The sequence below is a fragment of the Streptomyces sp. NRRL F-2580 genome, assembly GCF_000720115.1.
Lineage (GTDB): Bacteria > Actinomycetota > Actinomycetes > Streptomycetales > Streptomycetaceae > Streptomyces.
Genome location: NZ_JOIR01000041.1, coordinates 1 through 54,989 on the forward strand (window position 1 = coordinate 1; position 54,989 = coordinate 54,989).

The window sequence follows — 54,989 nt, forward strand, 5'->3', positions numbered from 1 at the left end:
GTGGGGGGGCGGGCGGGTGTCACCGCGAGGGGTGTCGGCCCGGCCGGTGTGGGGCCGCGCCGGTCACCGCAGGGGGAACATCGCGTGGCTCTCCTCGTGGCGGCCGGTGACCGTCGAGGTGAAGACGGTGCGGCCGTCCTGGTGGCCGGTGATCTCGACGCGGCCGGGTGCGACGACGGTGGCGTCCACCCAGCAGGGGGTGTCCAGTTCCGCGTACTGGTGGAACTCGGTGGACAGGCCGGTGGGGGTGAACGTACCGGGGAGGTGGAGTCCGCAGGCGGCTTGGCGGGCGGCTTCGACCAGGACCATGCCGGGGTGGTGGTCGTTGGCGTGCTCGAAGAGGATCGGGTGGTCGAGGTCGGGGTTCAGCAGCCAGCGGCCGGGCCGGTCTGCGGGGGCGAGGACCACGTCGAAGGGGACGAGCCGGCCCGCGGCGGCGGCGGGTACGGGGGTGCGGCGGGCGAGGGGGCGCGTTAAGCCGGCGTGCCCGCGCTCGCCGCGCAGCCGGCGGTAGGTGGTGGGGGCGACGCAGGTGAAGCGGGCGGTGCCGGAGGCGGCGAGTTCGCCGCCTCGGTGGATGTCGACCTGCAGGAAGCCGGAGAAGCGGCTGCCCTTCCAGGTGAAGTCCGTGCACCGGGCGGTCATGTCGAGGTCGCTCGGGCCGCGGCCTATGCGCAGTTGCTCGGGGCGGGAGGTGAAGTCCAGGCTCCAGAGGAGGACGTTGTGGCCGAGGGGGACTCCGTAGACGGCGTGGCAGAGGTAGAGGCCGGCCTGTCTGATGGTCTCGCCGGCCTGTACGGGGTCGTGGCCGCGGCCGTCGGCGCTGGTGAAGAAGGTGTGGGCGCGGGGCCACTGTCCGGTGAGGGAGAAGGTGTCGTCGCAGATGCGGTCGCAGCCGGTGAGGAAGACCTCGGCGAGTGAGCTGCGGTGGACGTACTCCCTGGGCACCGTGGTGGTCAGCACGGGGGCCTCGTTGCAGCGCGTCCAGGGTTCTCCCACTCCCCTGAGCGGGAGGGCGGGCGCGTGGTTCCGGGTCGTCAGCATGGTCATGGGACCTCTCCCGCAGAGCCGTTTGACGGATGGGACGGGTTGCGTACGCGAGACGCAAGATACGTACTCTCCGGTTTGGTTTGCAAGGTGCGGAGGGAGAGTGGATGTCGCTCGTGCGCCATCGTCGGGGGTGGCCGATCAAGACAGTGCGGGGCCGCCGCGACGTCGACCAGCGAATATCAGGATGGCGGCCGCTGCGCGCGATGCGAGGGATCACGGCCCAAGTGGGAGAAGGCCTTCCGGTCATATGCGCCGGTCCGGCAGGCCATCGTCACATGTTGTTCAACGGGCGACTTTCAGGCCGCACTTGAATGATCGTCACGTGGTGGAACCCGTTCGGCAAACCATTGGCAGGCGGGGTGGGGCAATGTCAGAATCAGGGCCGCCGCCGGTCACTAAAGAACCGGATGGATGGTTTCTGAACGCAGGGTGTCGGCAGTCCGCTGCCCCCTGTGACCAATGTTCGCCGCCATCCTGGAGAGTCGTCAGATGAACCGTCAGTGCCCCATAGCGATCGACCTCTCCGGAGCGGACGTGCACGCCGAGGCGGCGCGCATCCGGGAGCAGGCGCCGGCGGCGCAGGTGCTGCTGCCCGGCGGGGTGAGGGGCTGGGCCGTCAACCGGCATGCCGACATCCGCAGGCTGCTGGTGGATCCGCGGGTGTCGAAGGACGCCTACCGGCACTGGCCGGCGTGGATCAGCGGAGAGGTCGGCGCCGAGTGGCCGCTGTCGATCTGGGTCTCCGTGCAGAACATGATCACCGCCTACGGGGAGGAGCACACGCGCCTGCGCAAGCCGGTCGCCGCCGCGTTCACCTCGCGGCGCGTCGCCGCCCTGCGGCCGAGGATCGAGGAGGTCGTGGACGGGCTGCTGGACGGCCTGGCCGCGCTGCCGCCGGGCCGGACGGTCGATCTGCGGGCGGGGTTCGCGCACGAGCTGCCGACCCGGATGGTCTTCGAGCTGTTCGGGATCCCGGAGCGGTCCTGGGCGCCCCTGCACAAGATCATCAAGGGTTTCTTCGACACGACGATCACGGTCGAGGACGCACAGCGCAACGCCGTGGACATGGACGTGACCATGGCCGACGTGGTCGCGTACCGGCGGGCGCACCCGGGAGACGACATCACCAGCGTGCTGATCGCCGCCCGGGACTCGGGCGGCGAGGAGGAGGGGGTACGGCTCAGCGAGAAGGAGCTGGTCGACAACCTGATCCTGCTCTTCACGGCCGGGTACGAGACGACCGTCAACCTCATCTGCACCGCCCTGCACGAACTGCTGCGCCACCCGGAGCAGCTGAAGGCCGTACGCGAGGGGCTCGGATCCTGGGAGGACGTGGTCGAGGAGGCGCTGCGCATCGAACCGCCGGCCTCGTACGGGCTGTTGCGGTTCGCGGTGGAGGACATCGACATGGGCGAGGGGGTGGTGATCCCGCAGGGGGACCCGATCCTGGTGTCCTTCGGCTCGGTCGGGCGGGATCCGCAGCTGCACGGGGCGGGGGCGGAGCGCTTCGACGTCACCCGCGAGACCCGCGGTCAGCACCTGTCCTTCGGTTTCGGGACGCACTACTGCCTGGGGGCGACCCTGGCGCGGGCCGAGTGCGCGATCGCCGTGGAGCGCTTCTTCGAGAGGTTCCCGGAGGCGGAGCCGGCGGTTGCGCGGGGCGGGGAGCTGCCGCGGGTGGCGTCGTTCATCTCCAACGGGCTGCGGGAGCTGCCGGTGGTGCTGGGGGCCGAGAACAGGGGTGTGTGAGGCGCAAGGGAGGGAAGTGATGGAAGGGGGTGTGGGGTTTTGGTGGAGAGGTGACGGATTGTGATGCCCGGCTGGGGAGAGGCGCTTGACTAAAATACGGACCTTCTGGTTGGTTTTGATGAGGTGACGGATGATGGGGTGACGGATCCTGTCAGGGGATCCGTCAGGCACGACCCTTGGACAACGGAGGCACCGTGGCACGGCAAGAGCGTGCGGTACGTACGCGTCGCGCGATCTTGGAAGCGGCGGCGGCGGTCTTCGACGAGCGCGGCTACGACGCGGCCACCATCGCGGACATCCTCGCGCGGGCGGGGGTCACCAAGGGCGCCCTCTACTTCCACTTCTCCTCCAAGCAGGAGCTGGCCCAGGGCGTGCTCGAGGAGCAGTTCGCCGAAGGCGGGGTGCCCCACCGGGAGAGCAAGCTCCAGGAACTCGCCGACGTGGCGATGGTGTTGGCGTACCGGATGAAGCACGAGCCGATGCTCAGCGCGGGGGCCCGGCTCTCGCTGGGCCCGGGCATGCGCGACATCTTCGGCGGAGGGTCCGTGCCGGGCTGGATCGAGTTCACGCGCGCCCTGCTCAGCGAGGCGAAGGAGCAGGGCGAACTCCTCCCCCACGTCGATCCCGCCGAGACGGCCTGGATCCTCTCCGCCTGCTGGACGGGCGCCCAGATCTTCTCCCAGACCCTCAACGACCGGACGGACCTCGAACAGCGGGTGGCCGCCGTCTACCAGCACATCTACCCGAGCATCTCCACGCCCGCGGTGCTCGCGAGGCTGGACCTGGGCCCCGACCGGGGGCGGCGGGTGACCGCGGAGATGGGGATCGGGACCGACCCGGCACCGGAACCCGAGCCGGCGCTGTCCTGAGAGCGCGCCCGCGGTGAGGACCGCGGGATGAGGACCGCGGGGTGAGGACGCGCACGGCGCAGACGCGCGGGGTGAAGGCGCGCAGGGTCAAGGCGCGTGGGGCCGGGGTATACGACGTGGGGAGTGCGGCCGCAGGGCGGGTTGGCGTACGCCTCTTACGCACATCGGCTCCAGCGGGAAACGAGCCGCGCTCCGGTGCGACCGCAGACTGTGGCCGACAAGATCTTGTACCCCCTTGGGCAAACCGCATTGACGGTTTGTGGAGACTCCATGGTCAAGCAGGAGCGTGCGGCCCGCACGCGAGAGACCCTGATCCGCGCCGCCGCGGAGGTGTTCGCCGAGCAGGGTTTCGTCACCGCGTCGATCGCGGCGATCAGCCGACGGGCCGGCGTGAGCGCCGGCGGTCTGCACTTCCACTTCGAGAACAAGACCGTGCTCGCCCGGGCCGTCGAGGACCGGGCGGCGCAGGCGCTGCGGCGGGTCACCACCGAGCGGTGGGGCGGCGTCGCGGCCTCGTCCGCGGCGGTGGACGGCAACGCCCTGCAGGTGCTGGTGGATTCCTCCCACGCCCTGTTGGCGCTGCTCGCGGCGGACGTGGTGGTGCGGGCCGCCTTCCTGCTGTGCGCGGACGTCTCCCGCAGGAGCGCGATCGACCTGCGCCGTCAGTGGCGCCTGTGGGTCGAGGCGGTGACGCGGGCCGCGGCGCGGCAGGGCGTGCTGGCCGACGGGCTCTCCCCGCAGGACGCGGCGGGCGTGGTGGTGGCCGCCACCGTGGGACTGGAGGCCCTGGGTGCCCGTGACGGGGACTGGCTCGCGCCCCACGCCCTCACCCGCTTCTGGACGTTGACGCTCCCCCGGCTCGCGGCCGACGGGGCCCTGGGCGGGCTCGTGGCCGAGGGGTCGGCCGGCGAAGCCGGCGCCGGCCGCGGTTCCCTCACGTAACGGGGCGCCGTAGCAGACTGGTTGGTCTGTTTAGAGAAGCGCGAGAGTCGATCCCGGCAGCCGCGGTGGGGGCGATCGAGGGACGCGGAGGCCGCTCCGGGGTTGCGGGGGTTGGATGAAATCCCAGCTGGGGGCGGGTTTTTGAGAGTGAGTCAGGTCGTGTTGGTCTGCAAAACAGCGCAACCGGTTTGATATTGACAAACCGTCGGTCCTGTTTTCTACTTGCTGTGCGACTCATCCAAGGACAGGGGAGTACGGCGTGGACATCGATGTACTGGGCGCGTTGGCTGTGCGGGAGAACGGGATCTCCATCACGCCGACCGCCCCCAAGCCCCGGCAGGTCCTGGCGCTCCTGGCCCTCCATGCCGACCAGGTGGTGCCCGTATCGGCGCTGATCGAGGAGCTGTGGGCGGGCGAACCGCCGCGCAGCGCGCGCACGACGCTCCAGACGTACGTCCTGCAGTTACGTGCCCTCATCGCGAACGCTCTGGAGCGGGGCGCGGCCCACGGCGCGCAGGCCGGTGCGGATCCCGGGGACCCCCGGGATCCCGGGGGTCCCCGGGATCCCGGCGATCCCGTGCGGACCGCGAAGGACATACTCGTCACCCTGCCGGGTGGCTATCTGCTGAGCAGCGGCGGCGGCGTCCTGGACGTGCGGGAGTTCGACCGACTCGCCGGGACCGGCTACCGCGCCATGGACGCGGGCGACTTCCCCGCCGCCGCGCGGCTGCTGCGCGAGGCACTGGCCCTGTGGAGCGGGCCCGCCTTCGCCGACGTGCAGGGCGGGGTCCAGCTGGACATGGAGGCCAGACGGTTGGAGGAGACGCGGCTGTGCGCCCTCGACCAGCGGATCGAGGCGGACCTGCGGCTGGGCCGGCACCGGGAGTTGCTGGCCGAACTGACCGTGCTGGCGAGCCGGTACCGCACGCACGAGAACCTGCACGGCCAGTTCATGCTCGCCCTGCACCGCTCGGGCCGGCGCGGCGAGGCGCTGGACGTCTACCAGCGGCTGCGCGGGACGCTGGTGCGCGAGCTGGGGCTGGAGCCGTCGGTGGCGCTGCGGCGGCTGCAGCGCTCGATCCTGATGGCGGGGCCCGAGAGCCTCGCCGAGCCGGGCGTGGAGCCCGGGGGCGAGCGGCTCGTACGGGTCTGAGGTGCGCGGGACCCTGCCGGTCGGCGGCGGGGCGAGAGGGGACGGCTCGGTGCAGGAGAGGTCGGAGCGAACCCGTAGGCGGCTGGTCCACGCCGCGGCCGAGATGTTCCACCGCAACGGCTACGCCAGCGCGACGCTGGGCGAGATCGCGGGCGCGGCCGGGGTGACGAAGGGGGCGCTGTACTTTCACTTCGCCTCCAAGGACGAGCTGGCGGAGGCCGTGCAGCAGCGGGGCTACACCCTGCTGCACGAGGAGGTACGGGCCCTGCGCGAGTCGGGGTCCTCGCCGTTGCAGGCACTGATCGACATCACGCACTGGCTGGCCGGGGCGCTGTACGAGGATCCGGCGGTCCCGGCGAGCTTCCGGATCACCAAGGAGTGCGGGGCCGGGCCCCGGGGGCCCGTCGGGGCGCAGTCGGTGGTGGTGGACTTCCACGCCGCGTGGATCTCGGTGGTCTCCACGTTGCTCCGGCTGGCGCGGGACGCGGGTGAACTGCCGGCGGCGGACCGCGAGTGGGAGGGCGCCGAGGCGCTGGTGGCGGCCGTGGCGTGCGGGATCGAGGTCATGTCCGGTACCGGGATGCCGTACCGGGAGCTGCAGCGGAAGGTGGCGGCCCTGTGGGCCCGGCTGCTGCCGGGCCTCGTGGAGGCCGAGGGCCTACGCAAGTACCGCGCCCGGGCGCCGCGTGGCGCGGCGGACGGGCCGGGATCCGGCGGGGCCGCGGAGTTCCTCGGGGCGGGGCGGGAGGAAGCGGGCGGTGGAGCGGTCCGTGAGCGGTGAGACGGTGGTACCGCTGTGGGCGGCGCCGCTGGGAGGGACGGCCCGTACCGGTGGTGGTGCGGCTGCCGTCGAGAGGAACGGGGACGGGGTGACGCCGCCGCCGGGTGCCGTGCGGGCGGGCGTGGTGCTGCCGGGCGACGCGGACCGGGCCGAGGCGGCGGGCGCGTAACTCCCGCAGGCGGTCGCGGTGATCGCGGCGGTCGCGGTGGTCGCGGACGGACCGGACCGGTGGGCGGGTGGGACGGGCGTCGGAGGGTGTACCCGGCACGGCAGCGCGTACGGAGGCCGGACGGGTACCTGACGTCCGGCGTTCGCGTTGGTGTTCCGGTGTGGCCGGCGCCCCGGGTGAAGCGGTCCTCCCCCGGGCGGGGTCCGTGCCGTGTTCCGCCTGGGTGCGGGGCTGTTCCACGGCTGCGGGACGGGGGCGTGGAGAGGGGCTCGAAGAGGGCTCGAGAATCCGGTGACATCGCTCAAGTACCGCTACCGTGCCCCGAGTCGAAGGCCGAAAAACGAGGGAGTCGACGACTTGCGGAGGAGACCGTGAAGATTAAGGTGCTGGGTCCGTTGAGTGCCGAGGTCAACGGGGGTTCGATCGTTCCGACCGCACGCAAGCCGCGGCAGATCCTGACGCTCCTCGCCCTCTACCCGGGCCGGATGGTGCCGGTGCCCACGCTCATGGAGGAGCTCTGGGGCACCAACCTGCCGCAGAGCGCTCTCACCACCTTGCAGACGTACATACTCCAGCTGCGCCGGCAGCTGGGTACCGCCATGGGGCCGGGCGGCGGCGGCCCGGGCAGCGCCGGTGGCGCAAAAGAGGTCCTTGTCACGCGGCACGGCGGGTACCTGCTGCAGATCCCGCCGGACGCGGTGGACGTGCACGAGTACGAGAGCCTCGTGACCCGGGGCCACAGCGACTTCGAGCGGGGCGACGACGAGAGCGCGGCGGCCATGCTGCGCGCGGCGCTCACGCTGTGGCAGGGACCCGCGCTGGTCGACGTACGGGTGGGTCCGATCCTGGAGATCGAGGTGATGCGGCTGGAGGAGAGCCGGCTGGTCACCGTGGAGCGGCGGATCGACGTGGACCTGCGGCTGGGCCGGCACACGGAGCTGCTGGCCGAGCTCACCGAGCTGATCGCCCGGCATCCGCAGCACGAGGGGCTGCACTCGCAGGCGATGGTGGCGCTGTACCGCTCGGGGCGGCAGGCGACGGCCCTGGACGTGTACCGGCGGCTGCGCGGCCGCCTGATCGAGGACCTGGGAGTGGAGCCGTCGCCGCAGCTCCAGCGGCTGCACCAGGCGATGCTGACGGTCGATCCGGCGCTGGACGTGCAGGCGGGGCCGAAGCGGGGGTCGACCTTCGACCTGTACGCGGTCTGAGCGCGGGGCCCGGCCGCCGCACGGCACGGCACCGCACGGCACCGCACGGCACGGCACGGCACCGCATGGCATGGCATCGGCGGACAGGAACGGTGTCGGTCGTCTGTCGGGGGGTGTCGGTGGCTGTCGGTCCGCTGTCGGCGGCTTGTTGGCGGGCCTTGACACCTTTCCGGAGACGGCCGGCCGGATCCACCGGCGGCCCGGTCCCGAGGAGCCACCATGCGCACACCCGTCACGATCATCGGCGCGGGACTCGGCGGGCTCGCCCTGGCCCGCGTCCTGCACGTCCACGCAATCCCGGTCACGGTCTACGAGGCGGAGTCCTCCCCGCAGGCGCGCACGCAGGGCGGGATGCTCGACATCCACGACTACAACGGGCAGCTCGCCCTGGAGGCGGCCGGGCTGATGGACGAGTTCCGCGCCATCGTCCTGGAGGGCCGGCAGGCGATGCGGGTCCTCGACCGGGACGGGAGCGTCCTGTTCGACAAGGCCGACGACGGCACGGGTGGGCGCCCCGAGGTGCAGCGCAGTGAACTGCGCCGGATCCTGCTCGACTCGCTCCCGGCCGGCACCGTCCGGTGGGGGCGCAAGGCCGCCGGCACCCGGGCCCTCGGCCAGGGCCGTCACGAGGTGACGTTCGCCGACGGCGGCACCGTCGTCACCGGTCTGCTGGTCGGGGCGGACGGCGCGTGGTCACGGGTGCGGCCGCTGCTCTCCGCCGCCACGCCCGAGTACGCGGGCACCTCGTTCGTCGAGACGTACCTGTTCGACGCCGACACCCGCCATCCCGCGACCGCGAAGGCGGTCGGCGGCGGGATGCTGATCGTGCCCGCGCCGGGCAGGGAGATCTTCGCCCACCGGGAGAGCGGCGACACCCTGCACACCTACGTGGCGCTGGCCAGGCCGCTGGACTGGTTCGCCGCCATCGACTTCACCGATGCCGCCGCGGCCACCGCGCGGATCGCGCGGGAGTTCGACGGCTGGGCGCCGGAGGTCACCGCGCTGATCACCGACGGCGACACCGCGCCGGTCCTGCGTCCGCACTACGTTCTGCCGGAGGGGCACCGCTGGGACCGGGTGCCGGGGGTGACCCTGCTCGGCGACGCCGCGCACCTCGGGGTCCCGAACGGCGAAGGCGCCAACCTGGCCCTGCTCGACGGCGCCGAACTCGGCAGGGCCCTCGCCGCGCACCCCGACGACACGGAGGCCGCGCTCACCGAGTACGAGCAGGCCATGTTCGTGCGCAACGCCGAGGTCCCGACGTTCGAAGGCGTCGAGCTCTCCGAGCTCTTCTCGGCCGACAACACGCCCCACGGACTGCTCACCATGATCACCGAAAAGGGCAGCTGAGCCGCCGGCGCGGCGAGGCGCCCGAAGGACGGTCGGCGGGTTCGGGCTGGGTGGTCACAGGCCGAGGACGAGTCCCGCTGCGGCGGCGGAGCCGAGGTGGGTGGTGGCCAGCAGGAGCCATTCGATGATTCCCATGCGCCAACGGTTGCGTGCCAGTACCCGCCACTCGAGGACGATGCCGGCGACGGCGGCGGCGAGCAGGGGGGCTCACAGCAGGGCCCACCAGGACCAGACGCCGCCGAAGCGGAGCACGGCGCACGCTGCGCCGGTGAGCGGCACCGTCAGCGACCAGGACGGCGTCGGGCGTGTGTCGTCGGGGCGCTCGGCGGCTGAGGGGTCGTTCACGGCTGACGGCCTTTCGTGCCGGAGCTGTCGGGGCGTGGCGGAGGGCGCGCCGCACGCACCGGCGCGGGGGCGCCCTCGGTCGCGTCTCGACAGCTCGGTGGAACAACTCCCGGAGCGTTCAGTGGTGTCCGTGGCTGTGCCCGGAACGTAGCCCAGGTCGATGGTGTCCCTCAAACGGTCGGCGCCGCGGGCGTGATCACGAGCGGATCGTTTCCGCCGTGCCGGGGGCTGTCGGCGCCTCCTGGAATCGGTTCATAGGTTCCGCAATCGCCCGTGGCTCACCTGGTTCCGGCCAAAGCGACGGGCCGGCTTCCGGCGTGTCGCGCCGTTCGCGGACGGCCGCGGTGGGCTCGGGTGGGCGGGGTGCGGTGGTTGGGCCAGCCGATGTCGTCGTCCGGGTGGGTCTTGTCGGTCGGGTCGGCGGGCCGGGGGGCGGGGGACGCGCGCCCGGTGTGTGCTGCGGGCGTCCAGGACGCGCGGGGTGCGCACACCGATGGCCTCATGATCGACTCCAAGGCGCTGAATGCGAGAAGAGCGGGGTTCCGGCCGGTGCCGGGGCCCGGGTTCTGGAGAGTCTGCCTCGGTCGGTTCGAGGACCGCTTGAGGAACGCATGACGTGCGCATGAGAGCCGTCGCGAACCCCTGGCAAAGGTTTGCCCGCGTGTTGCCGGGCGTCCTACGCTCGATGGCGGTTCCCGACAGATTTCTTGCCCGCGACCTCAGGGATGCTCATGCTGCGACAGCCCGCGTTCGGACACCGCCTGAGAAAGCTCCGGATGGCCCAGGGCCTGTCCCAGACGGCGCTGGCCGGCGAGGGCATGTCCACCGGCTACCTCTCCCGTCTGGAGTCGGGCGCCCGGCAGCCGACCGAGCGGGCCGTGGGGTACCTGGCCGGCCGACTGGGCCTGGAGCCGGCCGACTTCGAGGAGCCGGCGACCGGCTCGCTGGCCCATGCGCTCACCCTTGCGGCGTCCACCGGCTCCCCCGACGCCATCGAGGCCCTCCGTCAGGCCCTGGCCGCCGAGGGGCACGAGCCGCCGGTGCTGCGCTGGCAGGCGCTGTGGCTCCTCGCCCGGGCCGCCCGCGTCCAGGGCGACCACGCGGTGGAGCTGGACCGGCTCACCCGGCTGGTCGCGCTCGGCGAGGAGGTGGGTGTGTGCGAGCTGCGTGTGCGGGGCCTGACCCGGCTCGCCCGTTGCCTGCGGTCCATCGGTGAGATCAACCCGGCGCTGGACGCCGCCGTCGAGGCCCACCGGATCGCGCTGGGCGAGGAGTTGGGGGTGGAGGACCGGGCCACCGCCCTGCTGGCGCTGGTGTCCGTACAGGCCGAGGCCGGCCGGATCAGCGACGCCCGCGTGCACGCCGACGAGCTGACCGTCCTCGTCGAGGGGCGCTGCGACGCGCTGTGGGCGGAGGCCATGTGGACGGCCGCGGCCGTGCGGATGCGCCAGGGCGACTACCCGGGCGCGCAGGCCTGCCTGGACGATGCCCTCGAGCGGTTCGGCAGTCAGGAGGACCTGGTCCTGTGGATCCGGCTGCGGCTGGCCACGGCCCGGCTGCACCTGCAGAAGCTGCCGGCCGATCCGGAGCAGGCGCGTCGGCGGGCCGGCGAGGCCGAGGCCGCCCTCGCCTTCGTGGGCACGCCGGCGCTGCGGCAGGACCTGACCGCCCTCAAGGCGGACCTCGCGTTCGCCACCGGCCGGTACGACGACGCGCGCGCCCTGCTCGGCCAACTGGCCGCCGACCAGCCGAGGATGACCTACCGCGGCCGGGTACGGCTGGAGATCCTGCGCCATCAGCTGCTGATCCTCGGCGGCGACCCCTCCGGGATCCGGGGCCTGCGCGATCTGGCGCAGCAGGCGCAGCAGGACGCCAACATCGACCTCGCCGCCGAGATCTGGCGGGTGCTGGCCGACGCACTGACCCAGGCCGGTCAGGGCGGCGCCGTCGGGCAGGCCGGGCGGCTCAGCGGGGCCTCGGCCGTCGGCGGTTGAGGAAGGCTCAAGTCCCCTGGTGCAGCCTGTGGTGCAGCCTGGAACGCATCGCAGGAACGATCAGGGGGTGGGGTCTCGTGCCGTCGCAGCGCGTGCACGCGAGCGAGCGGACGGCGTGGGTGGCCGCCCCGGCCGGCGTGGTTTACGGACTGCTGGCCGACGCCGTCCGCTGGCCGCTCCTGCTGCCCTCGTACGTCCACGTCGAGCGGATGGACTTCGACGGGGTCCGGGAGCGGCTGCGGGTCTGGGACGTGCGCGAGGAGAGGGTCCGCTCCTTCCACGTACGGCGGGTGCTGGACCCGCACGCCAGGACCGTCGCCTTCGAGCAGGAGGACACGGCCCGCCCGGGCGTGCCCACCGCCGGCGTGTGGACGGTCGAGGAGCTCGGCGAGACCGAATCGCTGTTGACGTTGCGTCAGGAACGTACGCTGGAGGGGCTGGCCGCCGCCGAGAGCGAGCGCAGCCGACGGGAGTGGCAGGCGGAGCCGGCCGAGCGGCTCGCCCACGTCAAGGGGGTCGCCGAGCGCTGGGAGCGGCTGGACCAGCTGCTGTTCTCCTTCGAGGACAGCGTGCGCGTCGACGGCCCCGCCGAGCTGATCTACGACTTCCTCTACCGGATCGGGGACTGGCCCGAGCGCGTCCCGCACGTGGAATCGGTCGGCGTGATCGAGGACGTGCCCGGTGTGCAGCTGGCGACGGTGGACTCCTGCGCCGCCCCCGGCGGGCGTACGGTCACCACCCGGTCGGTGCGGCTGTGCTTCCCCTCGGCCGCGCGGATCGTCGACAAGGAGCTGACGACGTCCCCGCTGATCGCCGCGCACAGCGGCGAGTGGTCCCTGGTCCCGGACGGGGGCGGCGTACGGGTCGTCTGCGCCCGGCGGGTGATGCTGCGGGAGGAGGCGGTCGAGGAGGTGCTGGGGGCGGGGACCGACCTCGTGGAGGCCCGCCGGTACGTACGGACGTGGCTGGGGCGGGCCGGTACGGAGACGCTGCGCCTGGCCGGGTGGCACGCCCAGAGCGCCGTACGCCGTCTGCGATGAGCCGGCAGCCCGTGCGCCCACGCGTTCGCGATGAGCCCGAGAAGGAGGTCGTGGCCATGGTTGCCGACCGGTCCCGCCCGGAGCCGCTCGACGCGCCGCTCGACGCGCCGCTGCACCTTGCCGGTCCCGAAGGGCCGTGGGAGGAGGTGGGTGACCGGCTCGACGACACCGGCCGGGCGGTCATCTGCACGACGTGGGGCCAGTGGCTGGCCGCCGTGCTGCTCGACCCCGCGCTGCGGCCCCTGCTCGGGCGCGACTGGCCGCGCTACCGGCAGACGGCGGCCGCGGCCGGCCGGATGCGCTTCGCCGTCTCGCGGTTCGTGGTGAAGCACTCCGCCGCGGCCGCGCTGGACGTTCCCGTGGACACCCTGGAACTGGGCTACGAGCCGGACGGGCAGCCCCTGGTGCGGGGTGGGGGCGAGGACCTGGAGGTGAGTCTGGCGCACACCGGTGAGCTGATCGTGGTCGGTGTCAGCCGTACCGGTGCGATCGGTGTGGACGTGCAGCCCGCGGACCGTGACGTCGCCGCCGAGGTGCCGGCCGGGCGGTGGTGCACCGCGGCGGAACGCGCGGCACTGGCCGCGCTGCCCGAGAGTGAGCGCCGGGCCCGGCTGCTGTGGCTGTGGACCCTGAAGGAGGCCCGTGCCAGAGCGCTCGGGGGTGGGCCGCGCCGCGGCTTTGCCACCTTCGGGTTCGACCGCGACGAGCGGGGCCGTGCCGTCCTGGTGGGCGGCCGGGGCGAGGAGGGGGACGCGGCCGGGGCGTGGGCGTTCGCCACCCATCCCGTCCTGGAGCGCTATCTGGTCGGCGCCGCGCACCGGCGCCGGCCCGCCTTGCCGGCGGCCGGGAAGGCGCAGGTCGACACCGGTTCGCGAAGCGCTGCAGCACCACTTGAGGAAAGGGGAACCGGGCTCGGGGACCACTTACCCTTTGTGCGACCGGTGACCTCCGGGTGGGGCGAGGGAAGGCGGACGCCGTGAACACAGGGGAACTTTCCGCGGTGTCCCTTCGCGTCGGTCCTGCCGTCTCGTGTCCGTGTCGGTGACCGACGAGAGCGCGGCGGGCGTGCGGGCCGACGGCATCCGCCCCGGCCGTGTGCGGGCCGGCCGGTGAGCGGGGGCGACGCCGCGGACGGGCCGGGTCCGGTCCTCGCGGTGGTGCACGAGGCGGGCCACGGTGCGCCCGGCTCCGCGCTCGTCCTCGGCCTGCGCGGGCTCCGCCACGACGCGGACGCCGAGATGTTCGCCGCCCGCATCGCCGAGCGCCACCGCCGCTTCCGGGTCACCCTGGAGGGCCACGGTCCGGGCCGGCACACCCTGCGCCTGCTCCCGGACGCCGGCACGCCCAGACCTGCCTCGCCCGGCCCCGCCTCGCCGAGCCCCGCCTCGCCGAGCCCGGCCCCTCCGAGCGCCGCGCCTCCGAGCGCCGCGCCGCTGAGCGCCGCGCCGCTGAGCGGCGAGCTGCTGGCCGACCTGCTGGGCCCGTACCCGGGCGCCGGTGAGCCCCTGGCCCTGGCCGGGGACCGGCGCGAACTGCTCGTGGAGGCGGTCACCCGTGCCGACGGGCCGGACCGGTACCTGGAGCAGGTCCACTGGAACTGGTCGGGCCCGCTGGACCGGGCCCGCTTCGACGCGGCCTGGCAGTCCGTCTGCGGGCGGGAGTCGATCCTGCGGGCCGCCTTCGACTGGACGGCGGTGCCACGGCTGCTGCTGCATCCGTACGCCGAAGTCGAGATCGTCCACCGCGCCCGCACCGACACCACCTGGCGGGAACTCCTCGACGCGGACCGGGCGCGGGGGTTCGCCCTCAACCGTCCGCCGCTGCTGCGCCTGACCCTGCTGGAGGGGGAACCGGGGGCGCCCACCCGGGTGCTGCTGACCTGCCACCGCGCCCTGCTCGACGAGCGCGGCGTCCACCTCCTGCTGCGCGCGTTCTACCGCGCCTACCTGGCCGCGGGCGCCCTGCCCGGTGGTGAGCGCCGCCCCGATCTGCGCGACCACGCGCGCTGGCTGGCCCGGCAGAGCGCCGAGGGCGCCCGGGAACTGTGGACGCGCGCGGCGCCCCCGCGCGGCGCCGCGACCGCGCCGGGGCGCCCCGGCCCGGACACCGGCCAGAGCGGTGAGGGACGCCTGCGCCGGCGGCTGGAGGACCCGTACGGGCCGCGGCTGCGTTCCTGGGCCGCGGCGCGGGGGGTCGGCGAGAGCGGCGCCCTGCACACGGTGTGGGCGCTGCTGCTGTACCGGGCGGCCGCGGCCGAGGGTCCCCTGCCGGTGAGTTTCGGCGTCCGGGTCTGCGGCGGCGACATCGCGCTGCCCGGAGGGGGCGGCATCCCCGGGCTGCTCGGCAGTGCGCTGCCGATGACGGTGCGGGTGGATCCGGCGGCCCCGCTGGCCGGCCTGTTGCGGCAGGTGCGCGACGCCCGGCTGGACATGGGCGCCTACCCGTGGGTGTCGGCCGACCTCATCCGCGAGTGGAGCGGACGGGGGCCGGGCGAACAACTCACCGACACCGTCCTCGTCTTCGACGGCCCGGCCGATCCGGGGGCCGACGTGGGGCGTGAACTGGAGGCACAGGGCATCGGCGTGGACGCGCCGCGGGCCGTCGGCGCCGGCGGCGGCGTGCCCGTCACGGTGGTCGCCCGGCACGAGAGCGGCGGGGCGCTGGTGCTCGACGCCGTCTACGACCGGGCGCGTCTGGCCGACGCGGACGCCGCCGCTCTCCTCCAGCAGTGCGTCGGCCTGCTGCGGGCCCTGACCGATCTGCCGGATGCCGATCCCACGGTCGGCGGGGTGCTGGGCCTGCTGGCGGACACCGAAGCCCCTTCCATGGCCGCCCGGCCGCCCGCGGTGCGGCGTGGCGCGCTGCGCACGCTGCGCGGCGGGGCGGCTTCGGCGGAGGTGATCTGCCTGCTGGCGGTCCCGGGGGTGGTGGAAGGCTGCTACGAGCTGTTCGCCCGCGACCACCAGGGCCCGCAGACGATCGTGGTGCTGGAACTGGACGGTCCGCCCGGCGCGGTGGTGCCCGCCGCCCTGGCCGGGCTGCCGGCGCGCGGCAGCCGGCTGGTGCTGGGCGGGTGCGGCCCGGGCGCGGGGGCGGCGTACGCGCTGGCGCGGGTTCTCTCGGACGGGCTCGGATCGCCGGTGAGTGTCGTCATGACGGGCCTCGGCGGTCCCCGGAGCAGCGCGCAGGCGCTCGCCCGGGGGCTCGCGGGTGTGGCCGTGCGGCGCGACTGAGCGGCCGGCCTAGGCGGCGTAGAGGTCGAAGGTCGAGGTGCGGCGCGGTCCGGCGAGGACGTCGAGCTGCGGGTCGACGGCGAGCATGGCCTGGTGCAGTCGCTGGAGTTGCGGCGACGGTTCCACTCCCAGGTCCTCGATCAGGCGGCCGCGCAGCCGGCGGTACACGTCCAGGGCGGTGGCCTGCCGGCCCGAGCGGTACAGGGCCACCATGACCTGTGAGTGGAGTCCCTCGTGCTGGGGGTGACGTGCGGTCAGCTCGGTCAGCTCGGCGATGAGTTCCGCGTGCCGGCCCAGCCTCAGGTCGGCGTCGATCCGCCGCTCCACGGTGACCAGGCGGCTCTCCTGGAGGCGCATCACCTCGATGTCGAGGATCGGTCCGACGCGTACGTCGACCAAGGCGGGGCCCCGCCACAGGTCCAGGGCGGCCCGGTAGCGGGCGGCGCAGACGTGGCTGTCGTCGGACTCGAAGGCCGACTGGCCCTCGCGGACGAGGCGTTCGTAGTCGTGCACGTCGACGCCGTCCTCGGGTATCTGCAGGAGGTAGCCGCCGTGGCGGGTGACGAGTACTTCCTTGGCGCCGCCGGGGGCGTCGGGGCCCATGGCGGTGCCCAGCCGTCTGCGCAGCTGGAGGATGTACGTCTGCAGGGTGGTCAGTGCGCTCTGTGGCGGCGCGGTTCCCCAGATCTCCTCCATGAGGGTGGGAACCGGTATGACGCGCCCTGGATAGAGCGCGAGGAGCGACAGGAGCTGTCTTGGTTTGCCCGCGGTCGGAACGATGGATCCCCCGTTGACCTCTGCGCTCAGCGGACCCAGAACCTGAATTCTCACGGTCTCCTCCGTACTTCCTTGGCTCTTTTCCTCCGGTGGCCAAGGAGCTGCCCCCGTTCGAGGCACGCTAGCCGGGGTGGATGTGCTCCATCTCTTTCCTGTAGTGGCTTTCGAGCCGCCGCCGAGCGGTTACGGCCAGTCGATCAGGGCGGTGGCGGGGCCGGTGGCGGCCGCCGTGCCGGCGGAGGTCGGGGGGACCGGCCAGTCGATGGCGCCGCCGTCGGCGTGGGCGGCCGCGCCCGCGGTGAGGACGGCGGTGGCGACGAGGGCGGCGGTGGCGACGACGCGGGCGATGTTCTTCATGGTGGCTCCTTTGTGGCAACGTTTCGAATCTTCTTGGCAAGTCCTCTGCCAAGAAGATTGGCAACGCCTGCTCGGGATTTGCTCGTCAATCGCTTGAGAAAGGCTGGAGGGAAGGGCTGATATCGCCCGTCGGCCGCTCTTTGCGTGCATGCGGTGGCGCCGTGAATTGCTGTGACCTGCGCGGAAGTTGATGTGGCACGAGCGGTGCGGAAATTTGCCAGGAGTTGCCAGGGCGCCGGAACTCGAGCATCGCCGGAGCGGGCATTGCCAAGACCGCCGGGCAATAGGCAATGTATTGCCAAGCGTTCTGGCAATACATGGAACACAGGGTCGTGGACGTGCCACGGCCCCGACAGCGGGGGGAGGCCCCTGAATGAATGCGCCGACGTACGACACCCAACGAACGGCCCATCTGGACACGGCGGGTACGGGCCGGATGCCGGACGGCGTGCGCGCCGTGCTCGCCGCCTGCACGGCCCGCGACGACCGCTTCGGGAGCCGGGCGCTGAGGGAGCACCTCGGTGCCGTCCTGGACACCGAGGTGCACGACCGTCTCGGCGGTCTGCTGGGCGTCCCGGCCGGCGACACGGTCCTCACCACCGGCGCGGCCGCGGCCTTCGACGCCTTCGTGCGCGCCGCGCAGCTCGGTCCCGGCGACCGGATCTGGACCACCCCGCACGAGGGCGTGGACCACCTGGCCACCCTCTACGCCCTGCGCGACCGCACCCGTTGCCGGCTGGAGGTGGTCCCGCTGCGCGCGGACGGCGATCTCGACCTGGACTGGATGCGGGCCCACATCGACGAGGACGTCGCCCTCGTCTCGGTGGTCCACGTCTCCTCGGCCTGCGGAACGGTCAATCCGGTCGAGCGGGTGGGCCGGCTCCTGGCCCCCCACCGGGCCCGGTACGCCGTCGACGCCTCCCACTCCGTCGGCCAGCTCCCCGTCGACGCCGCGCGCATGAAGGCGCACCTGGTCACGGCGGACGGCTGGAGGTTCCTGCGCGGACCGGACGCGGCGGGCTTCGCCTACGCCGCGCCGGGGGTGTGGAGCGGCCGCCCGCCGGCGCCCGCCCCGGCCGCCGTGGCGGCGCTGAACGCCGCCCTCGCCCACCACGCCGCCGCCTCGCGCCTCCCGCGTGAGGACCTGCTGGCGCGGCTGCGCGCCGTCGTCGAGCGGACGCCCGGGGTCGAAGTGCTCGCGGCGGGCCGGGAGCAGGCCGGGATGCTGGCGTTCCGTCACGGCGAGGTCCCGGCCGCGCTCATCCGCCGTGGCCTGGCCCGGCGGGGGGTCGTGCTGCGCAAGAGCGTCGCGCAGGAGAACCCGCTGCATCCGGCCGCGCGGGACGGGGCGACCGCCGTCCGGGCGTCCGTCCACCACGACAACGACGCGCAGGACGTCGACCGTTTCGAGCAGGCCCTGCGGGAGGTCCTGCGGGAGGAGCGGGAGAAGCGGGAGCACACCGGCGCGGCCTTCGCCGCGGCGCCGGCCGCGGTCAGCGCGGGCGGCCTGGGCGGGCCGTCGCCGTACCGGGCGGAGCCGGCCGGCCGCCGCCACCTCACCCTGCACCGGGCGACCTGAGCCCCGCCGCCCCGGGCGGGCCCCCACCCCGCCCTTCCAGGCCACCCCGCCGCTCCGCCGACGGGCCGCCGAGCCCGCACGCCGCAACGGCGCCAGGACCACGTCTCGTACGGGGTTCGAGCGGACTTCCACGGCGTCTTGAGCCCCGCGCGCGACGGTGGCCGCAATCCGGTCTTCAGATCTGGAGGATCCACATGACCATCAGTGACGTGTCCACCCTGCCGGGCAGAGACCCTGCCGCGGAACTGGCCGGCATCAAGGCCCTGGCCCTGGCCGGCCCCGACGAGCGGGCCACCGAGGCGCAGCACGCCAAGGGCAAACTCACCGCCCGCGAACGCATCGCCCTGCTGCTGGACGAGGGCTCGTTCCACGAGATCGAGGCGCTGCGCCGGCACCGCGCGAGCGGTTTCGGGCTGGAGCAGAAGCGGCCCTACACCGACGGTGTGGTCACCGGCTGGGGCACGGTGGGCGGCCGCACCGTGTTCGTGTACGCGCACGATTTCCGCATCTTCGGCGGGGCGCTCGGCGAGGCCCACGCGGAGAAGATCCACAAGGTGATGGACCTGGCCGAGGCGGCCGGCGCCCCGCTGGTCTCGCTCAACGACGGTGCCGGCGCCCGGATCCAGGAGGGTGTGTCCGCGCTGGCCGGCTACGGCGGCATCTTTCAGCGCAACACCCGCTCCTCCGGGGTCATTCCGCAGATCAGCGTGATGTTGGGCCCGTGCGCGGGCGGGGCCGCCTACTCACCCGCGCTCACCGATTTCGTGTTCATGGTCCGCGGCACCTCGCAGATGTTCATCACCGGCCCCGACGTGGTCCGTGCCGTCACCGGTGAGGAGATCACCCAGAACGGTCTCGGCGGCGCCGACGTGCACGCCGCGGTCTCGGGGGTGGCCGCCTTCGCCTACGACGACGAGCAGAGCTGCCTGGAGGACGTGCGGCACCTGCTGTCGCTGCTGCCGTCCAACAACCGCGAGACGCCGCCGCGCGAGTACGGCGACGATCCCGCGGAGCGGCGTACCGAGGCGCTCGCCGGCATCGTCCCGGCCAATCCGCAGCAGGCGTACGACATCCGCCGTGTCATCGAGGAAGTCGTCGACGACGGCGACCACTTCGAGGTCCAGCCCGGCTGGGCGGCCAACGTGGTGTGCACGCTGGCCCGGATGGACGGGCACGTCACCGCTTTCGTCGCCAACCAGCCCGCCCACCTCGCCGGGGTCCTCGACATCCACGCGAGCGAGAAGGCGGCCCGCTTCGTGCAGTTCTGCGACGCGTTCAACATCCCGCTGGTCACCCTGGTCGACGTCCCCGGTTTCCTGCCCGGTGTCGGCCAGGAGCACGGCGGCATCATCCGGCACGGCGCCAAGCTGCTGTACGCGTACTGCAACGCCACCGTCCCGCGGATCTCCCTGGTCCTGCGCAAGGCGTACGGCGGCGCCTACATCGTCATGGACTCCCGTTCCATCGGGGCGGACCTGGCGCTGGCCTGGCCCACCAACGAGATCGCCGTCATGGGTGCCGAGGGCGCGGCGAACGTCATCTTCCGCCGGGAGATCGCCGCTTCCGCCGACCCCGACGTGACGCGCGCACAGAAGATCAAGGAGTACACGACCGAGCTCATGCACCCCTACTACGCGGCCGAGCGCGGTCTGGTCGACGACGTCATCGATCCGGCCGAGACCCGCTCGGTGCTCGCCTCGGCCTTGGCCATGTTGCGTCCCAAGTACGCCGACCTGCCGTCGCGCAAGCACGGCAACCCGCCGGTATGACGGCCGGGGAGATGCCGGCCGCCCCGGGGGCGGGGGCGCAGCCGTGGAGGATCGTGCGCGGGAGCCCCGACGCGGCGGAGACGGCCGCCGTGCTGGCGGTCCTGAGCGCCCTGCTGGGCCGGCGGACGGCCGAGCCCGGTCCCCCGCGTACGCGGGCCGCCGGATGGGACCGGACGGGCGGGTTGCGGCGGGCGGGAACCTGGCGCGAGCGCTGATCCGTCGCGCCCCGAGTGCCCTGCGGCACGCTCTGGGGGTCTGGTGAGCGACGGAGGGAACAAGGATGAGCGTGAAGACGAGAGAGAAGTCTCCCGACCGGCCCGTGGCGCTGGTCACCGGGGCGACCAGCGGCATCGGGCTGGCCGTCGCCCGGGACCTTGGCGCGCGTGGCCACCGGGTGTTCGTCTGCGCGCGTACCGAGTCGGCGGTCAAGCAGACCGTCGCCGATCTGCAGGGCGAGGGGCTGAGCGTGGAGGGCGCGGCCGCCGACGTGCGCGACCGCTCGGCCGTTCGGTCGCTGGTCGCCTCCGCGGTGGCGGCGTACGGGGCACCGGTCAGCGTCCTGGTCAACAACGCCGGCCGCAGCGGCGGCGGCGTCACCGCGGAGATCACCGACGAGCTGTGGCACGACGTCATCGACACCAACCTCAACAGCGTGTTCCTGCTGACGCGCGAGGTCCTCAACAGCGGCGGCCTCAGCGCGCAGCCCTGGGGCCGCATCGTCAACATCGCCTCCACCGCGGGCAAGCAGGGGGTGCTGCTGGGCGCCCCCTACTCCGCCTCCAAGCACGCCGTGGTCGGTTTCACCAAGGCGCTCGGCAAGGAACTCGCGCCGAGCGGCACCACCGTCAACGCGGTCTGCCCCGGATACGTGGAGACGCCCCTGGCGGCGCGCGTGCGCAGCGGGTACGCGCAGGCGTGGGAGACCACCGAGGAGTACGTCCAGGAGCAGCTGGAATCCAAGATCCCGCTCGGCCGGTATTCCACCCCCGAGGAGGTGGCCGCCCTGGTGGGCTACCTGACCACCGATCTGGCCGCCTCCATCACGGCCCAGGCGCTCAACGTGTGCGGGGGGATGGGGAACTACTGACATCGGCTGATGCCGGCTGATGTCGGCTGATGCCGGGGGCGCGCCAAAGGGGGGAGGGCCGCGGACGGTCGATCGTCGGCGGCCCTCCCTCGTCGTGGCCGGTCCCCCGGCCGCTCACAGGACGGTCGGCGGCCCCGAGACGTCCCAGACGACGGCCTGCGGGGCGGTCCGGGCGTCCCGCCAGCCGGCCAGGGCGGCGGTGTCCACCGGCTCGTCGGAGAGCAGGACGTGCCGCAGGGCCGGCAGGCGGCTGCGGCTTGCGCGGGCCGCCGCGGCCAGCCGGGCGAACGCGGACGGCAGTTGTGTCACCACGGTCACCTGGTGCTCGGCCAGCAGCCGGGCGAACGCGCGGGCGTCGGAGGCGGTGTCGCGGTCCACGACGACGGCGCGGGCGCCGCAGAGCAGGGGTGCCCAGATCTCCCGCATGCCCAGGTCCAGGCTGAGGGAGTGGAAGTACGTCCACACGTCGTCCGGCCCCGGCTCCAGCATCGGGACCACGGCGTCCACCCACGCCAGGACGTCCCCGTGGGGGACGGGCCGCACGGTCAGGGCGCGGCCCGGGTCGCCGCCGGCGGGCAGTGCCAGGAAGGCCGTGTCCGGCGGGATCGTGCGGCCCGTCGCCGTCTCGGGGCGCGCCGCGATGACGAACCCGCCCGCCTTGGCCAGCGGGATCTCATCGCGCAGCAGTCCGCTGTCCGAGAGGACCATCTCGACGCCGGCGTCGCGCATCAGGCGTTCCTGGAGGCCCGCGTTGTGCCCGGGCTCCAGCGGCAGCACGGCGGCTCCGGTGCGCAGCGCGCCCACCACGGCGGCGGGGGCGGTGCAGGAGCGCCGGGCGCGGACGGCGACGGCCGATCCGGGTCCCGTGCGGCCCGACAGGCGCCGTGCGATGTCGTCGGCCAGCCAGTCCAGTTCGAGGTAGGTGCTCTGCTCCGCGGTGTCCCGGGTGCAGACCCAGGTGGGATGGCGGGCGGCGGCGGCCGCGAAGCGGATGTCGATGCGGTCTGGGCGCGCGGGCCGCCCGGCGGCCGGGTCGAGCCCGATCCGTCCGTGCAGAGCGGCCAGGTCGGCGGTCAACTGGTCGAGCTCCGGATGATCCGGAGTGGCGTTCATGCGGCCTCCCAGCGGGCGGGTCGTTGCTCCGGGGGCCGATGCTGTCGCAGGAGACCGGAAAACGGCTCAAGTCCCGCCGTAGAGGAAGGCTCGGCGGTCGGTCAGAATCCGCCGGACCGGCGGTGGAAGGCCGCTTGACGAGCGGTCGAGGGCCGCTCGGGACGCCTGGCCCGGCCGCTCGGGGCATGCCTACGATTCTGGGGCTCACGCCGAAGCCACACTCTCTCCGTCGCGCTCCGAGGTGACCACTCGTAGACGCAGGCATATGGAACTGAGCTTTGTGGCTATGGCCCGTCTCGCGAGACTGGACTTGACTGTACTCATGACTCAGAACACGCAGATCACCCTCGTCATCGGCGGTCACGGCAAGACCGGCCGGCGCGTCGCCGAGAAGCTTTCCGCCCAGGGCCGCCAGGTCCGGATCGGTTCCCGCAGCGGCCGGCCCGCCTTCGACTGGCACGAGCCCGCCACCTGGGGTCCGGCGCTGGAGGGCGTCGACCGGGTATACGTGACCTACTACCCCGACCTCGCCTTCCCGGGCGCCGCCGAACAGGTCCGCGAATTCTCCAAGGTGGCCGTGGCGAACGGTGCGCGCCGTCTGGTGCTGCTGTCCGGGCGCGGCGAGGAGGCCGCGGAGGTGTCGGAGGAGAACCTGAAGGCCTCCGGCGCCGACTGGACCATCGTCCGCTCCAGCTGGTTCAACCAGAACTTCAACGAGAGCTTCTTCCTGGAGCCCGTACTGGCCGGCGAGATCGCCCTGCCGACCGGTGACGCGGTGGAGGCCTTCGTCGACGCCGACGACATCGCCGACGTCGTGGTGGCCGCGCTGACCGATGACAAGCACATCGGCAAGACGTACGAGCTGTCGGGCCCGCGCCTGCTCAGCTACAGCGATGTGGCCGCCGAACTGTCCAAGGCCACCGGCCGCGAGATCAAGTACATCTCGGTCACCAATGAGGAGTACCGCGCGGTGCTGCGCGAGAACAACCTCCCCGAGGAGTTCGCGGACCTGTTCACCATGATCCTCGACGGGCGCAACGCGCACCTGGTGCACGGTGTCGAGGAGGCCCTGGGCCGCAAGCCCAAGGACTTCTCCGACTTCGCCCGCGAGGCCGCGGCGTCGGGGGTCTGGAACGTCTGACGGCGCGAGCCCCTCACCGCCGTTTGCTCCCTGTATCGCTCCTTGACCGGGCGGCGACTCTGGTACGGCCGCCGCCCGGTACTCGGGGTCGGGGGGACGCACTGCGGCTCCACCGCACACCGCTCCACCGCGCTCCGGCGCCACCGCGCACGACAGACCGGCAGGAGGCTCCCGTGCCAGCTCCCCCGTCGTATTCCAGCGAACACGGACTGGAACACCTTCCCCCGCACTTCCACGGCTTCGCCCTGATGCACATCGCGATGCGGCGTGACGCGGCCCGGCTGCGCGCCGCGGCCCCCGCGTGGAACGGTGCGGGCACCGAGTGGTGGCAGCGGCTGCGCCAGGTCATCGAATGGCACCACACCAGCGAGGACGACGTGCTGTGGCCGGGACTGCGCCGCCGGGACGCCGACTTCGATGCGCAGGCACGCGAACTGCACGAGGACCACGTGGAGTTGGACGCCGCGATGGCGGCCGTCTCGACGGCGATCGCCCACCGCGGCGACGGTCTGGTCCGGGCGGCGCAGACCTTCGAGGGCGTGCTGCGCGACCACCTGCGCGACGAGGAGCGCATCGTCTTCCCCGTCTTCGACCGGCTCGGCGAGCGGGCCTACCTGGCCGAGGAGCGCAAGGTCGTCTCCAGCGCCCCGATGCGGGTGATGACCCACCTCCAGCCGTGGATGTTCGACGGCGCTTCCCGGCAGTCGGTCGCGCACGTGGCGGCCACCATCCCGCCGCCCGTCCGGCTGATCGGCGCCACGCTGCTGAACCGGCGCTACGAGCGCACGTTGAAGGGAATCCTGAAGTGAGCAGCACGACCACGCAATCGGTGACGCTGGTGGCGGCGACGGTGGGGACCGGGCTGATGGCCGGGCTCTACTTCGCCTTCGACATCTCGGTGATGCCGGGGCTGGGCCGCGGCGACGACCAGACGTACGTGACGGCGATGCGGAACATCAACGAGGCGATCGACAACGGCCTGTTCGGGCTGCTGTTCCTGGGCGCCTTCCTGGCGACCGGGGTGGCGGCCGCGCAGCAGCAGCGTGGCGGCCGCCCGGACGCGGCGCGCTGGGGCTGGCTGGCGTTCGCGTTGTACGGGCTGTCGCTGGTGGTCACCGCGATCGTGAACATCCCCCTCAACAACCAGCTGGCCCGGGCCGGCGCCGACGTGGCGGCGGCCCGCTCCCGTTTCGGCGGCCGGTGGGCCTCGGGCAACATCGTGCGTACGGTGGCCTGTACGGCGGCCCTGGCCGCGCTGGGACGGGCCCTGACGCTGCACGGCCGCGCGTCGGTGTAGGCCCCCCGGCCGCGGCGAGAGCGGCGGCGGCAGGCGCCGTGGCGCTGCGCCGCTCCTCCCCCGCGAACGGCGCCCGCTCTCTTCTCCGTCCCCCGCGGGAGAGCGGGCGCTTCGCCGTGCGCGGACCCGCGTCCGGGGATACGGGATGCGGGATGCGGGATGCGTGCGGGGGCTGGACGTACGACGCGAGAGGATGGACGCATGGACACGCTGACCGGACTGCTGGAAGGCCCCAAGGCCCGGGGGGCCTTCCTGCTGAAGTCCGTCTTCAACCCGCCCTGGTCGCTGCGCGTGGAGGACCGTGCGCCGCTCTCCGTCGTCACGATGGTGCACGGTGACGCCTGGCTGGTTCCCGAGCACGGCACCCCGGTGGTGATCCGGCCGGGCGACGTGGCCGTCGTACGCGGCCCCGAGCCGTACACGGTCGCGGACTCCCGGGACACGCCGGTGCAGATCACGGTCGGCCCGGAGCAGCGGTGCAGCACGGAGGAGGGCGAGGACGTCACCGAGACGATGGCGCTCGGCGTGCGGACCTGGGGCGACGATTTCCAGGACGCCGGTTCGGCGGTGATGCTGAGCGGTACCTACCAGGCGCCGAGTGAGATCGGCCGGCGGCTGCTGAGCGCGCTGCCGACGATCCTGGTGCGGCCGGCCGAGGCCGCCGACACCACTCTGGTCGCCCTGCTCGCGTCGGAGATCTCCAAGGACGAGCCGGGTCAGGAGATCGTCTTGGACCGGCTCCTGGACCTGCTGCTGATCGGGGTGTTGCGGACCTGGCTGGCGGCGCCGGGCAGTGGTGCGCCCTCCTGGTACCGGGCCCAGAGCGACCCGGTGGTCGGGCCCGCCCTGCGGCTGCTGCACGAGAATCCCGCGCACGGCTGGACGGTCGAGGAACTCGCCCTGAAGGTGGGGGTGTCGCGGGCTTCCATGGCGCGCCGGTTCACCGAGGTGGTGGGCGAGCCGCCGGTGGCCTATCTGACCGGGTGGCGTCTGGCCCTGGCGGCGGACCTGCTGCGGGAGCCGGAGGCCACCATCGCGACGGTGGCGCGGCGGGTGGGCTACAGCTCGGCCTTCGCGCTTTCGACGGCGTTCAAGCGGGTGCGGGGGATGAGTCCGCAGGAGTTCCGTTCGGGCGCCCACCCGGTGGCCGCGCCGCAGGCCCCGCAGCGGGCATGCACGGTGGTGCTGCCCGGGCCCTGACGGCCGGCGGTGACGCGGGCCTGGGCGCCGGTGGTGTGGTGGCGGGGCCCGGGCCGGTGTCCGTTGTCCGTGTTCTACGGGGGGACGGCCGAGGAGGCCGGTACGGGCGCGGCGGCGCGCTCGGTCGGCTGCCGGGGGCCTTCGCGGGTCACGGCGGTCAGGACCAGGTCCGGGCCGGCCAGCCAGCGGCCCCGGTAGTGCGGGTTCACGGGCGGGGGCGGCGAGGGGTGCATGGTCGCCGTGAAGCCGCCGTCGGGGGAAAGGGTGAGGGTGGCGTCGCGGAAGCCGAGCCAGATGCCGGTGGCCGGGTACCACGCCTTGTAGGCCGCCTCCTTCGCGGAGAAGAAGACGCGGTCCCACGGGACGGTGGGGTCGGCCGAGGCGAGGGCGGCGAGGTGGGCGCGTTCGTCCTCGGAGGCGATCAGGGCGAGGACGCCCCGGGGCAGCGGGCCGGCCGGCTCCGCGTCGATGCCCACGGCGGCCATCACGGCGGCGGGGGCCGCCACGGCCGCGCGGTAGCCCTCGCAGTGGGTGATGCTGCCGACCACGCCGGAGGGCCACTGGGGGGCGCCGCCCGGTCCCGGGAGCAGGGCGCCTGGGGGGCGGCCGAGGTCGGACAGGCAGCGGCGGGCGCAGGCCCGGGCGGTGGCGAACTGGGTGCGCCGGTGGGCCCGGCGGCCCTCCATGAGGGCCGCCTCGGCCGGGAAGAGAGGGGCGGGCGCCGCGTCGTCGAAGGCTTCCGATGACGTGACGCCCGGGGGAAGGAGTTCCTCGATCATCGCGCGGCGAGCTCGGTGACGGCGGCGACCGCGAGGAGCGGGCGTTCCAGTGCGAGCATGTGGCCCGCGCCGGGTACCGGTTCGAAGCGGGCGCCCGGCAGGACCTCGGCGAGGGTTTCGGCCAGCGCGATGTCGATCACCTTGTCGCCGTCGCCGTGCAGGACGACGGCGGGGGTGGTGACCGTTTTCAGGGCTTCGCGGACGTCCCAGCCGCGGGTGCAGCGGAAGAAGTCCGCGCGCACGCGGGGCGTGGTGGCGGCGAACATCTGCCGGTTGACGTCGCGTACGACGGGGTCCACGTCCTTGCCCATGGTGGAGCCGAGCAGTTTGCCTCCCAGCCAGGGCCGGCGCAGGGCCCGGGAGAAGAGCTGGCTGCCCATCATCTTCACCTCGCTGTCCGGGGTGTCCTGGCCGTGTGCGGCGGTGCCCAGGAGGACCAGGCCGCGCAGCCGGCCCGCGGAGGGTGAGGTGGCGGCGTAGGTGAGGGCGGTGAAGCCGCCGCCCGAGTGGCCGACGAGGACCGCCTCGCGGGCGTCGGTCTCGCCCAGGACGGCGGCCAGGTCCGCGCTGAGGCGTTCCACCGAGACCGGTGTGCGGCCCAGGGTGGACGCGCCGTGGCCGCGCTGGTCGTAGAGCACCACCCGGTGTCCGGCGCGGATCAGGCGGTCGGTGACGGTGCCCCAGGCGCGGCGGGTGTGTGCCCAGCCGTGCAGCAGGACGACGTCGGCGGCGCGGGGTGTCGCGTCCAGGGGGGCGAGGACGGTGACGGCCAGTTCCGCGCCGTCGTCGGTGCGGACCGTCAGTTCGCCGGCGGTGTCGGGGGCGGCGGTCACCGGGGTACCGCCGACAGCTGCCGGTCCAGTGACGCGAAGGCGGCGAGGGTGGCCTTGGAGTGTTCCGCGCCGAGGTCGGCGACCTTGGCCAGGGCCTTGAGCCAGCCGTGCGGGCTGCCGGTGAAGTGCATCGAGAGGCGGGTGCGGCCGGCGGGCAGCGGTTCGAGCAGGAAGGTGCTCGGGCCGCGGAAGACGCCGTCCACGTACTCGATGTCGAGTCGGCGGCCGGGCTCCACGGCCACCGTGCGGGAGGTGAAGCGCAGCTTCAGCCCGCCCTTGTCGACGCCCTTGGTGTGCACGACCACGCCCACCGTGCCGCCGACCTCGTCGGGGGCGCCGGAGACGGCGGTGAACGTGTTGTGCGGGACCCACCATTTCCTGGCGCCGCGGAATTCGGCGACGAGGGCGTCCCAGACGGCATCCGCCGGGGCGTCGATCACCGCCTCGTCGATCAGGTCGTACGTCGTCATCTCGCAGCCTCCACTCGCTATGGGAAAGGCGGTGGGGGCGGGGTCCCTCTCCCCTGCCCCCACCGCCGGGTCTTCACGGCCGGCCGGCTTGCCGTCAGGCGAAGAAGCCCTGGCCGGGCGTGAAGATGTTGTTGGGGTCGAACTTCCGCTTGGCGTTGACGAAGCCGCTCCAGCGGGTGCCGAAGTGCTTCTGCCAGTCGGCGCCCGTCATCGGGATCGAGCCGACCAGGTAGCGCTTGGCGCCGCTGGCGACCGCGATGTCGTACAGGCGGCGGTTCTGGTCGATCATGCCCTGGATGTTGGGTTCACCCGGGTTGGGGAAGCGCAGCAGGTCGAAGAGGTAGGCCACGGACTCGTTGGGCATCATCGCCAGCGGCCGCTTGATCTTCGACGTGTGGAACGGGTAGAAGAGCAGGAACCCGCCGCCGAGGGAGCTGTCGTCCAGCTCCTGCTCGACGCGCTTCATGAACGCCTTGGTCTTCGAGGCGGGCAGGAACATGCTCAGCCAGGGCTTGGGCGTGTACCAGTGGCCGCCTTCCTTCAGGACGGCCTCGTAGGCGTCGAGGCGGAACATGTAGTCCCGGAAGGAGACGTCCTCGATGACCGCGTCCGCGCGGACGTCCTTGAGGTCGCACAGCAGCTTGGTGCGGTTGGGCGGCGTCGTGTTGTAGGTGGCGCCGACCTCCAGCTTGTAGCGCCAGCCGGAGTTGTCCGGGGTGCGCAGCATCTCGCCGGCGTGGACCTGGAAGCGGCCGTCGGCCAGGACCTTCTCCGAGTCGGCGAGGTACTGCTCGACGGTGCTGTAGAACAGGCTGAAGATGACGGCCCGCTTGGGGGCCGGGATCAGCTTGACGGTGGCGCGGACGATGATGCCGACCTGGCCGCCGCCGGACAGGGCCGCGTTGAACAGTTCGGTGCGCTGGGTGGCGCTGGCGGTGACGAGCTTGCCGTCGCCGGTGACGATGTCGATCGACTGCACGGTGTCGCAGAGCAGGCCGTACCTCTGGACGGTGCCGCCGATGCCGCCGATGCTGATGGTGCCGCCGACGGAGATGTACAGGTAGTCGGGGAGCGCCGGCGGGGTCTTGCCCACCTTGAGGGTGGCGTCGGTCAGCTGGCCCCAGGTCACTCCGGCTTCGACGACCGCGGTGTCGTTGCCGATCGAGATGATGTTCGACATGCCCTTGGCGTCGATGGAGATGCCGCCGGGCACGCGTGCCTGGCCGTAGACCGAGTGGGACTCGATGTCGTTGCCGGTGCCGCCCTGGCCGTTGACGGCGACCTTGATGTTGTTGGCGCGGGCGTACTCGACGATCTTGACGATGTCGCTGGTGCCGCCGGGGCGCAGCACCGCCCACGGCTTGCTCGCGGCGCCGTCGAAGAGGTGCCCGAAGTCGTTGGCGAAGGCGTCGACGACGCCGGGGGTCGTCTCCAGGGTTCCGAGGAGTCCCGGCACGGGGACGACGTCGGAGTTGCCGGCGGCCTCGGCGGCCGTCGCCCAGGTCTGGGACACGGTGTTCCAGCCGACGACCGCGACGGCGGTGGTCGCGATCCCGCCCAGGACCCGGCGGCGGGACGGCTCGGCCGGGGTGCCCGCGGCCGTTCTGTGGGTGCTGCTCATCTCGTGCGTCTCCTACTGGTGAGGTACCGGCTTGGTGCTGCGCACCCGGGAAGCGAGCTGGTACTCGCTCAGGTCGAGGCGCTTGGTCCCGCGACGGAAGCGCCAGGTGTAGGTGGGGAAGACCGTCGTGTTGCGGCCGTTCGCGTCGAGGTACCAGCTCTTGCAGCCGCCCGACATCCAGACGGTGCCCTCGAGGTGCTTGTCGAGTTTCCGGTTGTAGGCGTCCTGCGCTTCCTGGCGGACCTCGATGCTGGCCAGGCCGCGCTTGTCCGCCTGCTTCAGGGAGTCGACGACGTACTGGACCTGTGCCTCGATCATCACGGTCTGCGAGGAGTGGCCCAGGGCGGTGTTCGGGCCCAGGAGCATGAAGAGGTTGGGGAAGCCGGCGATGGTGGTGCCCCGGTGGGCGGCCATGCCGTCCTTCCAGGCCTCGCGCAGCTGGACGCCGCCCCTGCCCCAGATCCGGCGGGCGACCGGGCGGTCGGTGGCCTGGAATCCGGTGCCCAGGATGATGGTGTCGACCTCGCGCTCCACACCGTCGCTGCCGACGATCGACTTGGGGCGGACCTCGGCGATCCCGTCGGTGACGATCTCGACGTTGGGCTGCTGGATCGCCGGGTACCAGGTGTTGGAGAACAGCAGGCGCTTGCACGCCACCAGGTAGTCGGGGGTGAGTTTGGCGCGCAGCGCCTCGTCCGGGACCGACTTCTGCAGGTGGTCGCTCGCCATCTTCTGGACCTTCTCGGCGAGCTTGGGGCGCTTCCAGAAGAAGGCGAGGATCTCACGGCCCCACATGTTGAAGCCGCGCCGGAACTGCTGGTATCCGGGCAGCGAGCGGAGCATCTTGGTGTGGAGCTCGCTGTTGGCCTTGTCGGGCTTGGGGCCGATCCACGGGGGCGTGCGCTGGTAGAGGTCCAGCTGTGCGACCTCGGGCTGGATCTCGGGTACGAACTGGATGGCGGAGGCGCCCGTGCCGATGACGGCGACGCGGCGGCCGGCCAGGTCGTGGTCGTGGTCCCAGTTCGAGGAGTGGAAGATCTTGCCCTCGAAGTCCGTCAGTCCCTGGATGTCGGGGACGGCGGCCTCGCTGAGGTAGCCGGTGCCGGTGACCAGGAACTGGGCGGTGTACTGGCCCTGTGAGGTCTCGATCTTCCAGTGCCGCTCGTCCTCGTCCCAGCGGGCGGCCTCCAGTTCGTGCCCGAACCGGATGTGCGGGCGGACGCCGAAGCGGTCGGCGGTGTCGCGCAGGTACGCGTACAGCTCGTCGCGGGAGGCGAACGTCGACTTCCAGTTCGGGTTGCGGGCGAAGGAGAACGAGTAGAGGTGGGACATGACGTCGCACGCACAACCCGGATAGCTGTTGTCGCGCCAGGTGCCGCCGACCTCGTCGGCCCGCTCGAACACCAGGAAGTCGTCGATGCCCGACTGCAGCAGTCGGATGGCGGTGCCCAGGCCCGAGAAGCCGGTGCCGATGACCGCGACCCGCAGGTGCCGGGTGGGGCCGCGGCCGCCGGGGGCCTTCTCGGTGCCCGTGCGTGCTCCGCCGTCCTTGGCCGGCTCAAGAATGCTCGTCACGTCGACCTCCTCAGCGGCGCGTGATGGTGACGCGGAAGTTGTTGAAGAACTTGTCCTCGAGCGTGTAGGCGAAGATGTCGAGGTAGCGCTCGAAGCGGGAGACGACCTCTTCGCCCTCCAGGGCCACGGCCTCGTCGCGGCGCTCGGCCAGCAGGACCAGCCAGGCGCGGCAGGCCATGGCGAAGGACTCGCGCTCGTTGACGATCTCGTCGATCTCGAAGAGGCCCTCGGCGGCGGCGGACAGCTCGCTCAGGTGGGGGATGTGGCAGCCCTCGAACTCGGAGCGCTGGAGGAACTTCAGGTCGTCGAGGAGCGCGCGGTTCATCGGCAGCGCCTCGGCGGTCATGGTGTGCAGTACGAACTTCGCGCCCGGGTTGAGGGCGTTCGCGACCTGCTGGAAGAAGTACCGGTAGCGCTTGGTGCGCTCCTTCGGCGGCAGGTTGGAGGAGACGAAGTGCTCCAGGGCGTTGATGCAGAACGCTGCGTCGTACTTCTCGCTGTCGTCGGCGACCTTGTAGTCGGCCCAGCTCTGGACCAGCGTGGTGATCCGCGGGTTGCCGAGGCCGTCGATGAAGGCTTCCTGGGTGCGGGAGAGGGTCAGGCCGACGGCCTGCTCCGCGCCGTGCACGGTGGTGAGGCGGTTGAGCATGGTGCCCCAGCCGCAGCCGATGTCCAGGACGCGCTTGGTGGTGCCGGCGCTGACGTTCGCGAGTTCGGCGAACTTGTCGAGCTTGCGCTCCTGCGCCTCGTCCAGGGTGGCGACCAGGTCCTCGCCGTCCTCCCAGTAGCCGCCCGAGTACATCATCGTGGGGCCCAGCAGGAGTCGGTAGAAATCGTTGCTGACCTCGTAGTGGTGCCTGATCGCATCGACCTCGGGGTCCACCGACTTGGGGGCGACCGTTGTCATCCTGATCCTCTTTCCTGCGTGTCCGGCGGGCCTTGTTTCCGAATTCGCGACCGAGAAAACCCGATGCCCCGCAAGGCGTGCGCAAGAGGGCCCGGATTCGGGATCCGGTGCGGTGTTGCGCGTTCCTTGCGGGGGCGGGGCTTTTATCGCTCTCGAAAACAAGACACGCACTGCCGAGTTGCATTGCCGAGAGAGGACCGACCCCATGTCGCTGCCCACCATCGAAGAACTGGCGAGCCAGCTCGAGGCCGTCTCGGGTGCCGCGGAGGTCAGCCCCGACGCCCCGCTCCAGCACATCGCGGACGTCGACTCGCTGGACCTGATGGAGTGGCTGTACGGATTCCAGAACCAGTACCCGCACATCCCGGCCGACGAGTCCCTCTTCGCGGACCTCGACGACACGACCACGCTGCGTGACGTCTACGCGAAGATCGTCGACCTCGTCCCGGCTCAGGCGTAGCGAGGGGTGACGTGACCGGCTTCGACATCACCGGGTGGGGCATGTCCGTACCCGAACGCATCGTCACCAGTGCGGAGCTCGCCGAGCGGTTCGGCGTGGACGAGCACTGGGTGGTCAGCCGCTGCGGCATCCGTGAGCGGCGGGCGGTCGACCCGGGGCAGACCACCGCCTCCCTGGCCGTCGAGGCCGGCCGGCGTGCGCTGGAGAAGGCGGGGCTGACCGGCGCCGACATCGCCCACCTCATCGTCGCGACCGCCACGCCCGAGCAGCCCTCCCCGGCGACGTCCGCGTTCGTCCACCACGAACTGGGCATCTCGGGGAGCGCGCACGACGTCAACTCCGAGTGCGCGGGCTTCGTCTACGGGCTGGTGTCCGCGATGGCGCTGATCGCCATCGACCCCCGTCCGATCCTGCTGATCGGGTCCGACACCCACACGCTGACGGCCAACCCGGCCGACCGCGACCTGTCGATCCTCGTCGGTGACGGCGCGGGCGCGGTCGTCCTGCAGCCGGGCGCGGAGAACCGGGTCAAGGCGTGGAACCTGGGCGCCGACGGCGCCTGCACCGGCTCGCTGAAGGTCCTGGCCGGCGGCAGCCGGATGCCGACCACCCAGGAGACGCTGGACGCGGGCCTGCACTACGCGCAGATCAACGGCAACGAGATCTACCTCAACGCCGTCCGCTACACCGTCCGTACGGTGCGCGAGACGCTGGAGAACGCCAAGGTGGAGGCGGCCGACGTGGACCACGTCGTGCCGCACCAGGCCAACATCAGGATCATCAACTCGATCCTGTCGCACACCGGCCTGCGCCAGGAGGCGCTGATCACCAACCTCCAGAAGTACGGCAACACGGCTTCGGCGTCGATCCCGATCGCGCTGACCGAGGCTTTGGAGGAGGGCCGTATCAAGGCCGGTGACAAGGTCCTGCTGGCCGGCTTCGGAGCGGGCATGACCTGGGGTTCGATCCTGATGGAGTGGGGCGGTGTCGCGGCATGAGCAAGAACGGTGCGGGGCAGCGGCCCGAGTCCCCGGTCGCGCTGGTGACCGGTGCCTCGGGCGGTCTCGGCCAGGCGCTGGCGCTCGAACTCGACGCGCTGGGCTGCCGGGTCGCGGTCCACTACAACAGCGCCCGTGAGGCCGCCGAGGCGGTCCGGGAGAAGCTGGTGAACCCGTCGGTGCTGGTCACCGGGGACGTCGGTTCGTGGGAGGCCACCCAGGCCCTCCACGAGCGGATCTCCGCCGAGCTCGGCCCGGTGGACGTCCTCGTCAACAACGGGGCGATCCGCAAGGACAGCCTGATGGCGATGCAGAACCCGCAGGACTGGGCGCAGGTCATCCAGACCAACCTGATCGGGTCGTTCCACACCGCCCGGGTCTCGGTGCCGCACATGCTGCGGCAGCGGTGGGGCCGGGTGATCAACATCGTGTCCCCGTCGGGCATCATCGCGACGGCCGGGCAGACGGCGTACTCGGCGTCCAAGGCGGGTCTGATCGGCTTCACCCGTACGCTCGCGGCGGAGTGCGGCCGGCGCGGGGTGACGGTGAACGCGCTGTCTCCCGGGTTCATGATCACGGGTATGACGGACACCCTCCCGGACCGGGTCATCGAGGGCATGGAGGGCAAGGCTCCCATCCCCCGTTTCGTCACGGTCGAGGAGGTCGCCCGCAGCGCCCGTCTCTTCCTGGAGCAGGACTGCATGACGGGCCAGGTCATCAGCATCGACAGCGGTGTGTCCATCACCTGACCCCCAGGCCTCCCCTCCCCCGGCCCCGGCCTCCCACCCCCAGGGGAGGCCGGGGCCACTCGTCGTGCCCCGGCCGCCCCGGCCGCCCCGGCCGCCGCGAGGGTAGGGGCGGTACGTGGTACGGGGCCGGCCGGGGGCGCCGGGCATGGCGAAGGCCGCCGCGGGGGTCCGCGGCGGCCTTCGGCGTGCGACAGGGGTCAGGCTGCGGGGAACGAGGTGACGGGATGGGTGACGGGATGGGTGACGGGATGGGTGACGCAGCCGTGGTCGGCCAGGGAGCAGGGGCGGGGGGCCGAGGCGCGGTGGTCCATCTCGAAGACCCCCATGAGCACCGGGTCCAGGCCGGCCGCGGAGCGCGGGGCGAACGAGCGGGGTTCGGGGGTGCGCAGCAGCTCCAGGTAGGCCGCTTCCGTCTCCGGCGCCGGATCGATCCCCAGTTCCTCCGCCAGTACCTCGCGCAGCTGCTGGTAGCTGCGTAGTGCCTCGGCCCGATTGCCGGCCCGGGTGTGGGCGGCCATCCGGCAGCGGTAGGCACTTTCCCGGAAGGGGGCCCGGCGCACGGCCTCCTCCGCGTAGCGCAGGGCGTGGTGTTCGTCGCCCAGGGCGGAGGAGGACAGGCTCGCGGTCTCCAGCGCCTTCAGACGGACCTCTTCGAGCTGCTCGCGCATGGCGTTGACCCATTCGCCCTCGTGGGAGGGCAGGAACGAGCCGCGCAGGTTCGACACCGCGCCGGCCGCGAGCTGTTGCGCCACCGCGTAGGCGCCCTCCGCGTACGCCTCCGCGGCCTCGGTGACCGCGGTCTCCGCGCATTCCACGTCGACGGCCGCGTCCTGCGGTATCCGCAGGAGGTACCGGCCGCCCTGTGCGACCAGCGGGGTCACTCCCGGCTGGTCCTGCGGCGTGGTGACGAAGGTGCGGACGCGGCTCACGAGGCTGCGCAGCGCGGAGGCCCAGGTGTCCGGCAGGCCCTCGGGCCATATGGTCTCGGCCAGTTGGTCACGGTCCGTGCCGCCGGACCGTTCGAGGATCAAGCGGGCGAAGGCCACTTGCGCCTGGGCGCTCGACAGGTGTTGCGGCGCTGCTCCGTCCGGCTCGATCGTGACAAGACCTATGAGTCTGATCAGCACTATGCACTCTCCGAAACGGTCGGCTTCCGGCCGTGTCCCCCCTCGTGCGATTCAGAGGATACCGGCGGGCCGTCTTGGCATGTCAACAGCGACCGGCAAAACATTCCTTCGCGAATGAAAGCCGAGGTCCGGGGATTGTCCTTCGCTTTTCGAGTACGGCCATGCCCTTCCTCTTGCGCCGCTATTGCGCCCCCCGAGTCTTAATGGAATTCCACTAGAGCCCCGCCGGAACTACGGCGGAGCACCGATGGAGTTCCGGGTCCGCCGGACGATCGCGACGAGGGAGAAGCACGTGAACGCATCCGCCGCCTGGAGCCGACTCGAGCCGAAGCTGGCCTACTTCCGCGACCGTGTCCGGTCTCTGGAGTACGAGCCCAACCGCAAGAACAGCTTCGTCGCCTACACCGTCGAGCGGGATTCGGCGTACGCGGACCAGGACGGCCGGCGCCTGTTGATGATGTCGGGGTACAGCTACCTGGGCCTGGCCGGTGACGAGCGGGTGGTGTCGGCCGCCAAGGCCGCCGTGGACCGTTACGGCACGGGCAACCACGGGGTGCGGGCGCTGGCGGGTTCCACGCCGCTGCACGAGGAACTGGAGGCCGAGGTCGCCAAGTTCGCGGGCCGTGAGCAGGCGCTGGTGTTCGGTTCGGGCTATGCGGCGAACGTGGGCACCGTCGGGGCCATCGTCGGTCCCGGCGACACCGTCTTCATCGACAAGTACGACCACGCGAGCATCGTCGACGGCTGCAAGCTCTCCGGTGCGACCGTGACCCGTTTCCGGCACAACGACGTCGCCCACCTGGAGCGCCGGCTCGCCGCCGCCCCCGACAGCGGTGTCCGTCTGGTCATCGTCGACAGCGTCTACTCGATGGACGGTGACATCGCGCCCCTCGTCGAGCTGCGCAAGGTGTGCGACGCCCACAACGCGCTGCTGATGGTCGACGAGGCGCACGCGCTCGGTGTCATCGGCGCGACCGGCAAGGGCATCGAGGAGCACTTCGACTACGAGGTGAAGGTCGACGTCAAGCTCGGCACCCTCTCCAAGGCCATCCCGTCCATGGGTGGTTGGGTCGCCGGCTCGGCCGAGCTGATCCACCACCTCAAGTACGCGGCCCGCCCGTTCCTGTTCTCGGCCGCGCTCGGCCCGGCGCAGAGCGCCGCGGCGCTGGAGTCCCTGCGGATCCTGCAGCGCGAGCCGGAGCGGGTGGAGTTCATCCAGCACGAGTCCGAGCGGTTCCGCACCACCTTGCACGAGGCCGGCATCAGCACCGTCGACAGTGAGACCGCCGTCGTCCCGGTCATCGCCGGATCGGACACCGCCGCCTACGACTACGCCACCGTGTGCCGCAAGAACGGCGTGATCGGCCTGCCCGTGGTCACCCCGGCCGTCCCCAACGACCTGGCCCGGCTGCGCATCGCGATCACCGCGGCGCACACCAAGGCCGACCTCGACTTCGCGGCCGAGGCCTTCATCAAGTCGGCGCGCGAGTGCCGCATCATCTGACCCCCCTCACGACGACCCCCCTCACGACGACCCCTCTCACGACGACCGCCCTCACGCCTTAGGGAGCAGACATGCCTGGACCGTCCAGGGGCAGTTCGGCGCTTGTGCCTGTCGCCGTCACCGGCATGGGCGTGGTCACCCCCGGCGGGTGCACCCCGGACGAGCTGTGGGACACGCTGCGGGCCGGCCGGTCCACCGCCGCCGAGCTCACCCACTTCGACCTCGGACGCCACCGGGTGCGGATCGGCTGCCGGGTCCGCGGCCTCGACGGCCTCGCCGGGCTGGTCCCGGCCAAGGAGGCCCGCCGGATGGACCCCTTCGCCCACTACGGCACGGCCGCCGCCCTCGCCGCGCACCGTGACGCGGGATCCCCCACGGCCGAGGCCGGACGCACCGCCATCGTGGTGGGCAACGCGGTCGGCGGCCGGGCCACCAGCGACCTGGAGTCCGCCCACTACACCGAGGGCGGCCCGGCCCGGGTCAATCCGCTGATGCCGCTGATGACCATGCCCAACGCGGCCGCCGCCCACATCGCCATCCGGCTCGGCTGGACCGGTCCCGCGCTGACCGTCGCCAACACCTGTGCCAGCGGCGCCGACGCGATCGGGCACGCGCTGATGCTGCTGCAGAGCGGCCGCGTCGATCTCGTCATCGCCGGCGGCGCGGAGCACACCCTCACCCCGGTCACCCTGGCCGGCTTCGGCAACCTCAACGCGGTCTCCCTGCGCAACGACGATCCGGAGCACGCCTCGCGCCCCTTCGACAAGGACCGCGACGGCTTCGTGATGGGCGAGGGCGCGGGATTCGTCGTCATGGAACGGCTGGAGGACGCGCGGGCGCGCGGGGCCCGGACGTACGGCCTGGTCGCCGGGTACGCCGCCACCGCCGACGCCCACCACCTGGCGATGCCGTTGCCCGACGGCGCGGGAGCCGCGGCCGCCATGGCCTCGGCCATCGCCGACGCCGGCCTCGACCCGTCCGACATCGTCCACGTCAACGCCCACGGCACCTCGACCCCGCACAACGACCGGTCCGAGGCCGCCGCCCTGACCAAGGTGTTCGGCAGCGCCCAGCCGCCGGTCACCGCACCCAAGTCGGTCATCGGCCACCTGATCGGCGCCGCCGGAGCCGTGGAACTCATCGCCACCGTGCAGGCCATGCGGCACTGCGAGGTACCGCCCACCGCCAACCACGAACAGCTGGAGCCAGGAATGGACATCGACGTCGTCCACGGCACGCCCCGCGCCGTGCGTCCGGGACCCGCCATCACGAACTCCTTCGGGTTCGGCGGGCACAACTCCTGCGTGGTGGTGACGCCGGTATGACGCTGCTGACCCTGCCCTCCCCCGTGCGTACGCTCACCGTCACCGAGCCCGAGATCACCGACTACCGCGGCGCGGCCCGGCGGGGGCTGCCCGCCGCCCGGCCCGGTCAGGCCTCCCCCGTCCACACCTTCGTCCTCGCCCACACGGTGGCCGAGCAGACCGTCGCCGCGCTGACCGCCGCCGAGCCCGGACCGGTCTCGGTGGTCCACCTCGGCCAGGACATCCGCACGGTGCGGCCGGTCCGGCCGGGTGAGACGGTGAGCGTGGCCCTTCAGGTGGCGGGCGTCCGCAAGGAGCCGCGCGGCGCCCGGATCGCCCTGCGGGTCCACCTGGTCGGCGAGGACGGCCCCGAGCCGTTCGCGGAACTGACCATCTCCGCCCTGCTGGTCGGTGCGACCCGGCTGGAGCCGTTCGGTGACATCGGCGTCGGCCCGGCCGCCCCCGCCCCGGCCGGCGCGGGCGAGCCGCAGACCGCGGTGCACGCGCTGACCACCGACTGGATCACCGCCTACGCCCACGCGTCCGGCGACCTCAACCCCATCCACCTCGACGCGGACGCGGCCCGCGGGGCCGGTTTCGACACCGTCATCGCGCACGGCATGAGCGTGGTGGCCCTCGCGGTGGAGGAGGCCGTGGACCGCTTCGCGGCCGGCGACTGCGCCCGGGTGCGCGGCCTCGGCTGCCGCTTCTCGGCGCCGGTGCCGCCCGGCATCCCGCTGGAGATCCTCCTGCAGCCCGACGCCGAGGCCCGCCTCGTCCGCTTCACCTGCAAGACGCCGAAGGGCGCGGCCGTGAAGTCGGGCTGGATCGAGCTCGCGCAGCCGGCGCCGCAGGAAGGAGAGGACCGGCCATGACGACGAGCATCCCGGCCGTCCCGGCCGTCGAACTCGGTCTCCTGGGAGGGTTCCTGACCCAGGTCCGCGACCGCCCCCACGCCACCGCGCTCCTCTTCAACGGGGAGGAGACCAGCTACCGCGAGCTGTACGAGCTCGCCGGCCGCGAACGCGACCGCCTCGCGCGCCTGGAGCTCGCCCCGGCGGTGCCGGTCGGTATCCTCGCCGACAAGTCCCCCGCCGCCGTGGCCCTCGTACTGGGCTGCCTGCTGGCCCGCCGGCCGCTGCTGCTGCCGTCGCCGGCCCTGGCCGACACGCTCCTCGCCGATCTCTTCGCCCAGGCCGGCTGCGCCCGGGTGCTGGCTCCCGGCGGTCAGCCGGCCAGGGTCTCGCCCAACCCGGCCGTGCGGGCCCAGCCGCTGCCGGCCGACGAGGCCGCGGACGTGGCCTTCATGCTCACCACCTCCGGCTCCACCAGCCTGCCGAAGATCGTCCCGCTGAGCCTGGACGCCGTGGACCGCTTCACCCGCTGGGCCGGGAACGCGTTCGGGATCGGGCCCGAGCGCACCGTCCTGAACTACGCCCCCCTCAACTTCGACCTCTGTCTCCTGGACGTGTGGACCACCCTGGCCCGCGGCGGGCGCGTCGTCCTGGTCGACCCGGCGCTGGCCGCCCACGGACGCCACCTGCGCGACCTGGTCCTGCGCCACGACGTCCACGTCGTGCAGGCCGTCCCGATGGCCTTCGGACTGCTCCAGGACGCGGCCGACAAGACCGGCGACACCTTCCCCGGCGTCGAGCACGTCATGTTCACCGGCGACGCCATCGCCGACCGCACCCTGGGCGCGCTGCCCGCCCTCTTCCCCAAGGCCCGCATCCACAACATCTACGGCTGCACGGAGACCAACGACAGCTTCGTCCACGAGATCGAGCCCGCCGACGCCACGGCCACCGCCTTCCCGCCGGTGCCCATCGGCCGCCCGCTGCCGGGCGTAGCGGCTCTGATCCTGGACCCCGGCACCGGGGCGCTGGTGGAGGGGCCCGGCAGCGGGGAGCTGTACGTCTCCACGCCCTTCCAGACCCGCGGCTACCTCGACCGGACCCGGCACGCCGACAAGTTCACCGCCCACCCGCTGGGTTTGGACGAGCGGCGCTGGTTCCGCACCGGCGACCTCGTACGGCGTGACGCGGCCGGCACCCTGCACCTGACCGGCCGCACCGATTTCCAGGTCAAGGTCCGCGGGGTCGCCGTCAACACGGCCGAGATCGAACGGGTCCTGCAGGAACACCCCGACGTGCTGGAGGCGGGCGTCGCGGCCCTGCCCGATCCGATCGCCGGCAAGCGGCTCATCGCCGCCGTCCGGCGCGCCCCCGGCGCCACCCTGACCGGCCTGCAGCTGCGCACGCACTGCGCCCGGCACCTGCCAAGGGCAGCGGTCCCCCACCAGCTCACGCTGACCGACACCCCGCTGCCGAAGACCGCCACCGGAAAGGTCGACCGCAAGGCGCTCGACCAGCTCGACCAGCCGAACTCCCCCACGCCCGCAACCGCACCGACACCCGCCACGGCATCTGCCACGGCATCCGTCGTCACACCTCTCGCCGAAGGAATCCCGTCATGAGCAACATCGACACCATCAAGAACTTCGTCATCACCGAGTTCCTCCCGGGCACCCCGGCCGCCGAACTCGCGGTCGACCACGACCTGCTCAACGACGGGGTCATCGACAGCCTGGGCGTCCTGAAGCTGATCGCCTGGGTCGAGGACCGCTTCGAGCTCGCCGTCGGCGACGCCGACCTGGACCCCAACAACTTCCGCAGCGTCGAGGCGATCGACACCTTCATCGCGGAGGCCCGCCGCACGGCGGCCGCCTAGAACCACCCAACCACCACCCCGACCCAGACGAGACGGAGACCGACCGTGCACGACGCACTCACCGGCCTGCTGGAGCAGCGGGCCCCGGTCGGCCGGGAGACCTGGCGGTCCTGGTGGGACCAGCTCGGCGACGGCCAGCTCGACAAGAGCGAGGTCCTCGCCCTGCTGGCCTCCCTGGCCAGCCGGCTCCCGGACCACCAGACACTGCGCCACCTGCTGGACTCGCTCGCCGAGCGCCGGCCGGCGGCGGCGGTGACCACCTCCTGGGAGGGCACCGTGAACGTCGTCGGCACCGGCGGCGGCCCCAGGACCTTCAACATCTCCACCGCTTCGGCGTTCGTCGCCGCGGCCGCGGGGGTCAAGGTCGTCAAGACCGGGTCGCGGGCCTACACCAGTTCGCTGGGCTCCGTCGACCTGCTGGAACGGCTCGGTGTCCGTCTCACCTCCTCCTACGCCCAGACCGAGGACACCCTCGCCGCCCACGGGATCGCCTTCGCCGGGCCCTTCGTCTACCCGGCGCAGCTGACCCGGCTGGCGCGGACGGTGGCCCCCTGCTCCCTGAAGCCCTTCGGCCGCTTCCTGAACGCACTCGGCCCCTTCCTCGCCGACCTGCCGGTGACCGCCCAGGTCACCGGGGTCTCGGCGGCCGCCCCCCTGGACACCCTGCGCCGGCTCGCCGCGACCACGACGGGCCGCCGGATCTGGCTGACCACGAACGACACCGGCGCGGACGAGCTGCTGCCCTTCGCCACCAACACCGTCCACGGGGAACACTGCCTGACCCGGATCATCCGGCCGGGCGAACTCACCCCGGGCGACGGCTCCTTCGGGGACCTGCGGCCGGCCGCCCGGCCCGCCGCGGCCGTCGACCACTTCCTGGCCGTCCTGGCCGGCACGGCGGGCCGGGTGGCCACCCACACGGTCTGCCTGGGCGCGGCCGCCCTGGTGGTGGCCTCCGGCGTCCGCCGGGACTGGCCCTCCGCGGTCGCCCTCGCCGAGGGCGCGGTCCGCTCCGGCGAGGCCCACGACCTCGCCCGGCGCCTGGCGGCGTCCGCGGCCCGCACACCGGCGGTGGCCCATGCCTAGCCCTGCGGCGCCGGCCCGGCACACCCCGGACACGGCCCGGCCCAAGACGGCACCGGCGGCGGCCGCCAAGGGGGCGGGGAGCGTGGCGGCCCCGACGCCGGCGGCCCGCCCCGCCCAGGCGCCGCCGGCAGAGGGCCCCGCACCCTTCTTCCCGACCCGGCGGCCCGGCGCTGCACCCGGCCTGGCGCTGTTCCTCAACGCCGGCGACCCGCCGCTGCCGGTCCTGCGGGACCTGGTCCTGATGCTCGACGAGGAGGGCGTGGACTGCCTGGAGTTGGCCGTCCCGTTCCCCGACTCGGTCACCGACGGCCCCGTCGTACGGCGCTCCGCCCGCCGGGCACTGGAGGCTGGGGACGGCGCCGACCTGGACGACGTACTCGCCTTCATCGCCGACGTACGGCCGCACCTGGCACACCTGCGGATCGCCCTGCTCGCCGACTGGAGCCACTCCCTCAAGCACCGCGATCTCGCGGCCACCACCGGTGAGATCGCCGCGGCGGGCGCGGACGGACTGCTCCTGCACGCGCTGCCCCCGCGGCTGCGCGAGGCGCACCTGGAATCGGCCCGGGCGGCCGGGCTGCCGGTGGTCACCACCTGCTACGCCAGCAGCCCGGCGAAGGTCCGGGCCCAGGCCGCCGCGCAGGCCGCCGCTTACCTCTATCTCGTCGCCCACTACGGACGCAGCGGGACCGCACCGGCCGCCGGCCATGCCGCGCTGGCGCAGACCGTCACGGACCTGCGGGCGCACACGACGTCCCCGATAGCCGTCGGCTTCGGGGTCAGCACACGGCAGGACGTGGAAGCCGTCGGCGCATCCGGCGCCGACGCCGCGATCATCGGCTCCGCCGCGGTGGCCGCCGTGGAGCGGGCGCAGGAGGACGGCCTCGATGTGACCGGCGCCTTGCGCACCTTCGTCCGCTCGGTCCTGCCCGACGGACCGCACCGACCGCACCGACCGCACTGACCGCACTGACCGCACTGACCTTCCCTACCAGCGGAAGCGAGCTCCACCCCTCACCAGCACCATCCGTGCACCACCTCACACCGGGAGATTGCCATGATCGTTCGCGACATCGAGTCCGTGAAGACCGTCGAGTGGGGCAACGGCCTCAGCCGCCGCTTCCTCCTCGCCGAGGACGGCCTGGGCTACTCGCTCACCGACACCACGGTGCTCGCCGGCACCAAGTCGCGGCTGGAGTACGTCAACCACCTGGAGGCCTGCTACTGCATCGAGGGCTCCGGCGAGGTCATCGAGCTCGACGGCACCTCGCACGAGATCGTCCCGGGCCGGATGTACGCCCTCGACCAGCACGACGCCCACTTCCTCGTCGCCAGCCCGCACGAGGACCTGCGCCTGGTCTGCGTGTTCTCGCCGGCCCTGCGCGGCGACGAGGTCCACAGCCTCGACGCGCACAGCTCCTCCGCCTACTGAGGCGCGCCCGGCGCGCCCCCGCCCGTCCGAACCGTCAGCCGAATCAAAGGGGTCCCTCGTGATCCGTTGGAACGCCGACCAGGCAGATCTGCGCGAAGGCCTGGAGCGGTGGGGAGACGCACTGAGCGCAGACCACATCGAACTCGACGAGCAGTCCGCCTTCTCGCAGGACAAGTGGAAGCTCGTGCAGAAGACCGGGATCCTGTCACTGCCCTTCGACGAGGACCACGGAGGCCTCGGACAGTCCCTCCTGACCACCATGTACGTGCTGGAAGGCCTCGGCGAGTACAACCGGGACTCGGGCCTGAGCTTCTCGGTCACCACGTCCATCTGCTCCACCGGGATCCCGATCCAGCAGTTCGGCACGGTGGATCAAAAGGAGCGTTACCTGCCCGGGATCTGCTCGGGCGAGACGATCGGCGCGCACGCCATCACGGAGGCCGAGGGCGGCTCCGACGCCATGGCGATGGGCACCAGGGCCGTGCGTGACGGGGACGACTTCGTCATCAACGGCAGCAAGGTCTTCGTCAGCAACGGGCCGATCGCGGACGTGATCGTGGTCTACGCCCGGACCCATCCGGACGGCGGCCCGCTGGGAACGACGGCGTTCCTGGTGGACCGGAACACCCCCGGGGTGAGCGCCGGCAAGCCCATCAAGAAGATGGGGCTGCGGACCTCTCCGCTGAGCGAACTGTTCTTCGACGACGTACGGGTGCCCAGGACCGCGGTCCTGGGCAGGGTCGGAGGCGGGTTCCTCGTCCTGGACCACGTGATGAAACGGGAGATCCTCTTCTCCTTCATCGTCAACGTGGGCGAGATGCAGCACCGGCTGCAGCGGTGTGTCGACTACGCGAAGACGCGCAAGTCCTTCGGAAAGGCGATCGGTTCGTACCAGACGATCGCCAACAAGATCGTCGACACGAAGATCCAGCTGGAGACCGCCCGCAAGTGGCTCTACGACACCGGGGAGAAACTGGAGGCGGGCGAGAACGTCACCGTGGACCTGGCCATCGCCAAGCTCGTCACGAGCGAGAGCAACCTGGCCACCAGCATCACCGCCGTGCAGATCTTCGGCGGCCACGGCTACATGTCGGAGTTCGGCCTGGAGCAGGACGTGCGCAACGCCCTGGGCGGCACGATCTACTCGGGGACGAACGAGATCCAGTACAACCGCATCGCCTCGATGCTGGGACTGGGCAAGTGAGCACCACCCGCCCGCTGTCCCGGACGCTGCTGAAGGTCTGCGGGGCCACCGGGCCCCGCGACATCGAGGCGGCGGCGGCCGCCGGGGCGGACTGCGTCGGCCTCTGGCACGGCGTACCCGGCGGCCCGTCGGAACTCGATGCGGACGGGCTCGCCGCCCTTGTGGCGGCGGCCCGTCCGGCCGGGCTCCTGCCGGTCCTGGTGACGTTCCTGGCCGACCCGGGCGTGCTGGCCGAGATCGTGCGGCGCACCGGCGTCGCCTGGGTCCAGCTCCACGCCTACCAGCCGCCGGCCGTCGTACGGGCGCTGCGCGAGGCGCTGCCGGCGGAGGTCGGTCTCGTCAAGGTGCTGCACGTCGACGAGGCGGGCGGCTGTGTGGAGCGCCCGCTGATCGGTGCGTACGAACGGGCCGGCACCGACCTGTTCCTCCTCGACACCGCCACCGGGGACGGCCGGATCGGCAGTACCGGCGCCGCGCTCGACCCGGCCCGTCTCACTTCCCTGCTGCCCCGGCTGGGGCGGCCCTTCCTCCTGGCCGGCGGTCTGACCCCGGCCAGCCGCCGCGCCTACGAGGACGTCGTACGCCACAGCGGTTTCCGCGGCATCGACGTGGACACGGCGGCGCGTGACCTGGCGTCCGGCCGCTTCGGCGTCCCGGAGATCGCCGCCCTGGCCCGTGCCTGGCGCACGGGCTCCCCCGTCCCCGACCCTCCCCGGCTGGAGCTTTCGCGATGACGCAGCAGAACCGGAACGGCTTCCCTTTTCTCGAGGCCCTCCTGGCCTCGCCGACCCCCGTGGTGATGGAGGTGAAACGGCGCGATGCCCACGGCTACGACATGCTCGGCGGCCGCACGCCCGCCGCGATCGTGGAGGCGTACGAAACGGCGGGCGCCCCGTGCATCTCGGTGGTGACGGGCCGCTGGTTCGGCGGCTCGCCGGCGCTGCTGCGGGACGTGGCCGCGCTGACCGGCCTTCCGCTCCTGCAAAAGGACTTCATCACCAGGAAGGACCAGATCCGCACGGCGCGGGAGCTGGGGGCGTCGGCGGTGCTGCTGACGGCGGCGCTGCTGACGGCGTCGAGCATGCGGACCCTGGTGACGGAGTGCCTGCTGGCCGGGCTCACGCCTTTCGTCGAGATCACGACGGAGGCCGAACTCGACACGGTCCACCATCCCCAGGAGTGTGTGATCGCGGTCAACAACAAGGACATCAGGACCCGCGAGCGGGGCGCCGGCGACCTGGGCCGCTCCCTGGACCTGCTGCCGGCCCTCCGTGCGGCCGGGGCCGCCTGCCCGGTGAGCGCGAGCGGCATCGACGGCCCGGCGAGTGCCGCCCAGCTCCTGGACGCCGGGTTCGGCGGGCTGCTGGTGGGCACCTCGCTGCTGCGCACCGGGGCACCCGTCGAGTGGGTGGACGCGATGGCGGGCGCACGGAAGGGGCTGGCCCTGCGATGAGTTCCCTTTCGGGCGGCGCACGCCCCTACAGCCTGAACGCCGCGGGCATCCCCCTGTCGGGGCTGCTGGCCCTCCCCGGGGGCCGGGAGGTCCGCTCCACGATCCTGGCCGTCCACGGCCGCGGCATGCGGGCGGCGTACTGGAACGCGCTCATCCCGCTCGCCACCGCTCTGGGCCACGCGGTCCTGGCGCTGGACCGGCCGGGCTACGGCGACTCGGCGGACCTGCTGCCCGAGGGCCAGAGCCTGGCCGGGCAGGCGGAAACCCTCCACGCGGCCCTCAAGGAGCACGCGGCCGGGCACGCCATCGGCGCCGGCGTGTTCCTGCTGGGCCACTCCGACGGCGCCAAGGTGGCCCTGCACACGGCGGCCACCGACGGCGCGGTCCCCCTGCTGGGCCTGGACGCCTCCGGGGTCGGCCACCACTACAACCCGCAGGCCCTGCACTTCCCCTCCACCCTCGGCGGCGGTGCCTCCAAGCTCAACTGGGGCCCGCTGAACCTGTACCCGCGCGGCACCTTCCAGGCCAGCCGCGCCCTGCTGGCCCCGACCCCGGCGCGCGAGTCCGCGGAGACCGTCCGGTGGCCGGGCCAGTACGAGGAACTGGCCCCCCGCGTCCGTGTCCCGGTCCGTCTCACCTTCGCCGAGCACGAGGCGTGGTGGCAGCTGGACGGTCCGGCGCCGGCGTCGATGGCGGCCCTGCTGACCGCGGCCCCGCACGTCACCGTGGAGCACCTCCCGGCGGCGGGCCACAACATCAGCCTCGGCCACGCGGCCACCGCCTACCACCTGCGTGTCCTGGCCTTCCTGGAGGACTGTCTGCGGCTCTAGCCCGGGCGGGCAGCCCCTCCCCGCAACGACGATCGGCCGCGCCCCCCACCGGGGGCGCGGCCGATCGTCGGTTCACCGGGGCGGCGCGGCGTCGCTCAGGCGGCCACCACCCGGCTCACCAGCTGGTCGCGGATCCGGGCCGGGAGCGCCGGCGCGAACCGCTGGAGGTAGTGGTCCATGTGGGAGTCGTCGCTCACCAGGAAGGGGAGGTCGAAGACCAGGAGCTTGCGGACCGCCAGCAGCGGCAGCGGGGCGCGCAGCGGGCGGAAGGACTCGTTGTACAGGCCCGGTTCCTCGCAGACGGGGTGGAACTGCCCGATCATCAGTCCCTCGGCGACGAACTCGTCCTTGGCCTTGCGCTGGAGTTCGTCGAGCTCCACCGAGTCCGTGGGGTCGAAGCCCGGCAGGACCAGCAGGATGGTGAGGAGTTCGCGGTCCTCGGGCGAGAGCGGCTCGGACAGGACCGCGTGGCGGGTGCGCAGCGAGTCGACGGCCATGGCCAGGTCCTCGCATCCGGCGGACGGCAGGGCCAGGTGGAAGAGGTCCTTGCGCAGTGAGGGCTGGGTGTAGGGGCACACGGGTCCGGTGCGGCCCAGTTCGGGGTGGCTGGAGACGAGGAAGTCCCGGCTCCACATGAGGACTTGCAGCAGCGGTCCGATGGCTTCGGGCGGTACCTCGCCGCGGGCGACCTGGCTGCTGGTCCACGACTGGATCAGGTCGTCTCCCCTCATCGGGGGTTCCTCCACATCGGTCGCAGTGCGGGTCCGCCGTCGGGCCAGGTGATGTCCGGGCCCAGGCGGTCGAAGCCGGCGCGCCGGGTGGCGGCTTCGCCGCCCGGTGAGCTGGCCTCCGTGTAGGCGCCGAGCTGTTCGGCGTCGGCGCGGGCGGTGATCTCGGCGAGGAGGCCGGACATGAGGCCGCTCTGCTGGTGGCCGGGGCGGACGGCGCCGAAGGCGACGTAGTAGTGCGGGGTGTGCGGGTGGTGCTCGGCCTGGAGGCGGGCGATGGTGCGCAGCCGGTCGGTGTGCTCGCCCAGGGCGTGGGTGAAGGCGGCGTCCAGGGCCGCTTCGTCGGGTTCGGCGCCGGGGGGCAGGAACAGCAGCACCGCGTCACCGTCGGGGGTGGTGAGGATCCCGTCGTGGGCGGCGCAGAGTTCGACGAAGACCCGGAAGAAGCCGGGGAGCAGTTCGGCTCGCAGCCGCTCGTCGGGGATCATCCAGCGGGTCAGGGCGTCGTCGTGGAAGGCGGCGGACAGCAGGGCGGACAGGTGCTCGGCGGACGGCCGGTGGGGCCGGGGTAAGGCGGTCGGGCTGGACGCGTTCGGGGACAAGGCGGGAACCTCCGGTCGGAAGGACGAGAAGAGACGTGAAGGGCGGGAAGGGGCGGGGAGGGGGGCTCCGAGGGCGGTGGGGGCTGCGGCCGTCGGCGGTCGGGGCGGTGGCCGTCAGGGCGCCGTGCGGCCGCGCGCGGCCAGTTGCTCCACGCGGGCGTGCAGGGTCGGCAGGTAGTGCTCGGACTCCGGCTTGATCAGGACGCTGCGGATCACCCGGGCCGCGTCCGCGTCGCGTGGCACGCGCGGGTGGCGGCGTACGAAGGCGTCCGCGTCCGCGCGCAGCACGCTCAGGAACACGGGGTCCGCCTCCGCCGTCATGCCGTCGCGCAGCAGGCGGTCGGAGGCCGCGTCGATCGAGGACAGGGTCATGCTGGCGGAGGTGGGGAAGTAGGTGACGATGTCGAGGTCCGGGCGCTGGTAGAGCTCCAGTGCGTCGGAGGCGGTCAGCAGGTCGGCCCAGCGCAGTGCGGCCCGCCGGTTCGCGGCGAGGATCCCTCCGAAGCCGTCCGGGGTGAGCGGCAGCAGTTGCAGGGTCAGCCACAGGGCCGCGGCGGCCGCGCCGGCGCGTGAGCATTCCAGGCTGATCTCGCCCAGGTGCAGGTCCGCGTCGGTGAAGTAGGTGTAGGGCGAGTCGTGGGCGAAGTGGCGGCCGGCCCGCGGGTCGGGGAAGAGGACGGCGCCGCAGCCATAGGGCTGCAGGCCCTGCTTGTGGGGGTCGACCACCACCGAGTCGCAGGCGGCGATCGCCCGCCAGGGGGCGGGGTCGATGCCGCCCGTGCCGGCCCGGCCCAGGATGGCGTAGAAGCCGCCGTAGGCGGCGTCGACGTGCACCCGTGCCCCGTACCGGCGTGCCAGCGGCAGGACTTCGTGCACCGGGTCGACCGCTCCGAGGCCGGTGGTTCCGGTGGTGACGACGACGGTGCCGATGCGGCCGCCGCGCAGGGCTGCCTCCAGTGCTTCGAGGTCGATGCGGCCGCCGGCGTCGGTGGGGATGCGGTGGCCCTCCATGCCCAGGACGTGGCACATCCGCTCGTGGGTGTAGTGGCAGTCGCCGCTGTAGGCGACGCCGCGGTCGGGGTGGAGCTGGCGGGCGACGTAGAGGGCTTCCAGGTTGGCCATGGTGCCGCTGGTGGTGAGGTGCCCGACGTGCGCGTCGAGCCCGAACATGGCGGCGAGGTCGGCGACGGCCTCGCGTTCCATCTCGGTGGTGGCCGGTCCGCCCTCGGCGGCGTGGTTGTTGGGGTTGAAGAGCATGGCGGTGAGGTAGCCGGTGACGGCCGCCGGGTGCGGCGGCTTGACCATCTGTCCGGCGTAGCGCGGGTGGAAGAACGGATAGTTGTGGTCCATGCGCTTGGCGAGGCGGTCGAAGGCCTCGCCGAAGGCCTCGGGCCGCACGCGGTGCGCGTCGTGGGTCTGGTACGGGCCGAACTGCCCTCCCCACCGCTGCGCCACCGTGAGCGCGCGCGGCAGCCAGTCGCGTAGGTCGTGCAGGTCGTGCAGGTCCACGGGAGCCTCCCCCAGCGGCCGCCCGGTTCGGCGGCACGAGTCGGGCGTACGCGGTCGTACGTACGCATGAGGAGGGTTACGAAGGCCCCGCAAGGCCCGCGCAACGCCTGACGCCCACACACCATCTGGGCTCGAGTGATGCGCTAGGCGCGTCTGGTCCACTCGCCGCGCGACAGCCACGCGAGGCACTGCCCCGCCGGCTGCCCGCAGGCACCGGCACACCGGCCGCCGCACACCGGGTGCCGGCCGTCCTCGGCGCGCCCGGTGCCGCTCTCGGGCGTCGGCCCGAACCCACCCTTCCCAGGAGGAGATCCCATGGTCACCAGACGCAGCTTGCTCGGCGGTGCCGTCGCCGCGACCGGCGCCGGACTGCTCACCACCGGAGGCCTGACTCCGCTGCTCAGTGCCCGCACCGCCGAGGCCTCCGGCGCCGGCGCCGGCAAGCCGGTCACCGTCCCGCCGCCGTTCACCGTGCGGATGCCGACCCTGCCGGTGCTCCAGCCGATATCCACGGCGGGCGGCCAGGACACCTATGCCGTGACCATCAAGGAGGTGGCGCGGGAGATCCTCCCCGGTGCGCAGACGAAGGTGCTGACCTACGACGGCCACTTCCCGGGACCGGTGCTGCGGGCCCGCAGCGGGCGGAAGGTGGTGATCCGGCACCGCAACACCCTCACCATGCCGGTCTCGGTCCACCTGCACGGCGGCAGCGTCTCGCCGGAGAACGACGGCGGCCCGATGGACACCTTCGCGCCGAACACCTCGCGCACCTACACCTACCCGAACCAGCAGCCGGGCGCCGGCCTGTGGTTCCACGACCACGCGCACCACATGGAGTCGGAGCACGTCTTCAGGGGGCTGTCGGCCACCTATCTCCTCTCGGACGACACGGAGCGGTCGCTGCCGCTGCCGTCCGGCCAGTACGAGGTCCCCATCGCGCTGCGCGACGCCCGCTTCGACGAGGCCGGACAGCTGGTCTACGTGATGGACGACGTGTTCGGGCGGACCACCGTTCTCGCCAACGGCCGCCCGAGCCCGTACTTCGAGGTGGCGGCCCGCAAGTACCGCTTCCGGCTGCTCAACTCCTCCAACATGCGTTTCTTCCAGCTGCGCCTGTCGGACGGCGGCCAGATGATCCAGATCGGTACGGACGGCGGCCTGCTGGAGCACCCGTTCACGACGGACACCATCGGGCTGTCCCCGGCGGAGCGGGCCGACGTGGTCATCGACTTCTCCCGCTACCGGGTCGGTACGAAGATCGTCCTGGAGAACGTCATGGGGCCCGGCACGCCCGACCAGGTGGGCAAGGTGCTGCGCTTCGACGTCGTACGGACGGCGCCGGACGCCAGCCGCGTGCCCGAGACGCTGCGCACCCTGCCGGCCATGGCGAACGCCATAGTCCAGCGCACCATCGTCCTCACCATGGACGAGGACGGCCGCGAGGAGCCGCGGGGGCTCATCGACGACCAGGTCTGGGACTACCAGCGTATCGACCAGACCATCGCCCACGGCAGCTCGGAGATCTGGACGGTCACCAACGCGAACAAGATCATCCCGCACAACTTCCACATGCACCTGGTCCAGTTCCGGGTGCTGGAGCGCAACGGGACCCCGGTGGCGCCGGGCGAGGCCGGGCTGAAGGACACGGTCCGCCTGTTCCCCGGCGAGACGGTGAAGCTCCACGCCACCTTCGACACCTACAAGGGGACGTACGTCTACCACTGCCACCTGCTGGACCACTCGGCGATGGGCATGATGGCCAACTTCCGTATCCGGTAGCAGGGGCCCGCCGGGAGGGGCCGCGTCGAGCGGAGGTGGGGGAACCGGCCAGCTCCGCTCGACGCGCTCTCAAGGACGGGCCGAGGACCGGGCGGCAGGATCCTCGGCAACAGACCATGTCCGGCCGTGTCCCCCACGTCCGACCTGTCCGATCCGACCACCCGTCCCCACACCACCTGGAGTGAGATGTCCCGCCGTCTGTTCACCTCGGAGTCCGTGACCGAGGGCCACCCCGACAAGATCGCCGACCAGATCAGCGACACGATCCTCGACGCGCTCCTCTCCGAGGACCCCGCCTCCCGGGTGGCGGTGGAGACCCTCATCACCACCGGTCTCGTGCACATAGCGGGCGAGGTGACGACGAAGGCCTACGCGCCGATCGCGCAGCTCGTCCGGGACAAGATCCTCGAAATCGGCTACGACTCCTCACAGAAGGGCTTCGACGGCGCCTCCTGCGGCGTGTCGGTGTCCATCGGAGCCCAGTCCCCCGACATCGCCCAGGGTGTCGACACCGCCTACGAGAGCCGTGTGGAGGGCGAGGAGGACGAGCTCGACAAGCAGGGCGCCGGCGACCAGGGCCTGATGTTCGGCTACGCCTGCGACGAGACCCCCGAGCTGATGCCGCTCCCGATCCACCTCGCGCACCGGCTCTCCCGCCGGCTGTCCGAGGTCCGCAAGAACGGCACCGTCCCCTACCTGCGCCCCGACGGCAAGACCCAGGTCACCATCGAGTACGACGGCGACCAGGCCGTCCGGCTGGACACCGTCGTCGTCTCGACGCAGCACGCCTGCGACATCGACCTGGAGGCCCTGCTGGCCCCGGACATCCGGGAGAACGTGGTCGAGTACGTGCTGGCCCGGCTCGCCGAGGACGGCATCAAGCTGGAGACCAACGGCTACCGGCTGCTGGTCAACCCGACCGGCCGTTTCGAGATCGGCGGCCCGATGGGAGACGCCGGCCTGACCGGCCGCAAGATCATCATCGACACCTACGGCGGCATGGCCCGCCACGGCGGCGGCGCGTTCTCCGGCAAGGACCCCTCCAAGGTCGACCGCTCCGCCGCCTACGCCATGCGCTGGGTCGCCAAGAACGTCGTGGCCGCCGGCCTCGCCTCGCGCTGCGAGGTCCAGGTCGCCTACGCCATCGGCAAGGCCGAGCCGGTCGGTCTGTTCGTGGAGACCTTCGGCACCCACACCGTGCCCACCGACCGCATCGAGCGGGCCATCACCGAGGTCTTCGACCTGCGTCCGGCCGCGATCATCCGCGACCTCGACCTGCTGCGGCCCATCTACGCGCAGACCGCCGCCTACGGCCACTTCGGCCGTGAACTGCCCGACTTCACCTGGGAGCGCACCGACCGTGCCGAGCGGCTGAAGGCCGCCGCCGCCTGAGCACCCGGCACGCACCACCCGCACCACCCGCACCACCCGCACCACCCGCACCACCCGCACCACCCGCACCAGCGGGCATCCCCACCCCCCACACCCCGCCCCGCCCCGTCTCGCCCTGCCCTGCCCCGCTCTGCCCTGCCCTGCCCCGCTCTGCCCTGTTCTGCCCTGCCCTGCCCTGCCCCGCCACCTTCCGCCCCGCCGACATCAGACCAGTTCACAGGAGTCCACGTGCGTATCGCGGTGACCGGATCCATCGCCACAGATCACCTCATGGCCTTCCCGGGCCGGTTCGTCGACCAGCTCCTGCCCGACCAGCTGGAACACGTCTCGTTGTCCTTCCTCGTCGACACCCTCCAGGTGCGGCGGGGCGGAGTGGCGGCCAACATCGCCTTCGGCCTCGGCTGCCTCTTCCTCGAACCCCTCCTCGTGGGCGCCGTGGGCCCGGACTTCGCCGAGTACGAGGTCTGGCTCAAGGAACACGGCGTCGACACCGGCTCGGTCTACGTCTCCTCCGAGCACCAGACCGCCCGCTTCATGTGCATGACCGACCAGGATTCCAACCAGATCGCCGCGTTCTACGCCGGCGCCATGGCCGAAGCCGGGCGCATCGACCTGCGCGGCGCCCATGACCGCACCCCCCTCGACCTGGTGCTCGTCTCACCCAACGACCCCGGCGCGATGGTGAGGCACACCGAACAGGCCCGGGAGCTGGACATCCCCTTCGCCGCCGACCCCTCCCAGCAGCTCGCCCGCCTCACCGGCGCCGAGGTGCACAGCCTGGTCACCGGCGCCCGCTGGCTGTTCACCAACGAGTACGAGTCCGCGCTGCTGCGCGAACGGGCCGGGTGGAGCCACGCGGAGGTCCTCGACCGCGTCGGCACCTGGGTCACCACCCTGGGCGCACAGGGCGTCCGTATCGACCGCAAGGGCGAGCCGGCCCTCACCGTCCCCGCCGTCCCCGACGTCCACGCCGAGGACCCCACCGGCGTGGGTGACGCCTTCCGCTCCGGTTTCCTGGCCGCCGTCAGCTGGGGGCTGCCGCTGGAGACCGCCGCGCAGCTCGGCTGCGCGATGTCCGCGCTGGTCCTGGCGACCGTGGGCTCCCAGGCGTACGAGATCCGGCCCGAGCGCCTGCTCGCCACCGTCCGTGCGGTGTACGGGGAGCATGCGGCCGGGCTGCTGGCACCGAAGCTGGAGCGGCCGGTATGACGACGAACTCACAGACCCGGGCCGATGCCCTGCGAGAGGCGCTCGCGACCCGCGTGGTCGTCGCCGACGGAGCCATGGGAACGATGCTCCAGGCGCAGGACCCCACGATGGAGGACTTCCAGCAGCTGGAGGGCTGCAACGAGGTCCTGAACATCACCCGCCCCGACATCGTGCGCTCCGTCCACGAGGCGTACTTCTCGGCGGGTGTGGACTGCGTCGAGACGAACACCTTCGGTACGAACTACGCGGCTCTGGCCGAGTACGACATCGCCGAGCGCAACTTCGAGCTGTCGGAGGCGGGTGCGCGGATCGCCCGCGAGGTGGCCGACGAGTTCACGGCGTCGACGGGGCCAACGCCGGCCTGCCCGTCCTGACCAAGCAGGGCGCCCACTACCCGCTGTCCGCGGCCGAGCTGGCCGACGCCCAGGAAACCTTCGTCCGCGAGTACGGCCTCTCCCTCGTCGGCGGCTGCTGCGGCACCACCCCGGAGCACCTGCGCCAGGTC

The 54,989-nt window shown here is 72.4% G+C and carries 53 protein-coding genes and 1 pseudogene; 39 read left to right on the forward strand and 15 right to left on the reverse strand.

Going from position 1 to position 54,989, the window contains the following annotated elements; translation table 11 throughout:
- Positions 1-63 precede the first annotated feature (63 nt).
- A complete protein-coding gene (locus IF88_RS0132955; RefSeq protein WP_234323775.1) occupies positions 64-1,050 on the reverse strand; it encodes a ScbA/BarX family gamma-butyrolactone biosynthesis protein in 987 nt (328 codons plus the stop codon).
- Positions 1,051-1,539: 489 nt separating this feature from the next.
- Here IF88_RS0132955 and IF88_RS0132960 point away from each other — a divergent pair, with 489 nt between their 5' ends.
- The 8 genes from IF88_RS0132960 to IF88_RS0132995 all read left to right on the forward strand — a co-directional run bounded on the left by IF88_RS0132960 (position 1,540) and on the right by IF88_RS0132995 (position 9,271).
- Positions 1,540-2,799: a cytochrome P450 family protein gene (locus IF88_RS0132960; protein ID WP_030720941.1), complete on the forward strand. Its 1,260-nt coding sequence runs from the start codon at positions 1,540-1,542 to the stop codon at positions 2,797-2,799.
- A gap of 194 nt (positions 2,800-2,993) precedes the next feature.
- Positions 2,994-3,668, forward strand: coding sequence for a ScbR family autoregulator-binding transcription factor (locus tag IF88_RS0132965; protein ID WP_030720943.1), 675 nt, complete (start codon positions 2,994-2,996; stop codon positions 3,666-3,668).
- Between the two features lie 270 nt (positions 3,669-3,938).
- Positions 3,939-4,610: a TetR/AcrR family transcriptional regulator gene (locus IF88_RS0132970; RefSeq protein WP_037807941.1), complete on the forward strand. Its 672-nt coding sequence runs from the start codon at positions 3,939-3,941 to the stop codon at positions 4,608-4,610.
- Positions 4,611-4,869: 259 nt separating this feature from the next.
- A complete protein-coding gene (locus IF88_RS0132975) occupies positions 4,870-5,763 on the forward strand; it encodes an AfsR/SARP family transcriptional regulator (RefSeq protein ID WP_030720954.1) in 894 nt (297 codons plus the stop codon).
- Positions 5,764-5,812: 49 nt separating this feature from the next.
- Positions 5,813-6,544, forward strand: coding sequence for a ScbR family autoregulator-binding transcription factor (locus tag IF88_RS48525; RefSeq protein WP_107050683.1), 732 nt, complete (start codon positions 5,813-5,815; stop codon positions 6,542-6,544).
- Positions 6,534-6,713: a hypothetical protein gene (locus tag IF88_RS0132985; protein WP_030720960.1), complete on the forward strand. Its 180-nt coding sequence runs from the start codon at positions 6,534-6,536 to the stop codon at positions 6,711-6,713. The genes IF88_RS48525 and IF88_RS0132985 overlap by 11 nt, the downstream gene beginning before the upstream one ends.
- A 371-nt stretch (positions 6,714-7,084) precedes the next feature.
- Entirely contained in the window at positions 7,085-7,921 is an 837-nt protein-coding gene (locus IF88_RS0132990) for an AfsR/SARP family transcriptional regulator (protein WP_030720963.1), read from the forward strand.
- A 219-nt stretch (positions 7,922-8,140) separates the two neighbouring features.
- Positions 8,141-9,271, forward strand: a complete 1,131-nt coding sequence (locus tag IF88_RS0132995) for an FAD-dependent oxidoreductase (RefSeq protein ID WP_030720966.1) — start codon at positions 8,141-8,143, stop codon at positions 9,269-9,271.
- Positions 9,272-9,478: 207 nt separating this feature from the next.
- Here the strand turns inward: IF88_RS0132995 and IF88_RS46890 are convergent, their stop codons facing one another.
- Positions 9,479-9,616 carry a hypothetical protein gene (locus IF88_RS46890; protein WP_158754714.1) on the reverse strand — a complete coding sequence of 46 codons (138 nt, stop codon included), beginning with the start codon at positions 9,614-9,616 and terminating at the stop codon, positions 9,479-9,481.
- A gap of 731 nt (positions 9,617-10,347) precedes the next feature.
- Here IF88_RS46890 and IF88_RS0133015 point away from each other — a divergent pair.
- The 4 genes from IF88_RS0133015 to IF88_RS0133030 all read left to right on the forward strand — a co-directional run bounded on the left by IF88_RS0133015 (position 10,348) and on the right by IF88_RS0133030 (position 15,883).
- The gene (locus IF88_RS0133015; RefSeq protein WP_030720972.1) at positions 10,348-11,610 is read left to right on the forward strand and encodes a helix-turn-helix domain-containing protein; all 1,263 of its coding nucleotides are present in this window, start codon (positions 10,348-10,350) and stop codon (positions 11,608-11,610) included.
- A 77-nt stretch (positions 11,611-11,687) separates the two neighbouring features.
- Positions 11,688-12,650, forward strand: a complete 963-nt coding sequence (locus IF88_RS0133020; protein WP_030720975.1) for an SRPBCC family protein — start codon at positions 11,688-11,690, stop codon at positions 12,648-12,650.
- A gap of 56 nt (positions 12,651-12,706) precedes the next feature.
- Entirely contained in the window at positions 12,707-13,630 is a 924-nt protein-coding gene (locus IF88_RS0133025; protein WP_051837960.1) for a 4'-phosphopantetheinyl transferase family protein, read from the forward strand.
- Between the two features lie 129 nt (positions 13,631-13,759).
- Positions 13,760-15,883: a condensation domain-containing protein gene (locus IF88_RS0133030; RefSeq protein ID WP_051837962.1), complete on the forward strand. Its 2,124-nt coding sequence runs from the start codon at positions 13,760-13,762 to the stop codon at positions 15,881-15,883.
- Positions 15,884-15,892: 9 nt separating this feature from the next.
- Here the strand turns inward: IF88_RS0133030 and IF88_RS0133035 are convergent, their stop codons facing one another.
- Positions 15,893-16,714: an AfsR/SARP family transcriptional regulator gene (locus IF88_RS0133035; RefSeq protein WP_030720986.1), complete on the reverse strand. Its 822-nt coding sequence runs from the start codon at positions 16,712-16,714 to the stop codon at positions 15,893-15,895.
- Between the two features lie 129 nt (positions 16,715-16,843).
- Positions 16,844-17,017, reverse strand: coding sequence for a hypothetical protein (locus IF88_RS46895; RefSeq protein WP_158754716.1), 174 nt, complete (start codon positions 17,015-17,017; stop codon positions 16,844-16,846).
- 373 nt (positions 17,018-17,390) lie between these two features.
- Between IF88_RS46895 and IF88_RS0133045 the strand changes: the two genes are divergently transcribed.
- From IF88_RS0133045 to IF88_RS0133060, 4 genes are all read left to right on the forward strand, one after another.
- Positions 17,391-18,596, forward strand: a complete 1,206-nt coding sequence (locus IF88_RS0133045; RefSeq protein ID WP_078893293.1) for an aminotransferase class V-fold PLP-dependent enzyme — start codon at positions 17,391-17,393, stop codon at positions 18,594-18,596.
- 194 nt (positions 18,597-18,790) lie between these two features.
- The gene (locus tag IF88_RS0133050; protein ID WP_030720991.1) at positions 18,791-20,365 is read left to right on the forward strand and encodes an acyl-CoA carboxylase subunit beta; all 1,575 of its coding nucleotides are present in this window, start codon (positions 18,791-18,793) and stop codon (positions 20,363-20,365) included.
- Positions 20,362-20,580, forward strand: coding sequence for an acyl-CoA carboxylase subunit epsilon (locus IF88_RS41230; RefSeq protein ID WP_037807942.1), 219 nt, complete (start codon positions 20,362-20,364; stop codon positions 20,578-20,580). The genes IF88_RS0133050 and IF88_RS41230 overlap by 4 nt, the downstream gene beginning before the upstream one ends.
- A gap of 71 nt (positions 20,581-20,651) precedes the next feature.
- Positions 20,652-21,452 carry an SDR family NAD(P)-dependent oxidoreductase gene (locus IF88_RS0133060; RefSeq protein ID WP_234323777.1) on the forward strand — a complete coding sequence of 267 codons (801 nt, stop codon included), beginning with the start codon at positions 20,652-20,654 and terminating at the stop codon, positions 21,450-21,452.
- Between the two features lie 114 nt (positions 21,453-21,566).
- Here the strand turns inward: IF88_RS0133060 and IF88_RS0133065 are convergent, their stop codons facing one another.
- Entirely contained in the window at positions 21,567-22,565 is a 999-nt protein-coding gene (locus IF88_RS0133065) for an AMP-binding protein (protein ID WP_030720996.1), read from the reverse strand.
- A 322-nt stretch (positions 22,566-22,887) separates the two neighbouring features.
- Between IF88_RS0133065 and IF88_RS0133070 the strand changes: the two genes are divergently transcribed.
- From IF88_RS0133070 to IF88_RS0133085, 4 genes are all read left to right on the forward strand, one after another.
- Positions 22,888-23,706 carry an NAD(P)H-binding protein gene (locus tag IF88_RS0133070; RefSeq protein ID WP_030720999.1) on the forward strand — a complete coding sequence of 273 codons (819 nt, stop codon included), beginning with the start codon at positions 22,888-22,890 and terminating at the stop codon, positions 23,704-23,706.
- 173 nt (positions 23,707-23,879) lie between these two features.
- The gene (locus IF88_RS0133075) at positions 23,880-24,515 is read left to right on the forward strand and encodes a hemerythrin domain-containing protein (RefSeq protein ID WP_030721002.1); all 636 of its coding nucleotides are present in this window, start codon (positions 23,880-23,882) and stop codon (positions 24,513-24,515) included.
- Complete coding sequence (locus IF88_RS0133080) at positions 24,512-25,003, forward strand: DUF1772 domain-containing protein (RefSeq protein ID WP_030721004.1); 492 nt, start codon at positions 24,512-24,514, stop codon at positions 25,001-25,003. The genes IF88_RS0133075 and IF88_RS0133080 overlap by 4 nt, the downstream gene beginning before the upstream one ends.
- A 201-nt stretch (positions 25,004-25,204) precedes the next feature.
- Positions 25,205-26,203 carry an AraC family transcriptional regulator gene (locus tag IF88_RS0133085; RefSeq protein WP_030721006.1) on the forward strand — a complete coding sequence of 333 codons (999 nt, stop codon included), beginning with the start codon at positions 25,205-25,207 and terminating at the stop codon, positions 26,201-26,203.
- Between the two features lie 74 nt (positions 26,204-26,277).
- Here the strand turns inward: IF88_RS0133085 and IF88_RS0133090 are convergent, their stop codons facing one another.
- The 6 genes from IF88_RS0133090 to IF88_RS0133115 all read right to left on the reverse strand — a co-directional run bounded on the left by IF88_RS0133090 (position 26,278) and on the right by IF88_RS0133115 (position 32,388).
- Positions 26,278-26,982 carry a 4'-phosphopantetheinyl transferase family protein gene (locus tag IF88_RS0133090; RefSeq protein WP_051837963.1) on the reverse strand — a complete coding sequence of 235 codons (705 nt, stop codon included), beginning with the start codon at positions 26,980-26,982 and terminating at the stop codon, positions 26,278-26,280.
- On the reverse strand, positions 26,979-27,815 hold the full coding sequence (locus IF88_RS0133095; RefSeq protein WP_030721012.1) for an alpha/beta fold hydrolase: 837 nt from the start codon (positions 27,813-27,815) through the stop codon (positions 26,979-26,981). The genes IF88_RS0133090 and IF88_RS0133095 overlap by 4 nt, the downstream gene beginning before the upstream one ends.
- Complete coding sequence (locus tag IF88_RS48530) at positions 27,812-28,285, reverse strand: SRPBCC family protein (protein ID WP_030721015.1); 474 nt, start codon at positions 28,283-28,285, stop codon at positions 27,812-27,814. Before IF88_RS48530 ends, IF88_RS0133095 begins: the two co-directional genes overlap by 4 nt.
- Before the next feature lie 94 nt (positions 28,286-28,379).
- Complete coding sequence (locus IF88_RS0133105; RefSeq protein WP_037807943.1) at positions 28,380-29,906, reverse strand: FAD-binding protein; 1,527 nt, start codon at positions 29,904-29,906, stop codon at positions 28,380-28,382.
- Positions 29,907-29,918: 12 nt separating this feature from the next.
- Positions 29,919-31,481 carry a flavin-containing monooxygenase gene (locus IF88_RS0133110; protein ID WP_030721020.1) on the reverse strand — a complete coding sequence of 521 codons (1,563 nt, stop codon included), beginning with the start codon at positions 31,479-31,481 and terminating at the stop codon, positions 29,919-29,921.
- A gap of 10 nt (positions 31,482-31,491) precedes the next feature.
- Positions 31,492-32,388 (reverse strand): class I SAM-dependent methyltransferase, encoded by an 897-nt coding sequence (locus tag IF88_RS0133115; RefSeq protein WP_030721023.1) that lies wholly within the window; start codon positions 32,386-32,388, stop codon positions 31,492-31,494.
- Between the two features lie 205 nt (positions 32,389-32,593).
- Here IF88_RS0133115 and IF88_RS0133120 point away from each other — a divergent pair, with 205 nt between their 5' ends.
- The 3 genes from IF88_RS0133120 to IF88_RS0133130 are packed head-to-tail and all read left to right on the forward strand — an operon-like array spanning position 32,594 to position 34,595.
- Positions 32,594-32,848: a hypothetical protein gene (locus tag IF88_RS0133120; RefSeq protein ID WP_030390264.1), complete on the forward strand. Its 255-nt coding sequence runs from the start codon at positions 32,594-32,596 to the stop codon at positions 32,846-32,848.
- An 11-nt stretch (positions 32,849-32,859) separates the two neighbouring features.
- Positions 32,860-33,846, forward strand: a complete 987-nt coding sequence (locus IF88_RS0133125; RefSeq protein ID WP_030721026.1) for a 3-oxoacyl-ACP synthase III family protein — start codon at positions 32,860-32,862, stop codon at positions 33,844-33,846.
- The gene (locus IF88_RS0133130; RefSeq protein WP_030721029.1) at positions 33,843-34,595 is read left to right on the forward strand and encodes an SDR family NAD(P)-dependent oxidoreductase; all 753 of its coding nucleotides are present in this window, start codon (positions 33,843-33,845) and stop codon (positions 34,593-34,595) included. The genes IF88_RS0133125 and IF88_RS0133130 overlap by 4 nt, the downstream gene beginning before the upstream one ends.
- 197 nt (positions 34,596-34,792) lie before the next feature.
- Here IF88_RS0133130 and IF88_RS0133135 read toward each other — a convergent pair whose 3' ends face one another.
- Positions 34,793-35,722, reverse strand: a complete 930-nt coding sequence (locus tag IF88_RS0133135; RefSeq protein WP_078893295.1) for an AfsR/SARP family transcriptional regulator — start codon at positions 35,720-35,722, stop codon at positions 34,793-34,795.
- A gap of 292 nt (positions 35,723-36,014) precedes the next feature.
- Here IF88_RS0133135 and IF88_RS0133140 point away from each other — a divergent pair, with 292 nt between their 5' ends.
- From IF88_RS0133140 to IF88_RS0133195, 12 genes are all read left to right on the forward strand, one after another.
- Positions 36,015-37,226, forward strand: a complete 1,212-nt coding sequence (locus IF88_RS0133140; protein WP_030721035.1) for an aminotransferase class I/II-fold pyridoxal phosphate-dependent enzyme — start codon at positions 36,015-36,017, stop codon at positions 37,224-37,226.
- A gap of 71 nt (positions 37,227-37,297) precedes the next feature.
- Positions 37,298-38,551 carry a beta-ketoacyl-[acyl-carrier-protein] synthase family protein gene (locus IF88_RS0133145; protein ID WP_030721038.1) on the forward strand — a complete coding sequence of 418 codons (1,254 nt, stop codon included), beginning with the start codon at positions 37,298-37,300 and terminating at the stop codon, positions 38,549-38,551.
- Positions 38,548-39,405, forward strand: a complete 858-nt coding sequence (locus IF88_RS0133150; protein ID WP_051837965.1) for a MaoC/PaaZ C-terminal domain-containing protein — start codon at positions 38,548-38,550, stop codon at positions 39,403-39,405. The genes IF88_RS0133145 and IF88_RS0133150 overlap by 4 nt, the downstream gene beginning before the upstream one ends.
- The gene (locus IF88_RS0133155; protein WP_063754871.1) at positions 39,402-41,006 is read left to right on the forward strand and encodes an AMP-binding protein; all 1,605 of its coding nucleotides are present in this window, start codon (positions 39,402-39,404) and stop codon (positions 41,004-41,006) included. Before IF88_RS0133150 ends, IF88_RS0133155 begins: the two co-directional genes overlap by 4 nt.
- Complete coding sequence (locus IF88_RS0133160) at positions 41,003-41,260, forward strand: phosphopantetheine-binding protein (RefSeq protein ID WP_030721047.1); 258 nt, start codon at positions 41,003-41,005, stop codon at positions 41,258-41,260. The genes IF88_RS0133155 and IF88_RS0133160 overlap by 4 nt, the downstream gene beginning before the upstream one ends.
- 45 nt (positions 41,261-41,305) lie before the next feature.
- Positions 41,306-42,346: an anthranilate phosphoribosyltransferase gene (locus IF88_RS0133165; protein WP_030721050.1), complete on the forward strand. Its 1,041-nt coding sequence runs from the start codon at positions 41,306-41,308 to the stop codon at positions 42,344-42,346.
- Complete coding sequence (trpA, locus tag IF88_RS0133170) at positions 42,339-43,310, forward strand: tryptophan synthase subunit alpha (RefSeq protein WP_078893296.1); 972 nt, start codon at positions 42,339-42,341, stop codon at positions 43,308-43,310. Before IF88_RS0133165 ends, trpA begins: the two co-directional genes overlap by 8 nt.
- A gap of 93 nt (positions 43,311-43,403) precedes the next feature.
- Complete coding sequence (locus tag IF88_RS0133175; protein WP_030721055.1) at positions 43,404-43,778, forward strand: ectoine synthase; 375 nt, start codon at positions 43,404-43,406, stop codon at positions 43,776-43,778.
- Between the two features lie 58 nt (positions 43,779-43,836).
- Complete coding sequence (locus IF88_RS0133180; RefSeq protein WP_030721057.1) at positions 43,837-44,982, forward strand: acyl-CoA dehydrogenase family protein; 1,146 nt, start codon at positions 43,837-43,839, stop codon at positions 44,980-44,982.
- Positions 44,979-45,716, forward strand: coding sequence for an N-(5'-phosphoribosyl)anthranilate isomerase (locus tag IF88_RS0133185; protein WP_234323778.1), 738 nt, complete (start codon positions 44,979-44,981; stop codon positions 45,714-45,716). Before IF88_RS0133180 ends, IF88_RS0133185 begins: the two co-directional genes overlap by 4 nt.
- Positions 45,713-46,435: an indole-3-glycerol-phosphate synthase gene (locus IF88_RS0133190; RefSeq protein ID WP_030721060.1), complete on the forward strand. Its 723-nt coding sequence runs from the start codon at positions 45,713-45,715 to the stop codon at positions 46,433-46,435. Before IF88_RS0133185 ends, IF88_RS0133190 begins: the two co-directional genes overlap by 4 nt.
- Positions 46,432-47,265: an alpha/beta hydrolase gene (locus tag IF88_RS0133195; RefSeq protein ID WP_030721062.1), complete on the forward strand. Its 834-nt coding sequence runs from the start codon at positions 46,432-46,434 to the stop codon at positions 47,263-47,265. Before IF88_RS0133190 ends, IF88_RS0133195 begins: the two co-directional genes overlap by 4 nt.
- Positions 47,266-47,360: 95 nt before the next feature.
- Here IF88_RS0133195 and IF88_RS0133200 read toward each other — a convergent pair whose 3' ends face one another.
- The 3 genes from IF88_RS0133200 to IF88_RS0133210 all read right to left on the reverse strand — a co-directional run bounded on the left by IF88_RS0133200 (position 47,361) and on the right by IF88_RS0133210 (position 50,104).
- Positions 47,361-47,996, reverse strand: coding sequence for a DUF6875 domain-containing protein (locus tag IF88_RS0133200; RefSeq protein WP_030721064.1), 636 nt, complete (start codon positions 47,994-47,996; stop codon positions 47,361-47,363).
- Complete coding sequence (locus IF88_RS0133205; protein ID WP_051837971.1) at positions 47,993-48,595, reverse strand: GNAT family N-acetyltransferase; 603 nt, start codon at positions 48,593-48,595, stop codon at positions 47,993-47,995. The genes IF88_RS0133200 and IF88_RS0133205 overlap by 4 nt, the downstream gene beginning before the upstream one ends.
- 114 nt (positions 48,596-48,709) lie before the next feature.
- Positions 48,710-50,104, reverse strand: a complete 1,395-nt coding sequence (locus IF88_RS0133210; RefSeq protein WP_420711022.1) for a pyridoxal phosphate-dependent decarboxylase family protein — start codon at positions 50,102-50,104, stop codon at positions 48,710-48,712.
- 315 nt (positions 50,105-50,419) lie between these two features.
- On the opposite strand from IF88_RS0133210, the gene IF88_RS0133215 reads away from it, so the two are divergent.
- From IF88_RS0133215 to IF88_RS0133230, 4 genes and pseudogenes are all read left to right on the forward strand, one after another.
- Positions 50,420-51,883, forward strand: a complete 1,464-nt coding sequence (locus IF88_RS0133215; protein WP_030721071.1) for a multicopper oxidase family protein — start codon at positions 50,420-50,422, stop codon at positions 51,881-51,883.
- Between the two features lie 186 nt (positions 51,884-52,069).
- Positions 52,070-53,275 carry a methionine adenosyltransferase gene (gene metK, locus IF88_RS0133220; RefSeq protein ID WP_030721075.1) on the forward strand — a complete coding sequence of 402 codons (1,206 nt, stop codon included), beginning with the start codon at positions 52,070-52,072 and terminating at the stop codon, positions 53,273-53,275.
- A 228-nt stretch (positions 53,276-53,503) separates the two neighbouring features.
- A complete protein-coding gene (locus IF88_RS0133225; protein WP_030721077.1) occupies positions 53,504-54,484 on the forward strand; it encodes a carbohydrate kinase family protein in 981 nt (326 codons plus the stop codon).
- Positions 54,481-54,989 (forward strand): annotated as a pseudogene (locus IF88_RS0133230) (homocysteine S-methyltransferase family protein); the annotation flags it as partial. The gene IF88_RS0133225 and the pseudogene IF88_RS0133230, both read left to right, overlap by 4 nt.

Coding starts and splice junctions, on each gene's coding strand:
- IF88_RS0132955 (WP_234323775.1), bottom strand. CDS start 1,050: ATGACCATGCTGACGACCCGGAACCACGCGCCCGCCCTCCCGCTCAGG.
- IF88_RS0132960 (WP_030720941.1), top strand. CDS start 1,540: ATGAACCGTCAGTGCCCCATAGCGATCGACCTCTCCGGAGCGGACGTG.
- IF88_RS0132970 (WP_037807941.1), top strand. CDS start 3,939: ATGGTCAAGCAGGAGCGTGCGGCCCGCACGCGAGAGACCCTGATCCGC.
- IF88_RS0132995 (WP_030720966.1), top strand. CDS start 8,141: ATGCGCACACCCGTCACGATCATCGGCGCGGGACTCGGCGGGCTCGCC.
- IF88_RS0133015 (WP_030720972.1), top strand. CDS start 10,348: ATGCTGCGACAGCCCGCGTTCGGACACCGCCTGAGAAAGCTCCGGATG.
- IF88_RS0133025 (WP_051837960.1), top strand. CDS start 12,707: ATGGTTGCCGACCGGTCCCGCCCGGAGCCGCTCGACGCGCCGCTCGAC.
- IF88_RS46895 (WP_158754716.1), bottom strand. CDS start 17,017: ATGAAGAACATCGCCCGCGTCGTCGCCACCGCCGCCCTCGTCGCCACC.
- IF88_RS0133045 (WP_078893293.1), top strand. CDS start 17,391: ATGAATGCGCCGACGTACGACACCCAACGAACGGCCCATCTGGACACG.
- IF88_RS0133050 (WP_030720991.1), top strand. CDS start 18,791: ATGACCATCAGTGACGTGTCCACCCTGCCGGGCAGAGACCCTGCCGCG.
- IF88_RS41230 (WP_037807942.1), top strand. CDS start 20,362: ATGACGGCCGGGGAGATGCCGGCCGCCCCGGGGGCGGGGGCGCAGCCG.
- IF88_RS0133065 (WP_030720996.1), bottom strand. CDS start 22,565: ATGAACGCCACTCCGGATCATCCGGAGCTCGACCAGTTGACCGCCGAC.
- IF88_RS0133070 (WP_030720999.1), top strand. CDS start 22,888: ATGACTCAGAACACGCAGATCACCCTCGTCATCGGCGGTCACGGCAAG.
- IF88_RS0133085 (WP_030721006.1), top strand. CDS start 25,205: ATGGACACGCTGACCGGACTGCTGGAAGGCCCCAAGGCCCGGGGGGCC.
- IF88_RS0133090 (WP_051837963.1), bottom strand. CDS start 26,982: ATGATCGAGGAACTCCTTCCCCCGGGCGTCACGTCATCGGAAGCCTTC.
- IF88_RS48530 (WP_030721015.1), bottom strand. CDS start 28,285: ATGACGACGTACGACCTGATCGACGAGGCGGTGATCGACGCCCCGGCG.
- IF88_RS0133105 (WP_037807943.1), bottom strand. CDS start 29,906: ATGAGCAGCACCCACAGAACGGCCGCGGGCACCCCGGCCGAGCCGTCC.
- IF88_RS0133115 (WP_030721023.1), bottom strand. CDS start 32,388: ATGACAACGGTCGCCCCCAAGTCGGTGGACCCCGAGGTCGATGCGATC.
- IF88_RS0133120 (WP_030390264.1), top strand. CDS start 32,594: ATGTCGCTGCCCACCATCGAAGAACTGGCGAGCCAGCTCGAGGCCGTC.
- IF88_RS0133130 (WP_030721029.1), top strand. CDS start 33,843: ATGAGCAAGAACGGTGCGGGGCAGCGGCCCGAGTCCCCGGTCGCGCTG.
- IF88_RS0133145 (WP_030721038.1), top strand. CDS start 37,298: ATGCCTGGACCGTCCAGGGGCAGTTCGGCGCTTGTGCCTGTCGCCGTC.
- IF88_RS0133150 (WP_051837965.1), top strand. CDS start 38,548: ATGACGCTGCTGACCCTGCCCTCCCCCGTGCGTACGCTCACCGTCACC.
- IF88_RS0133155 (WP_063754871.1), top strand. CDS start 39,402: ATGACGACGAGCATCCCGGCCGTCCCGGCCGTCGAACTCGGTCTCCTG.
- IF88_RS0133160 (WP_030721047.1), top strand. CDS start 41,003: ATGAGCAACATCGACACCATCAAGAACTTCGTCATCACCGAGTTCCTC.
- trpA (WP_078893296.1), top strand. CDS start 42,339: ATGCCTAGCCCTGCGGCGCCGGCCCGGCACACCCCGGACACGGCCCGG.
- IF88_RS0133175 (WP_030721055.1), top strand. CDS start 43,404: ATGATCGTTCGCGACATCGAGTCCGTGAAGACCGTCGAGTGGGGCAAC.
- IF88_RS0133190 (WP_030721060.1), top strand. CDS start 45,713: ATGACGCAGCAGAACCGGAACGGCTTCCCTTTTCTCGAGGCCCTCCTG.
- IF88_RS0133195 (WP_030721062.1), top strand. CDS start 46,432: ATGAGTTCCCTTTCGGGCGGCGCACGCCCCTACAGCCTGAACGCCGCG.
- IF88_RS0133200 (WP_030721064.1), bottom strand. CDS start 47,996: ATGAGGGGAGACGACCTGATCCAGTCGTGGACCAGCAGCCAGGTCGCC.
- IF88_RS0133215 (WP_030721071.1), top strand. CDS start 50,420: ATGGTCACCAGACGCAGCTTGCTCGGCGGTGCCGTCGCCGCGACCGGC.
- metK (WP_030721075.1), top strand. CDS start 52,070: ATGTCCCGCCGTCTGTTCACCTCGGAGTCCGTGACCGAGGGCCACCCC.